Annotated in this window: 53 protein-coding genes and 2 pseudogenes; 12 read left to right on the top strand and 43 right to left on the bottom strand. The window is 69.5% G+C overall.

The genetic code is table 11. The features are described 5' to 3' along the window. Window positions 1–487 precede the first annotated feature (487 nt). The 6 genes from JKV81_RS00705 to JKV81_RS00730 all read right to left on the bottom strand — a co-directional run bounded on the left by JKV81_RS00705 (window position 488) and on the right by JKV81_RS00730 (window position 5,081). Window positions 488–1,021, bottom strand: coding sequence for an SRPBCC family protein (locus tag JKV81_RS00705; protein ID WP_129266317.1), 534 nt, complete (start codon window positions 1,019–1,021; stop codon window positions 488–490). A 293-nt stretch (window positions 1,022–1,314) separates the two neighbouring features. Continuing rightward, the gene (locus tag JKV81_RS00710; protein ID WP_129266316.1) at window positions 1,315–2,190 is read right to left on the bottom strand and encodes an amino acid ABC transporter permease; all 876 of its coding nucleotides are present in this window, start codon (window positions 2,188–2,190) and stop codon (window positions 1,315–1,317) included. Beyond that, window positions 2,187–2,831 (bottom strand): amino acid ABC transporter permease, encoded by a 645-nt coding sequence (locus JKV81_RS00715; RefSeq protein WP_099175097.1) that lies wholly within the window; start codon window positions 2,829–2,831, stop codon window positions 2,187–2,189. Before JKV81_RS00715 ends, JKV81_RS00710 begins: the two co-directional genes overlap by 4 nt. A gap of 16 nt (window positions 2,832–2,847) precedes the next feature. Next, entirely contained in the window at window positions 2,848–3,762 is a 915-nt protein-coding gene (locus tag JKV81_RS00720; protein ID WP_372444034.1) for a glutamate ABC transporter substrate-binding protein, read from the bottom strand. Between the two features lie 11 nt (window positions 3,763–3,773). Then, window positions 3,774–4,517, bottom strand: a complete 744-nt coding sequence (locus JKV81_RS00725) for an amino acid ABC transporter ATP-binding protein (protein ID WP_129266315.1) — start codon at window positions 4,515–4,517, stop codon at window positions 3,774–3,776. Between the two features lie 102 nt (window positions 4,518–4,619). Further along, entirely contained in the window at window positions 4,620–5,081 is a 462-nt protein-coding gene (locus JKV81_RS00730; RefSeq protein ID WP_099175094.1) for a DUF6278 family protein, read from the bottom strand. A gap of 107 nt (window positions 5,082–5,188) precedes the next feature. Between JKV81_RS00730 and JKV81_RS00735 the strand changes: the two genes are divergently transcribed. Continuing rightward, window positions 5,189–5,968: an SDR family NAD(P)-dependent oxidoreductase gene (locus JKV81_RS00735; protein WP_202074715.1), complete on the top strand. Its 780-nt coding sequence runs from the start codon at window positions 5,189–5,191 to the stop codon at window positions 5,966–5,968. A 75-nt stretch (window positions 5,969–6,043) separates the two neighbouring features. Here JKV81_RS00735 and JKV81_RS00740 read toward each other — a convergent pair whose 3' ends face one another. From JKV81_RS00740 to pcaDC, 4 genes are all read right to left on the bottom strand, one after another. Next, complete coding sequence (locus JKV81_RS00740) at window positions 6,044–6,793, bottom strand: Clp protease N-terminal domain-containing protein (RefSeq protein WP_202074716.1); 750 nt, start codon at window positions 6,791–6,793, stop codon at window positions 6,044–6,046. Window positions 6,794–6,881: 88 nt separating this feature from the next. After that, window positions 6,882–7,661, bottom strand: coding sequence for an exodeoxyribonuclease III (locus tag JKV81_RS00745; protein WP_124275561.1), 780 nt, complete (start codon window positions 7,659–7,661; stop codon window positions 6,882–6,884). 34 nt (window positions 7,662–7,695) lie between these two features. Beyond that, entirely contained in the window at window positions 7,696–8,343 is a 648-nt protein-coding gene (locus JKV81_RS00750; RefSeq protein WP_124275560.1) for an MBL fold metallo-hydrolase, read from the bottom strand. Window positions 8,344–8,355: 12 nt separating this feature from the next. Further along, a complete protein-coding gene (pcaDC, locus tag JKV81_RS00755) occupies window positions 8,356–9,615 on the bottom strand; it encodes a bifunctional 3-oxoadipate enol-lactonase/4-carboxymuconolactone decarboxylase PcaDC (protein WP_268980609.1) in 1,260 nt (419 codons plus the stop codon). Between the two features lie 604 nt (window positions 9,616–10,219). Between pcaDC and JKV81_RS00760 the strand changes: the two genes are divergently transcribed. Then, entirely contained in the window at window positions 10,220–10,687 is a 468-nt protein-coding gene (locus JKV81_RS00760; protein WP_241748551.1) for a hypothetical protein, read from the top strand. A gap of 141 nt (window positions 10,688–10,828) precedes the next feature. Further along, window positions 10,829–11,409, top strand: a pseudogene (locus JKV81_RS00765) (transposase family protein). Window positions 11,410–11,435: 26 nt separating this feature from the next. Here the strand turns inward: JKV81_RS00765 and JKV81_RS00770 are convergent. The 10 genes from JKV81_RS00770 to JKV81_RS00815 all read right to left on the bottom strand — a co-directional run bounded on the left by JKV81_RS00770 (window position 11,436) and on the right by JKV81_RS00815 (window position 22,428). Then, window positions 11,436–12,464, bottom strand: a complete 1,029-nt coding sequence (locus JKV81_RS00770) for a site-specific integrase (protein WP_202074717.1) — start codon at window positions 12,462–12,464, stop codon at window positions 11,436–11,438. Between the two features lie 852 nt (window positions 12,465–13,316). Next, entirely contained in the window at window positions 13,317–13,742 is a 426-nt protein-coding gene (locus tag JKV81_RS00775) for a PRC-barrel domain-containing protein (RefSeq protein WP_202074718.1), read from the bottom strand. 238 nt (window positions 13,743–13,980) lie between these two features. Beyond that, the gene (locus JKV81_RS00780; protein WP_124275556.1) at window positions 13,981–15,402 is read right to left on the bottom strand and encodes an NADH-quinone oxidoreductase subunit N; all 1,422 of its coding nucleotides are present in this window, start codon (window positions 15,400–15,402) and stop codon (window positions 13,981–13,983) included. Then, window positions 15,399–16,904: a complex I subunit 4 family protein gene (locus tag JKV81_RS00785; protein WP_124275555.1), complete on the bottom strand. Its 1,506-nt coding sequence runs from the start codon at window positions 16,902–16,904 to the stop codon at window positions 15,399–15,401. Before JKV81_RS00785 ends, JKV81_RS00780 begins: the two co-directional genes overlap by 4 nt. Before the next feature lie 6 nt (window positions 16,905–16,910). Further along, window positions 16,911–18,863: an NADH-quinone oxidoreductase subunit 5 family protein gene (locus JKV81_RS00790; protein ID WP_129266307.1), complete on the bottom strand. Its 1,953-nt coding sequence runs from the start codon at window positions 18,861–18,863 to the stop codon at window positions 16,911–16,913. After that, window positions 18,860–19,162 (bottom strand): NADH-quinone oxidoreductase subunit NuoK, encoded by a 303-nt coding sequence (locus tag JKV81_RS00795; RefSeq protein ID WP_129266306.1) that lies wholly within the window; start codon window positions 19,160–19,162, stop codon window positions 18,860–18,862. The genes JKV81_RS00790 and JKV81_RS00795 overlap by 4 nt, the downstream gene beginning before the upstream one ends. After that, window positions 19,159–19,728 carry an NADH-quinone oxidoreductase subunit J family protein gene (locus JKV81_RS00800; protein ID WP_129266305.1) on the bottom strand — a complete coding sequence of 190 codons (570 nt, stop codon included), beginning with the start codon at window positions 19,726–19,728 and terminating at the stop codon, window positions 19,159–19,161. The genes JKV81_RS00795 and JKV81_RS00800 overlap by 4 nt, the downstream gene beginning before the upstream one ends. A gap of 18 nt (window positions 19,729–19,746) precedes the next feature. Further along, a complete protein-coding gene (locus tag JKV81_RS00805) occupies window positions 19,747–20,676 on the bottom strand; it encodes a complex I subunit 1 family protein (protein WP_124275551.1) in 930 nt (309 codons plus the stop codon). Next, complete coding sequence (locus JKV81_RS00810; protein WP_129266304.1) at window positions 20,669–22,087, bottom strand: hypothetical protein; 1,419 nt, start codon at window positions 22,085–22,087, stop codon at window positions 20,669–20,671. Before JKV81_RS00810 ends, JKV81_RS00805 begins: the two co-directional genes overlap by 8 nt. Continuing rightward, window positions 22,078–22,428, bottom strand: coding sequence for an NADH-quinone oxidoreductase subunit A (locus JKV81_RS00815; protein ID WP_124275549.1), 351 nt, complete (start codon window positions 22,426–22,428; stop codon window positions 22,078–22,080). The genes JKV81_RS00810 and JKV81_RS00815 overlap by 10 nt, the downstream gene beginning before the upstream one ends. A 439-nt stretch (window positions 22,429–22,867) precedes the next feature. Here JKV81_RS00815 and JKV81_RS36485 point away from each other — a divergent pair, with 439 nt between their 5' ends. Beyond that, window positions 22,868–23,128 (top strand): helix-turn-helix transcriptional regulator, encoded by a 261-nt coding sequence (locus JKV81_RS36485; protein ID WP_129266303.1) that lies wholly within the window; start codon window positions 22,868–22,870, stop codon window positions 23,126–23,128. A 265-nt stretch (window positions 23,129–23,393) separates the two neighbouring features. Next, a complete protein-coding gene (locus JKV81_RS00825) occupies window positions 23,394–23,927 on the top strand; it encodes a TerD family protein (protein ID WP_124275547.1) in 534 nt (177 codons plus the stop codon). Between the two features lie 227 nt (window positions 23,928–24,154). On the opposite strand, the gene JKV81_RS00830 is transcribed toward JKV81_RS00825, so the two are convergent. The 7 genes from JKV81_RS00830 to JKV81_RS00860 form a co-directional block, all read right to left on the bottom strand. Next, window positions 24,155–25,213, bottom strand: coding sequence for a PucR family transcriptional regulator (locus JKV81_RS00830; RefSeq protein WP_202074719.1), 1,059 nt, complete (start codon window positions 25,211–25,213; stop codon window positions 24,155–24,157). Between the two features lie 808 nt (window positions 25,214–26,021). Further along, window positions 26,022–26,693, bottom strand: coding sequence for a hypothetical protein (locus JKV81_RS00835; protein WP_129266301.1), 672 nt, complete (start codon window positions 26,691–26,693; stop codon window positions 26,022–26,024). A 176-nt stretch (window positions 26,694–26,869) separates the two neighbouring features. After that, a complete protein-coding gene (locus tag JKV81_RS00840) occupies window positions 26,870–27,403 on the bottom strand; it encodes a MarR family winged helix-turn-helix transcriptional regulator (protein WP_124275544.1) in 534 nt (177 codons plus the stop codon). After that, window positions 27,396–28,514, bottom strand: coding sequence for a PP2C family protein-serine/threonine phosphatase (locus tag JKV81_RS00845; protein ID WP_129266300.1), 1,119 nt, complete (start codon window positions 28,512–28,514; stop codon window positions 27,396–27,398). Before JKV81_RS00845 ends, JKV81_RS00840 begins: the two co-directional genes overlap by 8 nt. A gap of 219 nt (window positions 28,515–28,733) precedes the next feature. Beyond that, window positions 28,734–29,156, bottom strand: a complete 423-nt coding sequence (locus tag JKV81_RS00850; RefSeq protein WP_202074720.1) for a ZIP family transporter — start codon at window positions 29,154–29,156, stop codon at window positions 28,734–28,736. 36 nt (window positions 29,157–29,192) lie between these two features. After that, the gene (locus JKV81_RS00855) at window positions 29,193–29,708 is read right to left on the bottom strand and encodes a nitroreductase family deazaflavin-dependent oxidoreductase (protein ID WP_307820472.1); all 516 of its coding nucleotides are present in this window, start codon (window positions 29,706–29,708) and stop codon (window positions 29,193–29,195) included. A gap of 859 nt (window positions 29,709–30,567) precedes the next feature. Beyond that, on the bottom strand, window positions 30,568–31,095 hold the full coding sequence (locus JKV81_RS00860; RefSeq protein ID WP_241748550.1) for a hypothetical protein: 528 nt from the start codon (window positions 31,093–31,095) through the stop codon (window positions 30,568–30,570). Between the two features lie 260 nt (window positions 31,096–31,355). Between JKV81_RS00860 and JKV81_RS00865 the strand changes: the two genes are divergently transcribed. Together JKV81_RS00865 and JKV81_RS36035 are read left to right on the top strand one after the other, a co-directional pair. Then, a complete protein-coding gene (locus JKV81_RS00865) occupies window positions 31,356–31,841 on the top strand; it encodes a hypothetical protein (protein WP_202074721.1) in 486 nt (161 codons plus the stop codon). A gap of 749 nt (window positions 31,842–32,590) precedes the next feature. Beyond that, window positions 32,591–33,388 carry a nucleolar 14 family protein gene (locus tag JKV81_RS36035; protein ID WP_236054896.1) on the top strand — a complete coding sequence of 266 codons (798 nt, stop codon included), beginning with the start codon at window positions 32,591–32,593 and terminating at the stop codon, window positions 33,386–33,388. A gap of 396 nt (window positions 33,389–33,784) precedes the next feature. On the opposite strand, the pseudogene JKV81_RS36760 reads toward JKV81_RS36035, so the two are convergent. The 7 genes and pseudogenes from JKV81_RS36760 to JKV81_RS00905 form a co-directional block, all read right to left on the bottom strand. Then, a pseudogene (locus JKV81_RS36760) lies at window positions 33,785–34,000 on the bottom strand (bifunctional 3-oxoadipate enol-lactonase/4-carboxymuconolactone decarboxylase PcaDC); the annotation flags it as partial. 84 nt (window positions 34,001–34,084) lie between these two features. Further along, window positions 34,085–34,789 (bottom strand): hypothetical protein, encoded by a 705-nt coding sequence (locus tag JKV81_RS00880; RefSeq protein WP_236054897.1) that lies wholly within the window; start codon window positions 34,787–34,789, stop codon window positions 34,085–34,087. A gap of 73 nt (window positions 34,790–34,862) precedes the next feature. Next, complete coding sequence (locus JKV81_RS00885; protein ID WP_099175088.1) at window positions 34,863–36,029, bottom strand: ROK family glucokinase; 1,167 nt, start codon at window positions 36,027–36,029, stop codon at window positions 34,863–34,865. A gap of 132 nt (window positions 36,030–36,161) precedes the next feature. Further along, a complete protein-coding gene (locus JKV81_RS00890) occupies window positions 36,162–37,022 on the bottom strand; it encodes an ATP-binding cassette domain-containing protein (protein WP_202074722.1) in 861 nt (286 codons plus the stop codon). Continuing rightward, window positions 37,019–38,068, bottom strand: a complete 1,050-nt coding sequence (locus JKV81_RS00895) for an ABC transporter permease (protein WP_129266297.1) — start codon at window positions 38,066–38,068, stop codon at window positions 37,019–37,021. The genes JKV81_RS00890 and JKV81_RS00895 overlap by 4 nt, the downstream gene beginning before the upstream one ends. Then, complete coding sequence (locus JKV81_RS00900; protein WP_443742729.1) at window positions 38,065–39,078, bottom strand: sugar ABC transporter substrate-binding protein; 1,014 nt, start codon at window positions 39,076–39,078, stop codon at window positions 38,065–38,067. The genes JKV81_RS00895 and JKV81_RS00900 overlap by 4 nt, the downstream gene beginning before the upstream one ends. A 209-nt stretch (window positions 39,079–39,287) precedes the next feature. Beyond that, entirely contained in the window at window positions 39,288–40,049 is a 762-nt protein-coding gene (locus tag JKV81_RS00905) for a GntR family transcriptional regulator (RefSeq protein ID WP_124275535.1), read from the bottom strand. Between the two features lie 93 nt (window positions 40,050–40,142). On the opposite strand from JKV81_RS00905, the gene JKV81_RS00910 reads away from it, so the two are divergent. Beyond that, window positions 40,143–41,147: a Gfo/Idh/MocA family protein gene (locus tag JKV81_RS00910; protein WP_129266295.1), complete on the top strand. Its 1,005-nt coding sequence runs from the start codon at window positions 40,143–40,145 to the stop codon at window positions 41,145–41,147. Between the two features lie 6 nt (window positions 41,148–41,153). Here the strand turns inward: JKV81_RS00910 and JKV81_RS00915 are convergent, their stop codons facing one another. Genes JKV81_RS00915 through JKV81_RS00935 form a run of 5 tightly spaced genes read right to left on the bottom strand, consistent with a single transcriptional unit; the run spans window position 41,154 to window position 45,942 of the window. Beyond that, entirely contained in the window at window positions 41,154–42,347 is a 1,194-nt protein-coding gene (locus tag JKV81_RS00915) for a cytochrome P450 family protein (protein ID WP_202074723.1), read from the bottom strand. A gap of 11 nt (window positions 42,348–42,358) precedes the next feature. Next, entirely contained in the window at window positions 42,359–42,778 is a 420-nt protein-coding gene (locus tag JKV81_RS00920) for a PaaI family thioesterase (RefSeq protein WP_129266293.1), read from the bottom strand. Between the two features lie 15 nt (window positions 42,779–42,793). Beyond that, the gene (locus tag JKV81_RS00925) at window positions 42,794–43,966 is read right to left on the bottom strand and encodes a cytochrome P450 family protein (RefSeq protein ID WP_129266292.1); all 1,173 of its coding nucleotides are present in this window, start codon (window positions 43,964–43,966) and stop codon (window positions 42,794–42,796) included. A gap of 30 nt (window positions 43,967–43,996) precedes the next feature. Beyond that, on the bottom strand, window positions 43,997–44,728 hold the full coding sequence (locus JKV81_RS00930; protein WP_129266291.1) for a response regulator: 732 nt from the start codon (window positions 44,726–44,728) through the stop codon (window positions 43,997–43,999). After that, on the bottom strand, window positions 44,725–45,942 hold the full coding sequence (locus tag JKV81_RS00935; protein ID WP_129266290.1) for a sensor histidine kinase: 1,218 nt from the start codon (window positions 45,940–45,942) through the stop codon (window positions 44,725–44,727). The genes JKV81_RS00930 and JKV81_RS00935 overlap by 4 nt, the downstream gene beginning before the upstream one ends. 146 nt (window positions 45,943–46,088) lie before the next feature. On the opposite strand from JKV81_RS00935, the gene JKV81_RS00940 reads away from it, so the two are divergent. Continuing rightward, the gene (locus JKV81_RS00940) at window positions 46,089–46,292 is read left to right on the top strand and encodes a hypothetical protein (RefSeq protein WP_129266289.1); all 204 of its coding nucleotides are present in this window, start codon (window positions 46,089–46,091) and stop codon (window positions 46,290–46,292) included. Here JKV81_RS00940 and JKV81_RS00945 read toward each other — a convergent pair. Beyond that, complete coding sequence (locus JKV81_RS00945; protein ID WP_129266288.1) at window positions 46,282–47,202, bottom strand: DMT family transporter; 921 nt, start codon at window positions 47,200–47,202, stop codon at window positions 46,282–46,284. The two genes, JKV81_RS00940 and JKV81_RS00945, sit on opposite strands and share 11 nt — an antisense overlap. Before the next feature lie 223 nt (window positions 47,203–47,425). Here JKV81_RS00945 and JKV81_RS00950 point away from each other — a divergent pair, with 223 nt between their 5' ends. Continuing rightward, window positions 47,426–48,079, top strand: a complete 654-nt coding sequence (locus tag JKV81_RS00950) for a TetR/AcrR family transcriptional regulator (RefSeq protein ID WP_124275526.1) — start codon at window positions 47,426–47,428, stop codon at window positions 48,077–48,079. A gap of 32 nt (window positions 48,080–48,111) precedes the next feature. Here JKV81_RS00950 and JKV81_RS00955 read toward each other — a convergent pair whose 3' ends face one another. Further along, window positions 48,112–48,738 carry a dihydrofolate reductase family protein gene (locus JKV81_RS00955; protein WP_129266287.1) on the bottom strand — a complete coding sequence of 209 codons (627 nt, stop codon included), beginning with the start codon at window positions 48,736–48,738 and terminating at the stop codon, window positions 48,112–48,114. A gap of 202 nt (window positions 48,739–48,940) precedes the next feature. Here JKV81_RS00955 and JKV81_RS00960 point away from each other — a divergent pair, with 202 nt between their 5' ends. Together JKV81_RS00960 and JKV81_RS00965 are read left to right on the top strand one after the other, a co-directional pair. Continuing rightward, entirely contained in the window at window positions 48,941–49,414 is a 474-nt protein-coding gene (locus tag JKV81_RS00960; protein ID WP_129266286.1) for a hypothetical protein, read from the top strand. A gap of 119 nt (window positions 49,415–49,533) precedes the next feature. Continuing rightward, entirely contained in the window at window positions 49,534–50,370 is an 837-nt protein-coding gene (locus tag JKV81_RS00965) for an aldo/keto reductase (protein ID WP_129266285.1), read from the top strand. A gap of 65 nt (window positions 50,371–50,435) precedes the next feature. Here the strand turns inward: JKV81_RS00965 and JKV81_RS00970 are convergent, their stop codons facing one another. Both JKV81_RS00970 and alc read right to left on the bottom strand, forming a co-directional pair. Further along, window positions 50,436–50,765 (bottom strand): putative quinol monooxygenase, encoded by a 330-nt coding sequence (locus JKV81_RS00970; protein ID WP_129266284.1) that lies wholly within the window; start codon window positions 50,763–50,765, stop codon window positions 50,436–50,438. Between the two features lie 83 nt (window positions 50,766–50,848). After that, a partial coding sequence (gene alc / locus JKV81_RS00975; protein ID WP_202074724.1) for an allantoicase occupies window positions 50,849–51,744 on the bottom strand: 896 nt, incomplete at its 5' end.

A 51,744-nucleotide genomic window follows, 5' to 3' on the forward strand; every position in this document is an offset into this window, starting at 1 on the left:
GGTAGAGCTTGTCGACCTTCGCCTTGACCTCGCTCTTGGTGGGCTTGGGGTCGGCGTGGGCGGCCTGGGAGGTCAGGGCGACGGCCGCGGCGGCGGTCGCGGTGAGCACCGTCACACGGGCGCGGCTCGGCTGCTTGGGACGGCGGTGGGACGCCATGAAGGCGGGCTCCTCTTCCTCGAGCCGCCTACCGGGCTGTGGGGGGACGCGAACGTAATCCCCGGCTCCGTGGACGTCACGGAATCGGCGGTTCCTTCACTGTCGTCCCGGGTGGACGATCATTCGTGCGAAGGTTCGAGGTCTGACTCTAGTAACCATCTCGTGATCTACGCAATCTTCACAGGAAAGTCGCGGACACGAGGGTTACGAGCGAGGCGACCGGTGCGGCGGGCGCCCGGACGCGTCGGAACTCCGTTCCACCGGGCGGGGCTTGGGCTCCGCAGCCAGGGCCCGGGCTCGGCCGCACCCGGGGCCGCAGGGGCCGCGTCCTCAGCCCTGCCGCCCCTCCGCCGCACCCTTGATCCCCGCGAGTGTGGCGTCCATGCCCTTGCCCAGCTCGTCGATGCGGTAGGCGATGATCGCCTCCTCGTGCTCGGGTGTGCGCTCGATGTAGGCGGTCAGTCCGGAACGGCCGGGTCCGATCGTGACCGACTGGCGCAGCACGACACCGTCGCCGTCCGGGGTGAGCGCGAAGGACCAGGTCGCCATACGGTCTCCGGGTTCCCGCGCCTGCTCCCCGTAACGGCCGTCGATGTCCAGCACGCACCAGGTGAGGGCCCGGCCGGGCTCCGCCTCGGTGAAGTGGGCGACGGTGCGCCAACGGCCGTTCACGGGGTGCTCGTTGTGCCCGATGTAGCGGGCGCCCGGCACCGGGGAGGTGGCGCCGTCCTGCCACTCCACCTCCACCAGCTCGGGGCTCCAGCCGGCCATGGCCCCGACATCGGCCAGGACCTCCCAGACACGCGCGGCCCCGGCGGAGATCCGGATCTCGCGCTGCGTGCTGGGCCCGTCGGCGTAACGCATGACAACTCCCCCTGCGGCGACGGGCGTTCGCCGTTTCCGCAGGGAGGATTCTACGATCTCCCTCCCGGGCCGGTGCGGCCGTTCCCCCGTGGGCGTGGAGCCGTGCTCCACGCCCACGGTGTCCAGGCCGGTCACCTCGCACCCGGTGACCGTCGCCGGACCTCGTCGCATCGGCGGCGACCCGGCCGGCACGCAGCTGACCTTCTGCCCCGCCGGGCCCGGACACGGATCTCGTCCCGGTCCCGCGATGCGGGGAGTGATCACCGGCTGCTGCCGGGCGGACCCGCCGATGGCTACGGCAGGCGGCCGGGCAGCACCGTTCCCGGTTCGGCGGCGGCGACGCCCGTTCCCTCCGTCTTCGGGTTGCGCCGCTGCCGTCTGGCCACCCAGGTGGCGAACCAGGAGAGCAGCATGCACATCCCGATGTAGATGGGCGAGATGACCATGACCACGGGGATGAAGGGCAGGTCGTAGTCGAGGTTGGACGCGATCAGCTTGCCCGCGTGCAGGAACTCCTCGTAGGTGATCAGGTAACCCAGCGAGGTGTCCTTGAGCGCGACCACCAGCTGGCTGATGATGGTGGGCAGCATCGCGCGGACGGCCTGCGGGGCCAGGACATGGGTGGTGACCTGCGTCTTGCGCATGCCCAGCGCGAACGCCGCCTCCCGCTGCCCGCGCTCCACGGACTTGATCCCCGTACGGAAGACCTCCGCCAGCACCGACCCGTTGTAGAGGGTCAGCCCGGCCACCAGCGCCGGCAGCGGCTGGACCTTGAGCGCGACGAAGATGAAGAAGATCATCACCAGCACGGGCATGGCCCGGAAGAACTCGACCAGCAGCGTGGCGACCCAGCGCACCGGTCTGTGGTCGGAGAGCCGTCCGACGGCGAGGACCGCTCCGAGTGCCAGGGAGAGGACGGCGGCGTAGGCGAAGGCCTTGAGCGTGTTGCCGAGCCCGCGCAGCAGCAGCTCCTGAATGCCCTTGTACGTGAAGGGCGTCCACTTCTGGCTGGTGAACTGGTCCGTGTCGAAGAGCAGATAGAGGACCCAGCCGAAGAGCGCGAGGATCACGGCCGTGGCCAGGACCCCGTAGAGGAAGTGCCGCTTACGGGTGGCGGGCCCCGGGATGTCGTAGAGCGCGGTGGCGGTGGGGGTGGAGGAGTGGGTCATCGGGCGACTCCCCAGCGCTTCTCCAACACGTTGAAGACCGCGCTGATGGCGAGGGTGATGATGAGGTATCCGACGGCGATCCAGACGAAGGACCAGATGATGCTGTAGCCGAGTTCGTTGAGGGTCTTGTAGGTGCCCAGCAGCTCGGTGACGCTGAAGGCCCCGGCGATCGCGGAGTTCTTGGCGAGCGCGATGAGCGTCGAGCCCACCGGCGGGATCACCGACCGGAAGGCCTGCGGCAGCACCACGTTGCCGAGCGTCTGCCCGAAGGACATCCCGAGGCTCCGGGCGGCCTCGCCCTGCCCCGTCGGCACGGTGTTGATGCCGGAGCGCAGCGCCTCGCAGATGAAGGCCGAGGTGTAGCAGCCGAGGGCCAGCACCGCGAAGACCTGGAAGGGCAGCACCAGGCCGAAGCGCGGCAGGCCGAGCAGCACGGCGAAGAACAGCAGCGTCAGCGGGGTGTTGCGGAGCACCGCGACCCAGACGGTGCCGATCGCCCGGAGCGCGGCGACGGGCGCGACCCGGAACGACGCCATGACGAAGCCGAGCACCAGCGCCAGGATCGAGGCGTACACGGTGAGTTCGACGGTGCCGAGGAAGCCCTTGCCGTAGAGCGACCAGTTCTCTGTCAGTACGTCCATGACGGTGGCCCGCCCCTCAGTTCGTCGGGTAGCGGTCGATGGGCGGCGGTTTCGGCGCCGGCACCCCGGAGAGGCCCAGGGTCGCCTCGAACGCCTTCTTCCAGTTGCCGTTCTTCTCGTTGGCCTCCAGGGCGTCGTTGAGCGCGGCCCGCAGCGCGTTGTCACTGCGCGGGACTCCGATGCCGTACGGCTCCTCGGAGAAGGGCTTGCCGACCACCTTCATCTCGTCCGGCGCCTTGGCCGCGAAGCCCAGCAGGATGGCGTCGTCGGTGGTGACGGCGTCGACCTGGAAGGTCAGCAGGTTGTCGACGCAGATCGAGTAGGTGTCGTACGCGACGAGATCGGCTTTGGGGAAGTCGGCGGCGATCCGCTGGTACGGCGTGGACCCGGCGGCCGAGCAGACGGTCTTGCCGGCGAGGTCCTGCGGGCCGTGGATGTCGTTCTCGTCGGTGCGCACCAGCAGCCCCTGGCCCGCCATGTAGTAGGGCCCGGCGAAGCCGACGAGCTTCTTGCGCATGTCGTTGATGGTGTAGGTGCCGACGTAGTAGTCGATCTGCCCGTTCTGGAGCGCCGTCTCACGGTTGGCGGAGGCGATGGTCCGGAAGCGGATCGTGTCCGGCTGGAAGCCGAGCGAGGCCGCCATCATGCGGGCGATCTCGATGTCGAAGCCGGAGTAGATCCCGGTGGCCGGGTCCTTCTCGCCGAGGTAGGGCTGGTCCTCCTTGGCGCCGACGACGAGATAGCCGCGCTTCTTGGCCTTCTTCCAGGTCTTCGACTCCGGCAGCTGGAATCCGGTGTCGACCTTGTACTTCGGCAGCGCCTCGGCCCTCGGCCCCTTGACCGGCGGGCTGCCCTCCCGGCCGCAGCCGGCGCAGAGCGCGGCGACCAGGAGGCAGACCAGCACGGCCGTGATGTTCCTCGTACGCAACACGGTGCCCCCTGTCAGTGCTTGAGGATCTTGGACAGGAAGTCCTTGGCGCGGTCGCTCTCCGGTGAGGTGAAGAAGTCCTCCGGGGTGCGGTCCTCGATGATGCAGCCCTCGGACATGAAGACCACGCGGTTGGCGGCCGACCGGGCGAAGCCCATCTCGTGCGTGACGACCACCATGGTCATGCCCTCGCGGGCGAGCTGCTGCATGACCTCGAGGACCTCGTTGATCATCTCGGGGTCCAGCGCGGAGGTGGGCTCGTCGAAGAGGAGCGCCTTGGGGTCCATGGCGAGGGCACGGGCGATGGCCACGCGCTGCTGCTGGCCGCCGGAGAGCTGCGCGGGGAACTTGTCCGCCTGCGAGGCGAGCCCGACCCGCTCCAGGAGCTCCCGGGAGCGCTGGTCGGCCTCGTCCTTCTTGCGCTTGCGGACCTTGAGCTGGGCGAGCGAGACGTTCGCGAGCACGGTCTTGTGGGCGAAGAGGTTGAACGACTGGAAGACCATGCCCACTTCGGCCCGGAGCTCCGCGAGCCCCTTCCCCTCTTCGGGGAGCGGCTTCCCGTCGATCGCGATATGGCCCGATTCGATCGTCTCGAGCCGGTTGATGGTCCGGCAGAGCGTTGATTTACCCGATCCGGAGGGGCCGATGACCACCACCACCTCCCCGCGGCCGACGGTGAGATTGATGTTCTGCAGTACGTGCAACTTCCCGAAGTGCTTGTTGACGTCCCGCAGCTCGATCAACGGATCGACGGCCATACGCTGCCCTACCCACTTATCGCTTGTGTCGAGGTCAGCGCAAACTATCCGGGGTGCGCACGCACTTCGGGGCCGACACGCACCGGTGGCGCATAAGGCTGTTTATCGCGTTTTGGCCTCGGGCCCGCTCTCCGCCGACTCCGCGTACATCTCGGAGAGCTCGGGGCTGCCCGACATCGCCCAGTCGAGTCCGGCGGTGACCACGTCGATCTCACGCCCGGAGCCCAGGCGCACCACCGGCTTCCCGCCCGCCAGGATGGCCCAGCCGGCGCCGGGGACCGTACGCACCAGTACGGTGCCGAGGTAGAGGCCCGCGTCGTTGCCCACCCAGGGCAGCTCCTCCGGGTCGTCCCGCCAGATGGGCGGCAGTTGGTCGAGCGCGGACAACGAGGCGGGGCTGTCGTCGAGTTCGAGACCGCACTGCGCCGCCCGGGAGCGCAGCAACTCGCATTCCGCGAACAGCTCGGCCACACCGTCCGGGTCGGTCTCGACGGCGGCCGCGAGCGCCGCCGCCCGGGTACCGCCTTGACGTTTACGCCAGTTGTCCAGAAAGCGAATGTTCATACCTCCAGGGTCCCATCCCGGAGGGGTTCCGCACCGCAGGGCGCGCGACTGTGCCGGTTCCGGGACCCGCCCCGTACATGATCCGGCCACCTCTTTAGGGTACGGGGATGACGTCGCAGAACTATCTCTCCGAACTCTTCTCACTGGAAGGCCGGACCGCCGTGGTGACCGGCGGCAGCTCCGGGATCGGCCGGGGCATCGCGGGGGCGCTGGCGCACGCCGGCGCGAGCGTGGTGGTCGTGGCGCGCAGGGAGACGGAGTTGGTGCGGACCGTGGCCGAACTCGACGCCGAGGGCTGCCGGGCGGCCTGGGTGAGCGTCGACCTCGGGACCTCCGACGGGGTGCGTACGGCGGGCGACGAGGCGGCGGCCGCGTTCGGTGAGCCCGACATCCTCGTCAACTGCGCGGGCATCAACCTGCGGCCGCCGATGGGCGAACTCGACGAGGACGTCTGGGACACCACGATGACGGTGAACCTCAAGGCGCCCTATCTGCTGGGCCGCAGGTTCGGACCCGGCATGGCGGAACGCGGATTCGGGCGGATCATCCACATCACCTCCCAGCAGGCGCACCGGGCGTTCGTGCAGAGCGGTGCGTACGGCGTCTCCAAGGGGGCGCTGGAGTCACTGGCCCGCTCACAGGCCGAGGCCTGGTCGCCGTACGGGGTCACCTGCAACACCCTGGTGCCTGGATTCGTGATGACCCCGCTCAACGAGCGCCTGTCGTCGGACCCCGAGCGGGTGGCGGCGCTGGCCGCCCGCACGATGGTCGGACGCAACGGGCTGGCCGAGGACTTCGCGGGCGCCGCGGTGTTCCTGGCGAGCGCCGCCTCCTCCTACGTGACCGGGCAGTCGCTCTTCGTCGACGGCGGCTTCTCGGTGCACTGAGGCCTGCTCGTCCGGGGGCGGTCGTCGGGGGCGGCCTCAGCCTTCGGAGTCTGCGGGCGGTCGTCGGGGGCGGCCTCAGCCTTCGGAGTCCGGGGCCGCCTCCTCCGTCGCGGCGGCGACCGCGGCGGCGATGTCGGACGACGCCACGTCCTTGTCGACGCCCAGCCCGGTGAGCACACCCGCGCCGCCCTCGAACTCCAGCAGGGCCAGCACGATGTGGCCGGTGCCGATGAAGTCGTGGCCGAGGCGCAGCGCCTCCCGGAAGGTGAGCTCCAGGACCTTCCGCGAGGCCGCGTCGTAAGGGATCAGCTCGGGGACCTCGTCGGCCGCGGCGGGCAGGGCGAGGACCGCCGCCTCCCGGACCGCCTCCGGGGTGATCCCCTGGCCGGCGATCGCCCGGGCGCCGAGGGAGTCCGGCTCGGCCAGGAGCCCCAGGATCAGGTGCCCCACCCCGATCTCGTCGTTCCGGGCGGCGTGGGCCTCGTTGTGCGCGCCCATGACGACGTTCCTGGCCTGCTCGTCGAACCGGCCGAAGCCCTGGCTCGGGTCCAGGTCGGAGGACTCGCCGGGCTTCTTGGGCACGAACCTCTTCTGGGCGGCCTGCCGGGTGACTCCCATGCTCCGGCCGATGTCCGTCCATGACGCACCCGACCGGCGGGCCTGGTCCACGAAGTGGCCGATGAGGTGGTCGGCGATCTCACCCAGGTGATCCGCCGCGACCACGGCGCCGGAGAGCTGCTCCAGCGCGTCGGTGTGGGTGTTCTTGATCGCGTCGATCAGGTCGTCGAGACGGACGGGCGGATTGGCCTGCAGCGGCTTCGTCATGAGGCAACCCTAGGTTGACACCCCGGGGGCGTCAACCCGAAGTTGACAGTTGGCGGGTCGCGGCGGAGGAGGCCGCCGGGCGTCCGGGTCAGACGTCCAGGTCCACCACCACCGGGGCGTGGTCGGAGGCTCCCTTGCCCTTGCGCTCCTCGCGGTCGACATAGCCGTCCTTGACCGCCGCCGCGAAGGGGGCGTTGCCGTAGACGAGGTCGATGCGCATGCCCTTGTTCTTCGGGAAGCCGAGCTGGCGGTAGTCCCAGTAGGTGTACGGGCGGTCGTACTTGAGGGGGCGCGGCACCACGTCGGAGAGTCCCTCCTCGCGCAGCGCGGCGAGCGCGGCCCGCTCGGCGGGGGTGACATGGGTGGCGCCCTCGAAGAGCGCCGGGTCCCAGACGTCCTCGTCGGTCGGCGCGATGTTGAAGTCGCCGAGGACCGCGAACGGCCGCGCCCCCGCCGCGTCCTCGGCCACCGCCTTCCGCAGGGCCTCCAGCCAGCGCAGCTTGTAGGCGTAGTGGTCGTGGGCGACCTCACGGCCGTTGGGGACGTAGACGGACCAGACGCGGGCGGCGCCACAGGTCGCCGAGACCGCCCTCGGCTCCTGCACGCCCTCGTAATCCGGGCCGTCGGGCAGGCCCGTCACGACGTCCGTGAGGCCGACGCGGGAGAGCAGTGCGACGCCGTTCCACCGGCCCGTGGCGTTGACCGCGGACTCATAACCCGCCTCGCGCAGCGCTTCGGCGGGGAACTGCTCCAGCGTGCACTTGGTCTCCTGGAGGCACAGCACGTCGGTGCCGCTGCTCTCCAGCCAGGCCAGCAGCCTCGGGAGCCGGGCGGTGATCGAGTTGACGTTCCACGTGGCGATACGCATGCAGTCAACCTAACCGCTCCCACTGACAGCGGGGTCAGAGGCGGGTCGCGTCGCCCGGAGTCAGCCGGCCGTGGTCGGTCCCGCCGAGGGAGCCGATCTGTGTGTCGTAGATCGGGCGGGCGAGGTCGGTCAGCAGGGCGTCGTGGATGTCGATCGCACGGCGCGGCTTGACCTCGCGTACGTAGTCGATGACCTCCGAGATCTTGTTCCAGGGGGCCATGACCGGCAGCATCAGCGTGTCCACCGGGTGGTCGGGCACCGTGAAGGCGTCGCCGGGGTGGAAGACCGAACCGTCCACGAGGAAACCGATGTTGGTGATCCTCGGGATGTCCGGGTGGATCACCGCGTGCAGTTCGCCGTGCACCTGTACGTCGAGTCCCGCGGCGGTGAACGTGTCGCCGTGGCCGACCGTGTGCACGCGCCCCGGGAACGCGGCGGACAACTGCTCGGCGACACTGCGCAGGGTCCACACCTGCACGGCGGGGTCGGCGTCCAACGCCGCCCGCAGCCGTGCCTCGTTGAAGTGGTCCGGGTGTTCGTGCGTCACCAGGATCGCGTCGGCACCGACCGCGGCGTCGTCCTCGGCGAACCCACCGGGGTCGATGACGAGCGTCCGACCGTTCCGCTCCAGGCGGACGCAGGAGTGGATCTTCTTGGTGAGGGTGAGAGACGAATCGTTCATGCCCCCATCCTGCTACGCGGGCGGGGTCGTTTCCTCCTGGATCACGGACTGCGCGATCTCAAAGGCCGCGCCTGCCGCCGGGATGCCGCAGTAGACGGCGGTCTGGAGCAGCACCTCCTTGATCTCGACGGGGGTCAGCCCGTTGCGCAGGGCGGCCCTGACGTGCTGCGCGAGACCGCCCAGGTGCCCGGACGCGACGACCGCGGTGAGGGAGACACAGCTGCGGGACCTGCGGTCGAGGCCCTCCCGGCTCCAGATCTCGCCCCAGGCATAGCGGGTGAGGAGGTCCTGGAAGTCCTCGGTGAAGCCGTCGGAGGCCGCCGTCGCCGCGTCCACGTGGGCGTCGCCCAGCACCTCGCGCCGGACCTTCATCCCCCGCTCGTACCGGTCGGCGCGCCCCGTCGGGGAGGCGTCCGGCAGGTCGACCGAGGCGGTGATCTCCGCGACGGGGACGACCGGGGCGAACGGGGCGGCGAAGCCCGGGTTCGGCGGCACGGGGATCGACGCCAGGGTGTCCTGCCAGGCGGTCGAGAAGTGCATCAGCAGCAGGTCGGTGACGGCGGCCGGCTGCTCGACCGGGGCGAGGTGCGAGGCACCCGGTACGAGCGCGAGCCGGGCGTCCGGGATGCCGGCGACCAGGGTCCGGGCCTCGGCGGGACCGGTGACCTTGTCCTCGGCACCGACCAGGACGAGAGTCGGGACACCGATGCGGGGCAGTTCCGTACGGATGTCGAAGGCGGCCAGGGCCTCGCAGGAGGCGATGTAGCAGCCCGGGTCGGTGGTGCGGACCATCTGGACGGCCCACTCGACGATGGCCGGCTGCGCGGCCGCGAACCCGGGGGTGAACCAGCGCTCCGGGGAGGTCCGGGCGATCGGCTCCAGGCCGTTGCTGCGGACGATCACCCCGCGCTGGCGGAACTCGTCGGCGGTGCCGAAGCGGGGCGACGCGGCGACGAGCGCCAGGGCTGCGACCCGGTGCGGGTGGCGCAGCGCGAGGTCGGCGCCGACGGCGCCGCCGATGGAGCAGCCCGCGTAGCCGAAGCGCTGGACGCCGACGCTGTCCAGGGTGGCGAGGAGCCGGTCGGCGAGGTCGCTGACCGCGGCGGCGGGGTGCGCGGGGGCTCCGCCGTGCCCGGGGAGGTCGTAGCGGAAGATCCGCCAGTGCTGGGAGAGCTCGGGTATCTGGCGGTCCCACATGTGCCAGGTGGTACCCAGAGACGGACCGATCACCAGGACCGGAGCGTCTTCTGGCCCGTCAAAGCGGTATTGCATAGTATTCGGTGGTGTCTCGGTCACCCGGAAAACCCTCTCATCTGTCACGAGATGTCACATCGCCGGGGTGGACCTAGCCAGTCTCGGCTCTCTCACGATGCCAGCTCCGGCGCCGGGACCCTCAAGAGACCAGGTGTGGCTCACCGGCATGTGCCCGTCTCCGGGGTCATCTGGCGTGCCCTCCCCCAGGTGGCTCGAATTGAGCGACTTCCCACGTAGAATGCTTCGCCGCAGCCGGATGAGCCCTCCCGGACTCCTGCCGACCACAACCAAGAGCCGGACTCCGAATCCACCTCAATCTTGCCGGCTATTCGGCTCGGCGAGACGCTCGGCATGCAGACCGCGTGGCTCACGCTTGCCACTCTTCCGCAGCCCCGTGCAGGCCGTCCCACGTGGTTGCGGTCCCTCGAAGATCCTCTACATCCGGCTTGACATACCACCGCTTGGTCGTGCTGATATTCGCATGCCCGCCCATCGCGCGAGGACGTGGTCGGGCACGCCGTTGTGGGCCAGGAAAGTGAAGCACGACGAACAAGCCAGTAGAGGACGCCCAGTGCAACCCATCGCTGAATACACTGCCAGTGCACACCCCGATCGGTGTTCGGTGGAGATCTACGATGCCGATGCCTACCTGGCGGACGAGGCAGCGATGAAGGCGTCACGGGTACAGGTGGTATCCGGAAATGGATACCACCTGTACGTTCACAGCCTTCAGTCCGACATTCAAGTGGGAGTGCGGATCCGTATCTGGCCCATGGCGCGGGATGTTCCCGGTCAGGCCGAAGGATTCACGCCTGTCTCCCTAGAGTCCGAGACTGGAATCCTCGTCATCGGTCAGCTCGGTCTCGGACCGGCCGGGGAAATGGAGCTGCCCCGTGCGGGATTGTACGAAGGAATCGCTTCGTGGACGGGTAGAGAGGCGGTTGCTGCCTACCATGACGACATTCTTCGGCAGATCGACGACGATTGGGGAGTCGAAGAGATCTCCGGCGCCTGGCGGGGGTGCCCCATCACCGAGGAATACGTGCTCGATCTGTCCTTCTCTCGCCCGTCTACGCCGGATGAGGATTGACCGGCGGGCGACCCGGCGACGGCGGACCCCGGTTGGGTCGCCGGAGTCGCTCGGGTGACGGGCCGTGAAGCGCAATGAGCGAGGCCCTCGGGCTGTTGATCGAGATGTCTGACATCTCCATCACGTTGCTCGGGGGCACCGTTGGTTGTCCAACCTGCCGCACTCGGCCTGCCGCATGCACTCGTGGAGTGGGCCACCAGGCTGTCGTCACCCGCGAGAACGCCCGGCGCTCCAAGTTCCGGGTTCGGGATCAGCGAGTCCAGCGCCCACGCGTACTCCATCGCGGTCGCCGACCTGCTCGCCGAACACGCACCAGACCTGCTGAAGATACTGGGCGAGCACGAACCCGAGATTTCGACCTACTCGACGGCACCTCGCCGAGCGTGACCGGATTGGTGACGGCGGTCGGCTGCTGTGGCTCTCGCCCACTCTGCCGGGCCGCATGCACCGAATCATCCGGATCTGCGAATGCCAGCGCGCCCCCATCCCGGCTGGTCTCGCCTACCAAAGCACTGGACCGTGGCTGACCACGGCATGAAACGCATGCCCTTGCAGGGACTCACCCCCACCGAAAAGTCCCGAAATCAGGCGCTGGTCGCGAGCGCCTGTCGAACGCGGCGTTGCGAGGCTGAGCCCTGGCACATCTTCCGCAGGTCCCGATGCAGGTCCACCGCATGACATCAATCGCCGAGGCCATCCTCCCCCTGGAGCGGCAACGCTGAAGAGGCTCATTGATGGAGCCCAAAGGTTACGCTCCTCCCTCCGGCCGGTGCTGACGGGGAACACTGGGAGCGATGATCACGGGAATGCCGAGGTCGACGACGGTGCTGGTGGGCGTCGGCCGAGTTGGGTGCGCTTCTCCTCTGCTCCGGCAAGACTGACCTGAAGCCCTTCCCACTCGCCGAACCATTTTTTCACGCTCGGCCTCGGCGATGCGGGCAAGGAGGTTGTCGCGGATCTCAACGAGACGGTCACGCTGGGCGGGGTCGGGCCACGGCATCGGGCAGCGGACGCAGGCATGTTCGTGAATGCAGGGGGTGCCGAACGCGCGTCCGCATGCTCCGATGGAGACTTTGCGCCGCTCGAAGTGGCCGAGGAACTCTTGCCATTCCCCGTCGGTGGGAACGCGGTATTCCTCGCTCGGGCGGGGGACCGGCGGCGGGCGAGGAAGGCCATGTGCGCCTGGATTGCCTCTTCGCGACAACGCGCAGTCCTCACCACGGATGCGTCGCTGGAACAGCAGCGGGGCCAGCTCCTGCCACGCACATTCGCGGCGGTCGTAGGAGCGGACCAAGGGAACGGCGCCCGTGGCCTCCCGGGCGCGGCAGATGATCGCGCTCAGGACGTCGGCGAGCTCAGGGCTGACCAGCAGCAACCTCTCGGTATCCGTCTTGGACGGGACGATCTGCAGCAGGGGGACGAGTTCACCGGTGGCGGGCAGCCGGTATTGGACAGGCTGGCTGAGTTCCAGCAGTTCCTCGATGCGGATGCCGGTGGCCCGCAGGACCTCGACCACGGCCCAGGTCCAGAAGGCCCTCTCCTCTTCGAGTCCCAGATCGCGGCGCTTTCCGGTGGACGGGTTCTCGGCCCAGACCCTGCCGGCCGTTCCGTGCGGAACCACAGCGCGTTCGAGTTGCTGACCGGCAGCGGTGAACACCTCGCCGGGGGCGGCATGCCGGGCGGCTTCCAGTAGCGCGGCAGCGTCCTGGCGGCGCTGGTCGACCGTGCGGACACGCATCGGCAGTACCGGCAGGCCCTCGCGGGTGCGAGCGTCCATCCTCGCCTTGCGCCGCCGTTGTACTTTGCGGTTCTCCAGCTCGTCAGCCCTCACCGGGCTTGGTGCCACCCACGGGCCTCGGTGCTCTCCTCGAAACCTGAGGCGCTCGACTAATCCGAACTGCCGCATAAGGCTCAAAGACACCCATCAGCAGTGGAGGAGCCATTCGCGCAGGTCAGCAGCCCATCATATGGCCATTGCGGCAGTCCACGGCGCTCGCTGGTCCCTTCCGGGACGCCTGGCAGCCCGCGGAGGAAGCAGCGTTACACCCCCTCCCAACCGGTCAGACATTCTGGACGGCCTACTTCGGTCGGGACCCACAACCCTGGTCTCAGCCCGCCCGGATCACGGTCGCACGTGGTCCTGGGCAGAAGGGGTAGAGGCATTCTGCATCCGTGGACGGCACGGTCCATCAATCCCTGGGCCCGCCGAGGTGGGTGCGAAGGTGAGTGGGTAGCGACCACCACGGTGGTCGCAGATCGGGAGGGCACATGACCCCACTGGGCGAGCAGCACGGCATCGCGCAGAAGGAGGAAGAGAAGCGGGAAGGGAAGGGAAGCGGGAACGACCGCATAGGGCCACCCGGTTCTGTCGACGACCAGCAGTGCGGGAAGCCGACGCTCAGCCATCACCTGCAGGGCAGCCGACGCCTCATCGTCCACGGTGCAAGACATGTACGGCGCTGCCAGATCACCAGCAAGCACAGTTGACTCCACAGCTCCCGCCGAGATCAAGTCCAACACGGCACTGTGCGCTCGTGCAGCAACCGCCGCAGGTCGGGAACGACCGGATCGACCCCAGCCGCCAGCTCTCCCCAACATGCCTTACGCGCCTTGCAGCCTTGCAGCCTTGCTACATGTGCCCACGGAACGGAAAACCCGGATAAATGTATCCCGGCCCCCAAAAAGGTGCATAGCCGTAGTAGCCGTAGACGCTGGCGTAGTAGTCCGGATTTTCTGCGAGTTCGGGATTATAGACAGGAGCGTTCGCAACGCGTTCGCGTGCCTGGTCGATGAAGACCTGGTCTTCGGTCACCCGCGTCACGGCGTCCACGGGAATGAACGACTTGGTCTCTCCGAACCCGAGGAACCCGCCGTGCGCCACGAGTAGAAAGCGGACTTTGCGTTCCGACTCGTCGACGAGGAGGTCTTCGATCTTTCCGACATCGTCGCCATCGGTGCCCGTGACCTTACGACCGCGAACGTCCTCGTCGGGAGACTCGACGGTCTGCCCGGAATCACTGAGCTTACTGAGAATAGGTGCAGCGCTGTCCGACATAAGGGAACTCCTCTCATTGCGGGCCGGCGCCCCGTACCGACGGCTGTCCCTGCGCATTGGCCGTGCAGATGTCACCTTGAAGTGCGGCAACGGCTACCGCTTACCCGACACGCTGAGGAGCATTCAGGGCACTGGGGCCGCCGCAACAGCGACTCCGGGGATGAAGGAGATTGAGCCCGCACCGGCATGGTCGCGCCGAAAGACCGCAGTCGGCGTTCGACGGATGCGCTTGGTTCCGTCACGGCAGCAGGTTTCCCATTCCGTAGGGAAGCACGGCTCCACCCGCGAGGCCGAGGGCGAGGGCGATTACTCCGGCGGTGCAGGCGGTGGCGGCTGCCCAGCAGCCGAAGACGGCCTGGGCCGGTGCGGGTCCCGGGTTGGCATGGGTGAAGAGGGGGGCCAGCCAGCGCAGGTAGTAGAAGAGGGAGGCGACGGTGTTGGCTACGGCGAGGACTGCGAGCCAGGTGTAGCCACCGTCGATGGTGGCGCTGAAGATCTCCAGTTTGCCGAGGAAGATGCCGGTGGGTGGGGTGCCGACCAGGCCGAGGAGGCAGACGACGAGGACGGCTGCGAGACCCGGTTGGCGGTGGGCGAGGCCGCGGTAGTCCTTCAGGTGACGTGCGGCGGGGAGTGCGGTGACGACGGCGAAGGCGCCGAGGTTCGTTGCGGCGTAGGCGGCCAGGTAGAACAGCAGGCTCTGTTGGGCGAGGTCGGTGCGGGTGGCCACGGCGAGGGCCATGAGGAGGTAACCGACCTGGCTGATGGTGGAGTAGGCGAGTAGGCGTCTGGCGGAGGTCTGGAAGAAGGCCGCCAGGTTGCCGAGCGTCATGGTGACGGCGGCCAGGACCGCCAGGAGCAGCGGCCAGTTGACGTCGCTGTCGGGCAAGGCTTGGTGAAGCAGGCGGTAGCCGGCGATCAGTGCGCCGATCTTGGGCAGGGTGGTGACGTACGCGGCGACCGGGGCGGGTGCGCCGTCGGTTACGTCGGGGACCCAGAAGTGGGCGGGTACGGCCCCGGCCTTGAACAGCAGCCCCGCCAGAACGGCCACCAGAGCGACGGCGACAAGGCCGTAGGGAGCGTCGGGCAGTGCGTGGCGCAGTTCGCGGTAGAGGGTGGAGTGGCCGGCGCCGTAGAACAGGGCGGCCCCAGCGAGCATGGTGGTGCCGAGGAGGGCGCCCATGAGGTAGTACTTCAGGGCTGCTTCGGTGCCGGAGTTGTCTTTGGTGAAGGCGGCCAGGGCGTAGGCGGGGATGCTGGCGAGGAGGTAGGCGGCGAACAGCATCAGCAGGTCGTTCGCGCCGAGGAGGGCGAGGGTGCCCGCGCCGGTCAGCAGGAGCAGGACCCAGTACTCGGTTTCGCGTTTGTGGCCTTGTACGGTCTCCACCGACATGGTGATCACCAGCAGCAGGGCCCCCAGAACAGTGAGGCGGCCGGCGTTGGTGGCGGTGTCGACGGCGAAGGCGTTCGAGAAGACGGTCTGTTCGCGGCCGGTGGCCATGGTGATGCTCGTGGCGGCCAGGCCGGCGGTGCAGGCCGCGGCGGCGAGGACGGCGACGATCCATTGGCGGCGGCGTGGCAGCCAGGAACCTGCCAGCAGGCCGATCACGGCGGCGCCGAGCAGGGCCAGTTCGGGGATGAGGGCGGCGAGGTTCTCGTTCACCGCGCCACCAGATCGGTCACGGTCCGGCTGGCGGGCTCGATGACATCAAGCAGCCAGCGCGGCGCGATGCCGATCACCAGTGCCAGGGCCAGCAGCGCGATGCTGGAGACCGCTTCCCTGCCCTTCAAATCACCGAAGCCGGTGGTGTGCACTGACGGGGGCAGGCGTGGGGCGCCGAGGAGCATGGCGCGCAGCGCGCGGAGGAACAGGGCGGCGGTGATGAGGATGCCGGTCACGGCGATCGCGGTGGCGATGGCCTGGGAGGCGAGGGAGCCGGTGAAGATCTGGAACTCGGCGATGAACCCGGAGAAGCCTGGAATGCCGAGGCTGGCGAATGCGGCGATGCCGGTGACGGCCGCGAAGCGGGGCGCGTGGGCGGCCAGGCCGGAGTAGGCGTCGATTTCGTAGGTCTGTCCGCGGTCGTACAGGACGCCGGCGAGCAGGAACAGGGCGCCTGTGATCAGGCCGTGGCTGACCATCTGGGTGACCGCGCCGGTGACGGCCAGGGAGCGGGCCTGGGCGTCGGTGCCGGCCAGGGCCCCGGCCGCGCCGACGGCCAGGATGATGTAGCCCATGTGGTTGACCGAGGTGTAGGCGATCATGCGTTTGAAGTCGGTCTGTGCGAGCGCGACCAGTGCTCCGTAGACGACGGAGACGACGCCGACGATCACGATGGCCAAGGCGTAGTGGCGCCAACTGCCGGGCAGCAGCGGCATCGCGATGCGGACGAAACCGTAGGTGCCCATTTTCAGCAGGACCGCTGCCAGAATCGCCGACCCGGCGGCGGGGGCCTCGGTGTGGGCGGGCGGCAGCCATGTGTGGAAGGGAACGGCCGGGGTCTTGACGGCCATTCCCACGCCGATCGCCAGCAGCACCAGGCTCGCATACACACCGTGCCCGGCGAGCGGGTTGGTACGGGTGAGGTCGACGATGTCGAAGGTGTGCGGGTCGGCGGCCAGGTAGAGGCCGATGAAGCCGAGCAGCAGGGCGAGCGAGCCGATGAAGGTGTAGAGGAAGAACTTCAGCGCCGCCGCCCGGGCGCGCTCGCCGTGTCCCCAGCCGGCGATGACGAAGAACATGCCGACGATGGAAAGGTCGAAGAAGACGAAGAACAGGATCAGATCGAGGGCGATGAACAGTCCGAGACTCGCCGTCTGCAAGAAGAGGAACAGGCAAACGTACGGTCGAACGCGGCTCGACTCGCGCAGCGAGTACACCGCGACGGCGAGGAACAGTACGCACGTCAGAGCGACCAGCGGCAGGGAAAGACCGTCGATGCCCACGTGATAGCTCACCCCCGCGCCGGGAATCCAGCGGACCCGCTGCTCGTACTGCATCCCGCCCTGGGAATCGAATCCCGCCCACAACGCGGTGATCAGAGCGAGTTCGACGGCGGCGGTGGTGATCCACACCCACAGGTACGCCCGCTCGGGGAACCTGCCGGGCAGCAGCATCAGCGCCACGCACACCAACAGCGGCAGGAACGTCACAACACTCAGCACAGGGGATCACCTCACCAACAGCACGATCAGGACGAGCACGCAGAAGCCGACGGCGGCTTGGGCGTAGTACTGGTGCAACAGCCCGGTCTGTGGACGGCGTGCCCACCGCCCCAGGCTCCGGACGCCGGAGGCGACGGCACTGACGACGGCGTCGATGCCGCCGTCATCCAGACGGCGCGCCTGCCGGGCGGCCGCCAGGCCGCCACGGCCGACAGCTTCGACGGCGGTGTCGACGCCTGAGTCGTCCACGTGGCGCGCCTTGTGGGCGAGGGCGAATCCGCCGCGGGCCACCTGCCGTACGACGCCGTCCACGATCCGGTCGTCGAAGACGGCCAGCGCGCGGGCCATCGCCGTGACCGGCCTGACGACGACGGCATGGGCGGCACGTTCCCCGAGAAGCCAGCCGTCGGCCCACCGCACCAAAACCGGTGGAATGAGTGCGCGCGAGCGGAAGGGCCGCCACCAGGACATCCCGGCGGCCGCGAGGACGATGGTGGCGGCCAGTCCCAGCTCCCACGCCTTGGGCGAAGGTTCGCCGGGGACGCCGAGCAGGTCGCGCAGCCACGCGGCCGGTCCCGGCAGGGCGAGGACGCCCAGGACGGCCGCCGCGCCTGCCAGGACGAGCAGCGGAGCAGCCGAGGTGGCGGGGACTCGCCGGGTGCCAGGCCGCTCGGTGTCGTAGCCGGTCCGGGGGTCCTCGGGCAGCGGCCGGGTGACGTACCACAGGGCCTTGATGCTGTAGACGGCGGCGACGGCGGCCGCAGCGAGCCCGACCAGGTACAGGCCGGTGCTCTCGGCGCGGGCTGCGGCGAGGACATCGTCCTTGGCCCACCACAGCGACAGCGGCGGCAGCCCGGCCAGCGTGAGCGCCCCGACGGTGAAGCAGACGCCGACCAGGCGGTGGGTGCGCGCGGCCCCGCGCAGGGAAGGGAGCTGTTTGGTGCCCAGTGCGGTCAACCAGGCCCCGGCGGCGAGGAACAGGCCGGACTTGGCAGCGGCGTGCGCGACGAGCTGAAAGGTGCCGCCGGCCACACCGCCGCTGCCGGCGGCCAGCACCATGAAGCCGATCTGCGAGGCGGTCGACGCGGCGAGCAGTTGCTTGAGGTCGCGTTGCGCCAGAGCCACCATGCCGAGAAGCAGGGCGGTCACCGCTCCGGTCCAGGCGACCACCGGCCCCGCCCAGCCGGTCGCGGCCAGCAGTGGGTGCAGGCGCAGCAGCAGGTAGGCGCCGGCTGCGACCATGGTCGCCGAGTGCAACAGCGCGGATACCGGACTGGGGCCCTTCATGGCGCGTGACAGCCAGAAGGAGAAGGGCAGCTGCGCGGACTTGCCCAGCGCGGCCGTCACGATTCCGGCGGTGACCAGGTGCAGCCAGGGGGACACGGTGGACGCAAGGGCATCAAGGCTCAAGGTCGCGGCGCCACCGGCCATGGCAGCACCTGCTGCCAGGTACAGGCCGAGGTCCGCGGTGCGGGTGGTGAGGAAGGCGGTGTCCGCCGCGCGTGCCCGCTCCGGGTCGCGCCACCAGTAGCCGATCAGTGCCCAGCTCGTCGCGCCCATCAGCTCCCAGGACATCAGCAGCAGCGGCAACGTCGTCGCGGTGACGGTGACCAACATGGAGCCGGCGAACAGCAGCATCAGGCCGAAGAACCGTCCGCGGTTCTCTTCCTCACCGAACTCCCCGGCGGAGAAGACCAGGACGCCGGTGGTGACCGCGGCGACGGTGATCACCATGACCGCGGACAGTCCGTCCACCGCCAACCCGGCCCGGATTCCCGAAAACAGCGGCACGCTCGACGACGGCCGGGTCGACGCGGCAGCGACAGCGAGGCCCAGCATCGCCACAGACACCAGCACTCCGAGGGCGGGCGCCTGTCGGTTCAGGCGTGTCCCGATCACCGCGAGGGCGGCTCCCGCTGCCAGGGGCAGGGCGATCAGCAGCCAGATCAGCGCGCTCATCCCTTCAGGTCCTCGGCCATGTCTGTCATGTCGACCTGCCGGGCTCGGTAGATCGCGGTGGTGACGGCGAACCCCATGGCCATCTCCACCGCCATCGCCACCACGGCAGCCACGATCACCACCTGCCCGCTGCCCGTGGGGGCGAGGAAGTGCCAGAAGTCGGCGGCGGCGACGATGATCCCGCCGATCATCAGCTCGATCCCCATCATGATCATGACGATGGACTGCTGGGACAGCGCGCCGAACAGACCGATCGAGAACAGGCCCGCGGCAAGGAACAGGAGCAGTTCGAAGGTCACCGGCCCACCCCTCCGCCGGCCGGATCGCGGGCGGGCCGCTGATCGAGGTCGTCCCCGAACCGGTCGTAGCGACCGCGGTTCGTGGCCAGCACGGTCGCGCCGACCATCGTGGCGAGCAGGACGAACCCGAGCGTGACCATCGTCAGCATCTGATCGCCCATCAACGACATGCCCACCTGGACGGTGGTGTCCTTCGACCGCAACCGCGGACGGTCGGGCCAGGGAACCACGAAGACCGCGCTGGTCAGCGCGGCGAACACCACACCGCTGATGGCCAGCGCCCCGCGCTTGTTGTGGAGCATCGACATCGGCGTCAGGCCGGCCGGATTCATCATGTACGCGATCATGAAAACAGCCATGATGACCATCTCCATGGCCATCATCAGCACGATGACCACCCCGAGGTACGGCAATCCCAGGACGGTCACCACGCCGCCGACGCACACCAGAGAAGCCAACAGCGCGAATGTGACCCGGGCCATCGAGTTCAGTGTGAACACCAGGACGCCGCAGGCCAGGGCCAGCACGCCCAGCGTCCACAGCAACACAGCGGCCGTCGTTCCCATCGAGCGGGCCTTCCCTTCCTATCGATTGACGTTGACCAGCGCCGGGACGAGGGCCTGCAGGATCGTCAACGGGATGAGGACGACCCAGGCGAACTCCACGTACCGGTCGGCCCGGATCACCGGCAGGCGCCGCACCGCGGCTACCAGGGCGGCCAGCACCAGCAGCGTCTTGATCAGCGACCATGCCCAGGCGGGCAGGGCCGGCCCCGCGCCCCCGCCCAGGAACAGGGGCACCGCCATCGCCGCGCCGGCCGCCAGCCACAGCCACCGCCCGGCCTGCAACATCAGCCTGTCGACCCCGGAGGTCTCGCTCAGCACGCCGCCGGCGATGTCCTGGCCGACCGGGTAGGCGAACGGCCCCAGGAAGCTGAAGGCGAGGACGCCTGCCAGGTAGACGACGAAGGCGACGGGCATCCACACCGCGTACCACAGGCCGTACTGTGCCGCGGCGATGTCACCGACCCGCAGGGACTGCGCGCCGGTCGCGGTCGAAATCAGCGCGAACATCAGCGGAAGCTCGTAAGCCAGGCCCTGGGCAAGGAAACGGTAGCCGCCGACCAGGGAGAACGCCGCGTTCGGGCCCCACCCGGCCAGCCACAGGCCGGCCCAGGTCATCACCTCCATTGCGTTGAACCACACCACTCCGACCGACAGGTCGGCGACCGCCACGTTCCCGAACGGGATGACCAGCGTCGAGAGCACGGCAGCCACCGGCACGCTCACCACACCGGCCCGCCACAGCATCCGGTCCGGAGCCGGCATCCGCCGGGGCTGCGCCACCAGCGCCCGCGGAACCGCGAGCAGTGGCCGCATCGCAGCGGAAACGGTGACCGGCCGTCCGGCGTCCCGGGCGGTCAGGGCCGCGTCGGCCGTCACGGCCAGCACAGCGAAGCCCAGCAGCAGAGCCGGGGCGGCCAGCAGCGTCCACCACGCGCCTGCCTCAACCACGCGCCGCCCCCTCGCGTGAGTGGGCCGCGAGTTCGTCCAGGTCCGGATCGAGACTGGCCACGATCAGGCGCGCCGCGGCCAATTCGGTTCCGTCCAGTAGTTGAGGGAGCAGGCCGACCAGGGCAGCCGACGGCGGCTGCCGCGCGTCCCACCGGCCCCGCGGGCTCTCTTCCGCCGGATCCAGCGCCGAAGGATCGTCCAGCCGCGCCACGTCAAGGCGGATGTCGGTCAGCCACTGGCGGTAGCGGGCTGCCACATCCCCGTCGGCCCGGGCCGCTGGACCGCTCACCCCGGCTGCTTGGGCGTCCTGAGCAGTCAGCACGCCCAAGCCGCGGGTCAGCCAGAGCAAGGTTCGCGACCGGCCCACCCGTCGGCCCAGACGCTCCAGCCGGGAAGCGAGCGCGGCAGCAGGGGCACCGTCAAGCAGATCGTCACGCAACCGGCGTGCCTTCATCGCCTCGGCGGGCCAGCCCGCCACCACCAACAACCGCCCCAGACTGTCCAGACGAGCCGCCGCCCGCCGCCGCGCCGCCTCCCCCGAACCAACCGCCTCACCGACCGCAGACCGCAACCAGGGCTGCACCCAGAACGACTCGACAGGCCGCGAGGCGACAAGGGGTTCCTCGTCGAGGTCGGCCGCCTGAACGACATCACCTTGCAGGACGAGACGGAGCGTCAGCCCGGTGGGCCAGTCGGACAGCAACGGTCCCAGCGGCACATGCAACCGGTCGAGCGTCAAACCGTCGCGGTCCTCGCCCTGCCCGGCCATCGGCAAGCCGCCCGGCATCTCCATCCCGCCATGCCCGCCGTGACCGCCGTGGCCCTGGTGGTCTTCGTGGGCGTCACCGCCGTCACCCCTCTTCTCTTCTCCGCCGTGGTCGCCGTGATGCTGCTTCAGAGAGGAGTGAGCGCTGCCTGAGCCGGTGTACCTGCCGTTGCTCCGGTCCGGAGAGGGCTCTTCGCCGCGCTCGCCGTCCTTGGCGGCCTCCTCCAGGAAGGCGTGGCCTGCCGTACCGTCTTGATCCGAGCTCTGCTCACGACGACGATCCTGCGGCTGGCGGCTGTCTGTCTCGGCCGGGGGTTCCTGCTCTCGCTGCGCTGCCGGCGAAGCGAGGCGGGCACGGGCGGCATCAAGGGCGGCCAGTACTCCGTCGGCGGTACGGACGTGTGCGCGGGCGCGCGGGGCGGGCAGATCCTGCCAAAGCCGTTCCACCGCCGTGTGCAGGTAGGCGCATGGGGGCCCTGCGACGAACAGCAGATCGGCCTGCGCCGGGGTTGTGGCCGGTGGCCAGTCCCGAAGCCGTAGGTGCCGCTCGGCGGCCATCCGCACGGCCGCTCCCCCCGGCATACAGACCACCAGGACGCGAGGTCGGGCGGCTGCCGCGCGCAGCATCGTGCCGGTCAGGTCCATCGCAGGGCCCCCTCCCTCCAGGCGTAGGTGACGCCGGAGAGCAGGATCGCGAGGAAGACAAACATCTCGATCACCGCGCTGGGTCCCATGGCCGAGATGATCAGCGTCCACGGATACATGAAGACCATCTCCATGTCGAAGGCGAGGAAGAGCATGGTGATCGTGTACCAGCGCACGTGGAACCGGCTGACCGCATGCTCAACCGGCTCCAGCCCCGACTCGAACGGAGCGGCTTCCAGAGGCTCCGAGGAAATGCGCAGCGCCCATCCCGCTCCGTAAACTCCGGCGACGGCTAGCGCGACCACGCCCAGCAGGGACAGCGCGGCTGCGAAGCCGTTCACTGGCCGTCACCGTCTGGCCAGACAGCGAAGTGTGGCCGCCCGGGGAGAGCCGGACAAGAACCGACGCGTGACCCTCGGCCTTCTACCGCTCCCATTTCCACTCCTGCCCCGTCGTCCGCCGAGTCCGCGCGTACCCCAGCGGGGCGCACCGAATCTCGGTACGTACGCGCAACCCGTGGGTCTGGTGTCCGAGCATCCGGTTCCGGTGCGAGAAAGCGTCTGAGGCGCGCCCGCCCGAGGCGACATTCCAGAGCTACTGCCGCCCGCTTCTCGCCCTCCCCAGGCGTCCAGTCGTCCGGACATGCTGGCAACGAGGAAGCAACTGCAGGCAGAGCCTCTTGCTGGTCACTCGTCGCACCAGGCAACACACTGCCCGAAACCCAGCACGGGCGTTCCCATCCCGTCCCAGCACGGTAGTAATGAGCAGGGGCGATGACAGATGACGAGGGGTCAGCTATCCCAGTACCATCCAGATCGCATCCGCGCCACCTGGAGTGGTACCGCGAGGGTCGAAGACGCCGCCCGAGCATTTGGCATGTCGAGGTCGAAGGGCTACGACCTTGTGCGCCGCGGAGAGTTCCCTTGCCGTGTGCTGCCGATCGGCCGCGCAGCACGAGTCGTTACCGCCTCGCTCCTCCGCTTCCTCGAGAGCGGTGAACCCGAGTACAACGGAGCCATCAGCGCGCAGCGGCTGATGTGAAGTTTCCCCGTAATCTCCTGATACTCAGGATCTGCCACCATCCGGCCGAAAGCCTCACGGCCGGGGCAGCGGACGAGCAGTACCGCATCCCAGGAAGGAACGACATCCTTGCCTAGGGGAACACCGCGCCAAGCGTGGCAGCCGTCCCCGCCGCGAGCCTGGACTGCGCACTGATCCGGTTGTTCAAAGCCTCGCCTGCATTGGTGTCCGTCATACTTGCCCGGTGTCCCGTTGCAGAGGTTCGACTGGGGAGAGGCAGCCAAGGGTGAGCAGCGACAGCCGGGGTGTAGGGAAGGTCGCGGTACGACTCAAGTGGGATCCCAATCCGTGGAATGAGTCACCACAGCATTTGGACATCATCGCCACCACCTACTCGGAGGCCGCCACTTACGGGCCGCCTGCTTACGTCGTCCACTTCGACAGCCGCTCGCCGGACGGCACAATCAACATGAGTCGGCACAGCCGGACAGGGCAAGGCTTCGGCTACGTCGAAGAGATGACCTTGGAGCTCGATCGCCTCGCTTCCTCCTTCGCACGGGTTGTCGTGGGTGTGGCAATCCATCAGAACGACGGCCGTAAGGTATTCGCCAACATCTCGAACGCCGGAGTTCTGGTTGCCGAGGGATACGAGGAGCTCCTCAAGGACGACTTCTCCCAGGTCAGCGGATCCTGTGCGGCAACGGTCGCGGAGTTCGTACGGCAGGCTTCCGGAGCGTGGGAGTTTCGGCCGATGATCCGCGGGTTCGACAGTGATCCGCTGCTCTTCACAGCAGAGATGGGCCGCTCCACGCAGCCGTAGGCGTTTTTCTGTTCGCTACAGGTCGGACATGAGCCCGCAGTCTGGTGTGCCAGTTGACACGTTTGCACGCGACCCTGGCGAAGGCAGAGGTCAAGGCCACGAAGTCTCCCCAGAGACCACATCCTGACCAACGGTCCTGATCTCCCATACGGTCAGTCACCAACCCACTGTTTGCGCGTAGCAAACTACTGAAGACACCGATGAACCGGCCGAGCCCCGGGAGCGGGTCAGAGGCTCTGTGCGGGCCAGTTCAGCATGCGGGCCCCGATCACCGCAGTTTGCAGGGTGTAGCGGTGCTGAGGGTCGGTGGGGTTGTTTCCTGTGAGCTGGTGGATGCGCTCAAGGCGGTAGGTCAAGGCGCGAATGCTGAGCGAAAGCCGACGGGCTGTCTCAGTGGCGTTGCAACCGGCATCGAAGTAGGCGGTGAGCGTCTCGAGATGAGTGGTCGGGCCACCGCGTGCTCGGAGGAGCGGGCCGAGAGTCGTGCGGACGAGGTCGGCCATGGCCTGACGGTCACGGGTCAGTACGGGGTAGACGAGGAAGTCGGAGGTGTCCAGAACGGGGGCGTCCAGGCCGAGTCGGGCGGAGAGGTCGAGGGTGTTCAGGGCTTCTTCGTAGGAGTGCACGACGCCGCCGGCCCCACGGTGGCTTCTGCCGATTGCGGTGCGTCCTCCGTCGGTCGCTGCGTGCGCCTGCTTCGCGAAATACGTCAGAACATCACGTTGGTCGCCCGGAGCGACACAGACCATGCGGCCCTCCTTCGTCGTGAGAAGGATCCGCCGGTCCCCGAAACGGCCGATCACCGCACGCTCCACTCTGCGCGGCGCCTCGTCGCCCTCGGTATAGGAACCGGGTCCAGCAGCGACAGCGACAGCGTGCGCATGGGAGAGCCGCAGCCCGAAACGTTCGGCACGCTCGGCAAGGCGGCCCAGGTCGCTGCGCCCGTAGAGAAGGTCGTCGATGAATTCGCGACGGGAAGCTTCCTGTTCCCGGACGGCATAGTGCTGAGCCCGGTCGTATCCCTCGGCCATGGCATCAATGGCCTGCGTCATCACCGCCAGGGTAGCGTCCGTTGATCGCGGAGATGCTGACCAGCTCTCCCGGGCTGCCTGAAGATGACGGGACACGAGCTGGCGCAGGGTGACACCGTCGGTGGCAGCTTGCTCGCCGAATGTCCGCAGAGCCTCACGCTCGGCGCGAGTGAGGAGCCTGCCGGTAGCGGCGGCGCTGATGAGCAGTCGGACATAGCCGTCGTAGCAGTCCGCAGAAGGCTCGGAAGTACTCATCGGCCTTCTTCCAGGAGCTCGTGGCTACCTGCGTGATCCACCAACGGGCCCAGGCCAGAGCGATGAAGTTGTGCGCGGGCCACATGTCCGGTGTGGAGGATCTCTACTGCAACGCCCCGTTCCCTGGCGGCCTGCACCGCCGTCAGAAGCGCGTTGCGGCTGGCCGGATTGAGGGCGACGACCCCGGCCGGACTGATCTCCAGGCACCTGGGAGAGGTGTCCAGAGCCTCGGCTGCTTTACGCCGGATGCTGTCAGCGTGCCTGTCGCCGGTATCCCCTCGGGGGCAAGTCACATTAGTTGTGCGTGACCGCCGTGCGAGGGGGCGGCGGAAGGCGGAAGACCGGCTCAACGCCTGCAGGCTCAGGCGCAGTGCGGCGGCTGTGCCTATCAGAAGTACGACTTGCAGCCGCGGAGTGCGGACCTTCACGCCGATCCACACCAAAGCGCTGGTAGCTGCGAGCCAGGCTGGGGCGGCGGATGACGGTCTGGGATGCTTGGTCACGCGCCGCCCCGGAGAAAGAGGTACTCACACGGCACGCTCGGCATCAAGCCCCCTGGAGGCGAACTAAGGCCAGAGGACAACTGTCCCCTGAACGCCGACCAGGCTTCCCGGCACACCAGCGCGACTCACCACGCGTTCGTCCGATCGTACCCCGCGGGGCCAGGATCCAGCGGATGCGCTGGCTCCGGCTCCCCGACGTGCCGGGCATCCATGGTGGTCTATGACGCACGACTCTGCAGCCCCGCCTATGTGGTGCTGTGCCGTCCGGGTGCACAGTGCTGATCAGAATCAGCTGGGAACGTTCTTCATGGCAGCGTGAACCGAAAGGACCGCACAACCGCGAGCGTCGTTCCACCGGCGAAGACCAGCGCAAGAATGGCCAGGCGCACTTCGGCCGCTGTCTGCTCGCCCGGCTGTGCTATTCCACGGGTCGGCGCCCGTCCCGTCGGGTCGTACAGAACCGTAAGCACGTCCCCCGGGTCGGTGAAGCCAGTGCAACCCCGCCAGATTTTCATGCGCGGGGAGACTCCGGGCCCGTCCGGGTCCACCTCGCACAGGAAGCGACGCTGCTGGTGCCCATTGCTCTCGACGGAGGTGACGCGCGCAGACTGCACCTGGCCCCGGCCGGCGAGCGCGAGCCCAGCCGCAGCCTGGGGCGCCGTCAAGGCGAGACAGATACCCAGCACACTCACAAGTCCTATGAGGACGCGTCCGGCCCGCAGAACCGCCAGATACAGGACCAGTGCGGCAACGAGCAGCAAACCGACCTCGCCGCTGCGGAGGGCCGAGGGACCGGCCCACATGCCCAGGAATCCCGCACCGGCGATCAAGGTGACGCCGAGGAACCCGACCGCGAGACCATGAGTCAGAATGCCTGCCCCTGGAACGCCGACGAACTCCGCCGGCCCCCACAGAGTCGACCTGAGATGGGCCGCGATTCCGGGATCTGGATCAGCCCTGCGGTGGCTGTCAGGCACGTTCAGGTAGCTCCCCTCCTTTCGGCCAGTGGTCCGGCTCAGCTCCGGTGTCGCAGGCTGGGCCCATACATTTTGGTTCCCCGGCGCTGTTCATGGCACCGTCGGAATGCCGACACGTAGCGCCTTCTTTCCTGCCGGAATCACGCAGTCACGCGGCCGCCATCACATACGACGGTTCAGACGTGGTGCCCCGACGACGGGTCTGCCCAGCCCAGTGGGTGCAGAGCGCTGTCGTCGTGCGTGGGCATGGCCGGCTCCCCGCCCGCCTCGTTGAAGGCGGTCAAAGCGCTGACAAGAGCGAGGCGCTGGACAGGGTCGAGTCGTTCGACGATGGCGGCGATCTCCTGTTGTCGCCGTGCCGTCACGTCCTCGACCGTGCGGCGGCCCTCTTCGGTGAGCTGGAGCAGGGTCTCGCGGCGGTTGTCCTGATTGATTCGCCGGTCGGCAAGCCGTGCCGCGATCAGCCGGTCCACCATCCGCATCGCGGTCGAGGGGGCCACACCCAGCAGATGCGCGAGGGTGACAAGCTTGGTCGAACCACGTGTGGACAGGACGACGAGCATGCGAAATTGCGGCAAGGTCACACGGTCTTCGACCTCGGCGAGCGAACGTGCCGACACCGCGACGAGAAGCCGTGACGCCGTCAACACCGCACGGGTAACTGCGTCCACATCAAACGTGCCCTCGGCCGGGGCACTTCGCTCAACCATGGTCCCTTTCTATCGCGTCCGCAGACACCCCTACACCAGCCGGCATCTCATCCCGGTGATATCGGAGGAGCAGCATTGCCGCGTCGTCGTGCAGCGGGCCGGCCGCGTGCCGGACGACGTCCCCGCGGAGTTCTTCCAGAGCGACTTGCGCGTCGTCGTCCCTGAGCAGGCTGGCCCGATCCTTCAGGGGATAGAACCGTCCTTCACCGTCGCGCGCTTCGGTCACCCCGTCGGTATAGAGCAAGAGTTGTTCTCCTGGGCTGAATCCGACGTGGTGGGACTGCGGCGGCTGGCCGTCGTGGATGCCCAGGCCGAGCGGCAGGGCGTACGACGGAGGCTCCGGGAATTCGATGGTGCCGTCCCGACTGATCAGCATGGGTGCGGGATGCCCACAGTTGACCATGACGACGGTTTCCTCTTCCGGCCGCACCTCTGCCAGAAGAGCAGTCACGAACTTCTCGCCCTGCAACTCGCGGGCCACACTCCGTTCCAGACGAGCCACAAGCTTGACAAGGTCCGGTTCCTCGTGTGCCGCCTCGCGAAAAGCGCCCAGGACGACGGCCGCTGTCTCCACCGCGGCGAGCCCCTTGCCCTGCACGTCACCGATCAGCACACGCACGCCTTGAGGTGCGACGACGACCTCGTACAGGTCCCCGCCGATGCGCGCCTCGGCCACGGCTGATGTGTAGGAGACCGCCACCCTTAGGGGCCCCGCACGGCGGGGCACCGGTCTGAGCAGGACGCGTTGCGCGGCCTCGGCGATCGAACGGACACTGGCGAGCTCCGCCTCGCGTCGTTGCCGCGTGACCGCGGCCACGACTCCCGCTGCGGTCACTCCCCCGACGGATGCCATGGCTGTGTAGCCGCGGCGGCCGTCGAAGAGGCCGTCGTACAGGCCGAGACCGAAGCACAGCAACAACGCCACCGCGCCGATGAAGGCGGTGCGCCTCCACGTGCCGATCAAGCCGGCGAAGGCGGGTCCGAGCGACACCAGAGGAAGAAACCCCACCCCAGGTCCTGCGGTGAGATCGACTACGGCCACGACCGCCATCACCACGGCCGGCAGCCATGAGAGGACGGCCGATCCATCCCATCGTGGGGTCGTGGTCATGGTGCTCCCGGCCGGTATACGAACAACTACGAACCGCGATCGCGTCGCGCGACTCTTCATTTAGCCTATGCAACGATTTACGGGCGTTGAGGCCGGCATACCGCTCGTTACTCAATCGAGGCCGACAGCAGCCTCAGCCACCGACAGCACACAGATCATGCCCGCGCCAGCAAAGAGCCACGCTCACGTCCATGGGGCTCGGCGCCTGGACTGGGATCACTACACGCCAAAGCCCTCTCCAGCCTTCTCGGTCTCGTGCAGCACGACATCACCCGGAGAGCCGTCCACGGTATCCGGCGCAGACGCTCCCCGGGGCACCGCCAACACGACTGCTGTCATGACAATGCCGACGAGGAGCACCTGAGCGAGGTATCGCCACCGCTCCCTTTCGCTCATGTCCCGCCGCGCCTGCTGCCCATGGGGAACGTCGTAGCCCTCACCAACCCACTGCACGGACCCGTCCGCCGGAGCGGGGCCGTGGTCGTCTCCGCCGCCGTCCGGGAGCCGTGCGGATCGCTCAAGAGCAGAGGGCTCCCGGGGGGCCGACAGGCGTATCGCCTCCTCGTTGTCCTCGGCGAACCTTCTCCACACCGCGCTCGGCACGGACGAGGCTGCGTCGTCACTCGAATCGTTCACACTCACTCCCCCCACTGTGATCCAGTCACTGAAATCCTGGCTTCAGGGCAGGCGCTGCCCAGGTCCCGCGTCAAGCCGCACGAAGGGAATTTCGCGCCCCGCCCGCCGATAGGAGCCCGGGCTTCCGTCGATCCCGAACCCCATGAACGAGCACAGGCGACGGGCGGTGCGCGGCCGGGCAGCCGCGTATCGGACCATGGCTTCGCCCCCTTCTTCCGCCGTGAGAAAGTGGGCCGTGACTGCGAAGTGCCGGCTGCCCGACTGAACAACAGTTGTAGGCATCATGCGCAGGTTTAGATACCAATCGGCCTTCGGCCCGAACCCGGACGCCAGGGTCCAACTGCCGCCCTCGCGGTCGTACGCAACGACCTCCAGGGCAACGGTCCGATCGAGACCGGTAGTGCGTCCCTCGTGGTGCAGCAGCAGGACGCGTCGCCCGAACACCCGCCCCAGTCCCACCCTGAAGAGGGCGAGGGGCAAGCGCGCCAAGTGGCGACGCCACCCTCGTGGACGCCTTGGCCACCGTGGCACCGTCAACGGTCTCTCCGGCGTCACCACTCCACCTCTCGTCGATCACGTGGGCTGGGCAGGGAGCTCGGCCGGTCCGCGGACGCCGCCCATCCATTAGGTTGCACAATCTTTGCACAATCTAAAGGATGGCCACGAATCGCGCAGGAGATTGCGGTCGCGGATCACCCTGCGCCTCAGAGCCTGACCGCCGACAGAACGCGCCGCATCGGTTCACCTCGACCAACGGATCTCATCGCGCTCGGGCTGTCACCGTGGCGGACACGCCCTCACGCCCGGCCCCTACGCTTCGGTTGGACCACGACAACGATCATCCGCCGTCTCTGAGCCGCGACCCACGTACAGACGCCACGGTCAGTTCTTTCGTCGCGCGGGTGAAGCCCGTTTCCGGGGCCTTGTGGACCGTCCGACCAGGACGCGACTGTGAAGAAGACCAATCGCTCCCGGCCAGGACTTCGGAAAAGCCGCCGCCCTTGTAGCAGGGGAAGGAGCACGGCTACATGAAATCGTGCGCAGTGGTGTCCACTCACCGAGGTCTGGACGCCGCCGCTTGACCAGTCGGCGCTGCCCCGGAGGTCGGCAACACGCCCGAGGCAGGGCGGTGAGTTGCGTCGCTGTCCTACTTCGGCAGCCCTTTGATGACGAGCTTGCTGCCACCCAGGCGCACCCCCTGTACGTCTCGCGGCGGTACCGGCTTCAGCTTCTCCGTGCATGCCGGTTCGATCTCCATGCCGGCACCGAGATCAGAACCGCCTCGCGTCCTCAACGACGTCGGTGACGGCAGCGGCTTCGCCACTGACCGGGCATCTCGCCGGTTCGAATGTGGTGAGCGGGGCCGAGTCGTCGCTGGTAGGTCGCTGCGGACTCCAGAGCCACTGCCAAGGCAGCCTCACTGCCCGCCGAGTCTCAGAACAACAGCTACGTACAAGCTCACGGACACCACCAGAAGCAGAAAGGCAAGGATTGTGTGGCCGACGAGCCCTCGCCCGGAGGCACTGGCCAGATACTCCCGGGCCGCGCTGCTCACCCGGGGCCCCGGGGCCCCCCGCGCGGCGCCTGCGTCCGCCTTCTCGATCGCTCGGCGCAGCTTCTTGCGGCTTCTCTCAGTCGTGATTCCCAGGCGCACCCCATGGGAGTCGCGCACGACAAGGGTGCGGTAGGTGCTGCCGTACGAAAAGGTGGTCAGGAGCCAGACCGTGGCGATCTCGTTCAGGTCGACAGACCGTTCGCCAGTCAGGGTGCGCGCGATCAGACGCGACGACGAGTGCCGAAACGGCGCCCGCTCCTCGCAGAGCGCGGGGAGCAGCAGTGAGCCGGCGATCACAGCCATCAGGCCGAGAACGATCGGCGAACCTTCGGGGAGGGCCCCCGCCCGAGCCAGGCCGTAGCTGCCGAACGGCAGCAGAAGGACCGCCACCGCCAGGCTCCATCCGATACGCGCACGAGCCACACTCCGGGCCGCGTCTGCTTCCACTGAACACCTCATTCTGTGGCAGGGGCCATCATGCATGCGCGGTGGATCTCGCCGCATTGCCGGTACTCGGCAGCGTTCGATGCGAGGCAGCGCCTTATGCCAGCAGACACCGGGTGTGCCCGATCTCCGTGGCGTCGTCTCGCGCATCGACTGCGAGCAGCGAAACCAAGATGCGAAGCAGCCCTGAGCACTACAACGAGGGGATGACCGTCTTCCTCTGTTCTAGGTGCGGCACCGCGATCACGCCGGAGCTGGCCGAGCTCGCCGCCGTCCCTGACGTCTCAGACGACGAGCGCGACCGGGGCAAGGAGGCACGCCAGGCGCCTTACACCGTTCCGCGGGGCCACTACGCGATCGATCCCGAGCCCTGGGGACCTCCCTACGTCGCGCAGGACAATCAGGAGGATCCGAAGCCAGCTCAGTCGCGCGGACCTGTGGTCTGCCGCGAAGAAGGCTTCGTCATCTCGGCCGGCAGCCGACACACAGTGCTGGTGCATCCTGATGACGCCGCCAGCCTTCAGCCACTGCCCAGCTGGGAGAACAGCAGTGGGTGCTGCGGACCGACAGGCGACAAGGGACTCAACCGAGCCGGCCGCTGCGGCGCTCCGGTCGCGACCCTCACGGCCGACTGTTTCGGGCCCTTCGAACTGCACCTCGACCCCGTCCGGACCTACGCGTTCTCCCAGTAGAACCCCGAAGCGCGCGCGGACGACGTGCACGACGCTCCCGACGGAACCCGTCCGCCCAACTTCCAGCTCCATACACCTCCCGTTCTCACTACCCAGCAGATTCGTCCGCGCCCCTGTGGAGATGGAGCGCGCACACACCCCATCCGGCTGGCATCGATGCACGCACAGCCACGCCTCAGCATTCCGCGCATTCCGCGCGAACAGGCGGAACCGTAGAGACCACCACGGACAACCGGACTCGACATTGCAAGCGCGAGTCAAAGGCTTTGCTAGTCCACCCACTTCGACGCCCGGCGTCGCGGCTTGCGGTTGAGCCGGCATCCGTCGCTCCTTCGAGCGAACGCAGCCCGAACACAGCCCACCTCTTTCCGCTACCGCTGACAGCATCCGCCCGTCAATGAAAGCCAGGATCAGAGGTGGTCCCCTTGAAACGGCCGGTCAATGAGCGGCAGCTCTCGGTGCTGCAGCGGGTGGGAGCGGGATGTCCCTGAGGACGTGTGGGAGACGAACTCCTGCAAGACCACCTGCCAGGCATTACAGAACCGGGGCCTGGTCACGGTCTCCCGGAAAGGCGGGCAGTGGAACGTCGTCCTGACGAGTGCAGGCCAGCACTACCTCTCCCACGGCACCTACCCTCCCCCAGGGTCGCTCCCGCGCATGGCCAAAGCCACCGCCCCAAAACGCTCGTCACCCCGGACACAGCACGCTCCGGCCGTCGAGCGAAGCCAAGTCCTTCCCAGCCGAATCGCGTGACATTCACGGAACAGCTGCTGCAGGAGCTCGCGGACGCCGGTGGCCGGATCGTCAAGACCACCACCGGCCGGGACTCTATGAACCGGCCGTCCCGAATCGCGGCCGCTCGCAGATCGATAAAGCTCCCCAAGACAAAGGAGCTGCACGGAGGCTGGTGCCGTGACGGATACGAAATCATGCTCGTCGACACCCACGCCTGGCGCTTTGCCGTCCTCGCCCCTGTCCCTGGCCCCTCCCGGCTCACTCGGCCGCACAGCGTGGAAGCACTCCTGGACCAGAATCCCCCGCTTCGACCACACCCCGTCCGAACGCCTCCGCTTGGTCCTGAGCGGCGGCCGGCCGCACCGGGCGAGCGAATGGGCCGACACCCCCGGCCGCCCCTCGAAGAGCAGCTTGCCGAAATCACCCAAGAAGTCACACTCCGCGGCGAAGCCGCCGAACGCCAGGAGGAACTCGAGGCAGCACGCCAGAAGCGCCTCCGCTGGCAAGCCGCCATGGAGAAGGCCCGCGTCCAGTACGCCGAGACGTACCGCGTCAGGCACTTCGAGGCGCAGGAAGCGGCATGGCGCCACGCGACCCGACTGACCGAGTACGTGACCGCCGCCCGCACGCGAATCGAGACCATGCCCCCAGGCCGAACCAGAACCGAAGCCGAGGCATGGATCAACTGGGCAGAAGCCACCGCAGAGCGCCTCGACCCCCTGAACACGCCACTCCGGATGCCGATCATCCCCGAACCACAAGCCAACGACCTGAAGCCGTTCCTCGGGCACTGGAACCCCTACGGCCCCTGACACGAAACCCTCCTGGCGCCAGTCCCGCCCATGCCGCCCAGCGGCCCAGTCGTCTCACGCTTACGACGTCGCCTGCAGCCGCGGTCGCAAATCCACCGCTCCCGCGAGCATCACACGGTCACGAACCGCGTGAAAAGCCGAACGCGTCAGGCGTCAAGCACAGTCGGACTCACGGCGAAGCCCAACCAGAGCACTCCAGTGGGGCCTCGCCTCATGGCTTCAGAGAGGCCCCACCTGGCCCATCAGCAAGCCCCTCGCCCTATCACCGATGCCGTCACACACGTCCTGTCACGCGCCTGTCACCAACACCATCGACGCAGCTGGACCACCAAACCCAAACCCGCGTGAAGCATCGAATTGGACCACGTGGACGTCAGAAGACGGTTTTGCCTACCTGTGCCAGGTGGTCCCGAGCGAGGGCCCGATGACCAGGACGGGGGCGTCCTCGGGGCCGTCGAAACGGTACTGGAGGAGCCGCCCGGGCCCCGGCTCCTGCGCCGCCTGCGGCCCGGGGCCGGACGCCGCCACCTGGGGCTGCTGGGGAACCTGCGGCTGGGCGTGCTGCGGCCCGGACGCCTGCTGCGGGTGCGGCTGGGCATGCTGAGGGGCCAGGGGTGCCTGCGGGGCCTGCGGGATCTGGGGAGCCTGCGCGACCTGGGGGGTCTGGGGTGTAATGAGCGGCCCGTCCGCTCCCGGTCAGGGGGTCGCCGCGGAGACCACGTAGACGACCGGAGCCGCCGGGTCGGTCATGTTGACGGTGATGTTCTGGGTGGGGCGCGGGGCCTTGTTCTTGTGGACCGTGCCCGCCCAGTCGACGCCGGGTCCGAAGTACCAGCCGGTGATCTTGATGTCCCGTTCGCCGATGGTGACCTTGCCGGTCTCCAGCGCGGCACGGCCGGTGCCGACACCGCTCAGGAAGCGGTCGAGTCCGGCGGAGGTCGTCCGGAACTTCACGTACATCCGGCTGGCTTTCCAGTTGTTCGTCTCGTAGTACTGGACGCCGATCGCGTTGCCCGGGATGGGGAGTTCGAAGATCCGGCGCTGCATGCCGGAGGGCCAGTCCTCCCGCAGCCCCTGGGCGGCGGCCTCGGCCTCCTTGTCCTTGCCGGAGCGGCGGCTCTGCCCGGCGGAGATCACCAGATAGCCGGCCGGGATGCCGATGAGCAGCACGATGATGGTCAGGGTGATCAGGCGCCGTCTGATCACCCTGCGCCGGTCCTGCGGAGGCGTCCCGTCGCCGTCCCCGGAGGACCCGGTGGAACCAGAGGAGCCCGAGGAGCCGGACGGACCCGAGGAGCCCGAGGATCCCGACGGCCCGGACGGCCCGGACGGCCCGGACCCCTCCGGGGAGCCCGACGTAGGGGGCTGGCGCGCCACGATGTGGTGCTCGGCTGCGGTCATGTTCGGTGATCCCTCGAAGCTGCGGTACGGAGCGGAGTGCGGGTGGCCGGGGCCGCGGCGCGCGGCCCGCGGGTCATTCGCCGGGGCGGGTGCTGCGCGTGTTCCGGATGGTGCTCGCGGCCTGGTCGTAGAACTGCGCGTACCGCTCGTAGCGCTCCACCCGGCGGCGGTTGGTGCGCCGGAACCTCCGGGCGACCAGCCGGGCGAGGTCCGCGGCGCCGACCATACCCGCCTCGGGGCCGAGCTGGGCCTTGGCGATCCGGGCCTCCGGGCGGTAGCCGCGCCCGGTGAGGTGGCGCTTGAAGGCGTCCCTGGCCGGGCCGATCAGCAGGTCGTCGGCGGCACTGACGCCCCCGCCGATGACGAAGCAGGACGGGTCCAGGGCGGCGGCGAGATTGGCGATGCCCACGCCGAGCCACTGGCCGATGTCCTGGAGGAGCTCGACGCACATCGCGTCGCCCTCGCGCGCCAGCTCGGTGATGAGCGGTCCGGTGATGTCGGGGATGTTGCCCTTGACCCGCTCGATGATGCCGTGGGCCACCGGGGAGTCCGCCGCGGCCAGCTCCCTGGCCTCGCGCACCAGGGCGTTGCCCGAGCTGTACTGCTCCCAGCAGCCGCGGTTGCCGCACGGGCAGCGGTGCCCGCCGGGCACCACCTGCATATGGCCGAACTCACCCGCGACGCCGTACTTGCCGCGCTTGACGTGCCCGTCCTCCAGGATCGCGCCGCCGATGCCGGTGCCCAGCGTGATCATGACGAGGTGGTCCTCGCCGCGGCCGGCGCCGAAGCGCCACTCCGCCCAGGCCGCCGTGTTGGCGTCGTTGTCGACCATCACGGGGACCACCAGCCGGGAGGCGATGGCGTCGCGGAGGGGTTCGTCGCGCCAGGCCAGGTGCGGGGCGAACAGCACCTTGGAGCGGTCCGCGTCGACCCAGCCGGCCGCGCCGATCCCGACGGCGTGCACATCGTGCCGGTCGGAGAGGTCCAGGACCAGTTCGACGATGGTGTCCTCGACGACCTTGGGGCTCTTGGACTTGTCCGGCGTCTCGGTGCGCAGGGTCTCCAGGATGTTGCCGTCGGCGTCGACGACCCCGGCCATGACCTTCGTCCCGCCGATGTCGATGCCGACCGTGGGGACTCTGGGCGCCGTGAGGTGCGAGCGCCGCTCCTTGGTGCCGACGGTCCGCAGGACGGTCGCGCGGGCGGAGCCGCGGTGTGTGAAGTCGCGGTACGTGCTCATCGTCCCTGCGCAGGTCGGGGGGCCGGTCGGTGATCAGTCCGGCGGCGGACGGCGCCCGCCGCACACGATTCTGCCATTCCCCCGCCCCCGGAACGGGTCTCCGGCCCTGGGACGGGGGGTGCGGAACGGCGTTTACGGGGTCTCGTCACCCTCCGGCCGGACACCGGGGTCGCCGGGTGACGGGGCCCGCTCCAGCTCGTGGCTGAGCTCGTCGAGCTCGCTCCCACCGGCCATCTGACGGGTCAGTTCGTCCAGCGTGACGCCGTCCTTGGTGTGGCTCCCGGACATCGCGCCGCGCTTCAGCAGCACGAAACGGTCACCCACGAGATAGGCGTGATGCGGGTTGTGCGTGATGAGGACCACGCCGAGACCGGCGTCCCGGGCGGCCGCGACGTACTTGAGCACGACCCCCGACTGCTTGACGCCGAGCGCGGCGGTCGGCTCGTCGAGGACGAGCACCTTGGCGCCGAAGTACACGGCGCGGGCGATGGCCACGCACTGGCGCTCACCGCCGGAGAGCGTGCCGATGGGCTGGTCGACGTCGCGCAGGTCGATGCCCATGCGCAGCAGCTCCGCCCGGGTGGTCTCCCGCATCCGCCGTACGTCCAGGCGCTTGAAGGGGCCGGCGCCCTTCGTCGGCTCGGAGCCGAGGAAGAAGTTGCGCCAGACCGGCATCAGCGGGACGACGGCGAGGTCCTGGTAGACGGTGGCGATGCCCCGGTCCAGGGCGTCGCGCGGGTTGGCGAGCGTGATCTCCTCGCCCTCGATCAGGAACGTCCCGGCGTCGTGCCGGTGCAGCCCCGCGATGATCTTGATGAGGGTGGACTTGCCGGCGCCGTTGTCACCGAGGACGCAGGAGATCTCGCCGGCGTGGACCTCCAGCGAGACGTTCTCCAGGGCCTTGATGTTGCCGTAGTACTTGCTGACGCCGTCGAGCTCGACGAGCGCCGGGGCGGCCGGGTCCCGGGGGGCCGGAGCCTGGGTGGCCGTCATGTGGTCGCCTCCGCACGCTTGCGTACCCAGTGGTTGAGCAGGGTGGCCAGGAGCAGCATCGCTCCCAGGAAGTACTTGAACCAGTCGGGGTTCCACTCCGCGTACACGATGCCCTTGCTGGTCATGCCGAAGATGATCGCGCCGACCGCGGACCCGATCGCGGAGCCGTAGCCGCCGGTGATCAGACAGCCGCCGATGACGGCCGCGATGATGTAGATCAGCTCGTTGCCGACGCCCTCGCCGGACTGCACCACGTCGTAGGAGAAGAGCAGGTGCTGCCCGGAGACCCAGGCGGCGAAGGCGACGCCCAGGTAGAGCCCGATGCGCGTACGGATCACGGGGACGCCGACCGCGCGTGCGGCGTCGGCCTCGCCGCCGACGGCGAAGATCCAGTTGCCGAAGCGGGTGCGGATCAGGATCCAGGTGGCGATCGCGACGAGCGCCGCCCACCACAGGATGGTGACCTTGAACTCGACGTCACCGATGGTGAGGTAGGACGCGAAGACCTTACGGGCGGAGTCGAAGCCCTCCATGTTCCCGATGGACTTGGTCGACACGGTGCCGCTGATCAGCTTGGTGAAGCCGAGGTTCAGGCCGGTCAGCATCAGGAACGTGCCGAGCGTGATGATGAAGCTCGGGAGCTTGGTGCGGGTGAGCATGAACCCGTTGAACGCGCCGAAACCCAGGGTGACCAGGAGCGAGACGAAGACGCCGACCCAGACGTTGGCGGTCATCTGGTAGCTGAACATCGAGGAGATCAGCGCGGAGCTGGTCACCATCACCCCGGCGGAGAGGTCGAACTCGCCGCCGATCATCAGGAGCGCCACGGGCGCCGCCATGATCCCGATGGTGGAGGCCGCGTAGAGGACGGTGCCGAGGCTGGAGGCCTGGAGGAAGCTGTCCGCGACGAGCGCGAAGAAGAGGAAGACCGCCACGGCGCCGACGACCGAGCCGAGCTCGGGCCTGCCGAGCAGCTTGCGCAGCGGGGAGGTGCGCAGCAGGCGTTCGTCGGTGGGGGGCGCCGCCGGTTGCCCGGTCGCTGTCATCGGGTCCCCCGGTTCGTGTACTCCGCCAGCGCGTCGGCGTCGTCGCGGGTGATGACCTGCGGGCCGGTGAGGACGGGCAGGCCGCCGCCGAGCACGTTCTGGTTGTAGCGGTAGAGCCAGAGCAGGTCGACGGCCTCGTAGCCCTGGAGGTAGGGCTGCTGGTCGACGGCGAAGCCGAGGGTCTTGTTCTGGAGGCCGGTGGCGACGCTGGCGTTGAGGTCGAAGGTGTCGACCTCGGCCTTGCTGCCCGCGGTCTGCTTCGCCTTGACGGCCGCCGCGGCGAACGGGGCGCCGAGGGTGACGACCGCGTCGATGCTCTTGTCGGAGTCGAGCTTGGCCTCGATGGACGCCTGGACGTCGGGCATGTTGGTGCCGTCGACGTAGAGGTTCTGCATCGTGCCGTCGAAGGTCTTCTTCGCCCCGGCGCAGCGCTGCTCGTGGCCGACGTTGCCCTGTTCGTGCAGGACGCAGAGCACCTTCTTGCGCTTCCGCTCGTTCAGCTCGTCGCCGACGGCCTCGCCCGCGATGGACTCGTCCTGGCCGATGTGGGTGAGCGCGCCGAAGGCCTTGGACTCGGCGGAGCCGGAGTTCACCGTGATCACGGGGATGCCGGCCTTGACCGCCTTGGCGACGACGGTCTTCATCGAGTCGGGCTTGGCCAGCGAGACGATCAGGCCGTCGACCTTCTTGTCGATCGCGGTCTGGACGAGCTCGGCCTGCTGCTGGCCCTCGTCGTTGTGCGAGTAGATGAAGTTGATGTTGTCCTTGTCGGCCGCCTGCTTGGCGCCCTTCTGGACGATGTCCCAGAAGGTGTCGCCATCACCCGAGTGGGTGACCATGGCGAACGTCCAGCGGGGCGTGTTCACCACGGACCGGCCCTCGGCGGCCTGCTGGGCCGCACGCTCCTCCGCCCGCTTGCCGCCGGTGCTGCTGCATCCCGCGAGGGAGGCCGCCAGTACCGTTGCCAGCACGGCGCCCATCGCGCGTACCCCTGTCCGAACCCTTGCCACGACGCCGTGCCCTTCTTGTGCTGCTCGCTGTGCTGCCTGGTGAAGCCGGGGAGGGCGGACTCGCCGCCCGGCGGGCCAAGTATCCCCGAGCCCGGACCTCGGTGGTCCGGCAGGGGCGCGGGCCGCGCCCTCACGCCGTTCTAGCGACCTAGCATGACCGCGTCAACGCTTTTGTCCGAACATTCTTACGGGACGCCGCCGGCCGGGCCTCAGGGCCGGACCAGCAGCTGGAACTCGAAGGCGTACCGCGCGGCCCGGTAGACGTGCGAACCGAATTCGACCGCCCGGCCGCCGTCGTCGAACGTGGTGCGCTCCATGGTCAGCAGCGGCGCCCCCGCGGGCTCCGCGAGCAGCCCGCCCTCCTCGGCGGTGGCGGCGCGGGCGCCCACGGTCTGCCGGGCGCTGTGCAGGGTGATCCCCGAGCCGCGCATCATCCGGTACAGGCCGGTCGACTCCAGCCGCTCGGTGGAGAGGTCGAGCAGGTCCGGCGGGAGGTGGTTGCGCAGGACCGCCATCGGTTCGTCATGGGCGTACCGCACCCGCTCGACGAGATGGACGTCACTGCCCTCCTCGACGCCGAGCGCGGCCGCGACCACGGGCGTCGCCGGTTCGACCGTGTTGCGCAGGACCCGGGTCGCCGGCTTCCGGCCGGCCGTCTCCAGGTCGTCGTAGAGGCTGCTGAGTTCGAGCGGGCGCTTGATCCGGCTGTGCACGACCTGGGTGCCGACACCGCGCCGGCGCACCATCAGCCCCTTGTCGACGAGTGACTGGATGGCCTGACGCACGGTGGGACGGGAGAGCCCGAGCCGCGCGGCGAGCTCCAGTTCGTTGCCGAGGAGGCTGCCGGGCGCGAGCCGCCCCTGCTCGACGGCCGCCTCCAGCTGCTGGGCCAGCTGGTGGTAGAGCGGGACGGGACTGGTGCGGTCCACGCCCAGCCCCAGGGCGGCGGAGTCGGCGGTGGGTTTGGGCACGGCAGGGAGCGTACCCCGTACCGCCGCGCCACACCCTTCGATTTGTCAGGACATATAGTTGACAGTGCGCCGGGTGGGCGGCACGTTGGGTGCATGCGCATCGGACTCATCGGCACGGGCCGGATCGGTTCCTTCCACGCGGGCGTCCTGGCACACCATCCCGCCGTCTCCTCCCTGGTGGTGGCGGACGCCGACGCCTCCCGCGCCGCACAGGTCGCGACGCTGACCGGGGCCACCGCCGTCGCCACCACCGACGAGGTCCTCGGCGCGGGGGTGGACGCCGTCGTGATCACCTCGGCCACCTCGGCCCACGCGGAGCTCATCGCCCGGGCGGCCCGGGCCGGTCTGCCCGCCTTCTGCGAGAAGCCGATCGCACTGGACCTGGCGGGGACCCTGGCGGCCCTGCGCGAGGTCGAGCGGGCGGGCAGTGTGCTCCAGCTCGGTTTCATGCGCCGGTTCGACGCCGGTTACGCGGCGGCGCGCACCGCCGTGCGCGGCGGCGCCCTGGGCCGGCTGCACACCGTACGGGCGACGACGTCCGACCCCGCTCCCCCGCCCGCCGCGTATCTGCCGCTCTCCGGGGGCCTGTTCAGGGACTGCCTGGTGCACGACTTCGACATCCTGCGCTGGGTGACGGGCCGTGAGGTGACCGAGGTGTACGCCACCGGGTCCGACGCGGGGCCCGCGATGTTCCGGGCGGCCGGTGACGTGGACACGGCGGCGGCGCTGCTGACCCTGGACGACGGCACGCTCGCCACGGCGACCGCCACCCGGTGCAACGGCGCCGGTTACGACGTACGGATGGAACTGGCGGGCGAGCAGGACCAGATCGCCGTCGGCCTCGACGACCGTACGCCGCTCACCTCCGCCGAACCCCAGGGCCCGCCCGCGCCGGCCAAGCCGTGGCAGGGCTTCCTGGAGCGTTTCGCCCCGGCGTACGAGGCGGAGCTGGACACGTTCCTCGCCGTCGTCCGCGGGGAGGCGGCCAACCCGTGCGACGGCCGGGAGGCACTGCACGCGCTGCGCATCGCCGAGGCGTGCGAGCGGTCGCGCGAGCGGCACCGTCCCGTGCGGATGACGGAGATCGCCGAGGCCTGAGCCCCGCTACCAGGCCACCGGCAGGCTCAGCGGGCCCCGGATGAGCATGCCCGTACGCCAGGACAGCTCGGCCGGGTCCGTGTCGAGCCGCAGCCCCGGGCAGCGTTCGAGAAGGGACCGGATGGCGACGCGGGCCTCGATGCGGGCCAGCGGCGCACCCAGGCAGTAGTGGATGCCGTGGCCGAAGGCCACATGCCCGCGCGCGTCCCGGGTGAGGTCGAAGCGGTCGCCGTCCGGGTAGCGGGCGGGATCGCGGTCGCAGTCGGCCATCGCGACCAGGACGAGCTCGCCGCCGCCCGGGATCACCGTGCCCGCGACGTCGAGCGGCTCGGTCGTGAAGCGGTACGTGGGGGTCTCGACGGGCCCCTCGTAGCGGAGGGTCTCCTCGACCGCGTTGTCGATGAGGCCGAAGTCGGCCCGCAGGGCTGCCAGTTGTCCGGGGTGGGTCAGCAGGCTCAGGACGCCGTTGGAGATCAGGTTGACCGTGGTCTCGTGCCCGGCGACGAGCAGCAGCCAGGCCATGCCGATGAGTTCGTCGCCGGAGAGCTGGTCGCCGTCGTCCGACGTACGGATCAGCGCGCTCATCAGGTCGTCCCCGTGCGTCTCGCGCTTCTCCGCGATCAGCCCGGTGAGGTACGCGGTCATGGCGGCCTTCGCCCGGCCGCGCGCCTCGGCGTCGAGGGACGAGACAGCGGCGTCGGACCACTCACGGAAGGCCGGCCGGTCCAGGGACGGCACCCCCAGCAGTTCGCAGATGACGGCCATCGGCAGCGGGACCGACAGCGCCGTGACCAGGTCGGCGCTCCGGACGGGCCCGTCGGTCATGGCGTCGAGGAGCGCGTCCGTCATCTCCTGGACGCGTGGCGCGAGCCGCGCCATCCGTCCGGGGGTGAACTCCCGGGCCACGAGCTTGCGCAGCCGGGTGTGGACCGGGGCGTCGCTGCCCAGCATGGACGTGCCCACGGACACCTTGCGCACCCCCAGCGAGGGCGACGCGTTGCCCCAGTCCTTGGAGAGCCGCTGATCGGCGAGGAGGGCTCTCCCCGCCTCGTACCCGACGACGAGCCACGCCTCCGCACCCTCCGGGATGCGCACCCGGTGCACCGGGCCGCGGGCACGTAAGCGCGCGTAGACGGGATACGGGTCGCGGATGAAGTCGTCGCCGAGTGCGCCGAGGTCGAACAGAGCTTCCGTGGTCACCGTGGGTCCCTTCAGGCCGGGCGGGCGGAGAGGACGGTCCCCTGCGCCACCGCGCACAGCGTGCGAGCCCCCTCGTCGTCCACCGTGTACAGATCGCAGCGCACGACGGCCTGCCTGCGGCCGGTGTGCACCACCTCGGCGCGGGCGCTCAGGGTACGGCCGCTCGCCGGGCGGACGTACTGGATGGAGAAGCCGCCGGTCAGGACGGCCGCCCCGAGCGTCGTCCCGGCGGCGAAGGTCAGCGCGTTGTCGGCCGCGTAGGACAGCACCCCGCCGTGCAGGAAGCCGTTCTGCTGGGTCAGTTCCTCGCGTACGTCGATGTCGAGGACGGCCGCGCCCTTCCCGAACTCCGTGATCCGCGCGCCCACGAGCCGGCTGAACGGCTGGGCGTCGAGGACCTGCTGGGCCGATTCGAGGGAGAGTTCAGTCATGGACGCCATCCCACCTCACCAGCGCACCGGAAGGTGGCGGACGCCCCGGAGCAGCAGTCCGGGAAGCCAGTCGGGCTCCCCGCCGTCCGGGTCGCGCACGAGTGCGGGGCAGCGCTCCAGCAGCGCGCGGATCGCGATGCGGCCCTCCATCCGGGCCAGCGGGGCGCCCAGACAGAAGTGGATGCCGTGTCCGAAGGCCAGATGCCCCTGCGCCTCGCGCCGGATGTCGAAGGTGTCCGGGTCCGGGTAGCGGCCGGGGTCCCGGTCCCCCGAGCCGAGGGCGACCAGCACCGCCTCCCCTTGCGGGATGACGACCTCGCCGATCGTGACGGGTTCACGGGAGAAGCGGAACGTCGCCGTCCCGACCGGACCGTCGTAGCGGAGCATCTCCTCGACCGCGTTGTCGATCAGCTCCGGCCGGGCGCGGAGCAGGGCCAGCTGGTCCGGGTGGTCGAGCAGGGCGCGTACACCGTTGGCGATCAGGTTCACGGTCGTCTCGTGCCCGGCCACCAGGAGCAGGAAGGCCATGCCGATCAGCTCGTCCGTCGACAGGCGGTCACCGTCGTCGTCGTGCGCCTGGATCAGGGCGCTCATCAGGTCGTCGCCCGGTGCGCGGCGCTTGTCCTCGACCAGCGTGTCCAGGTAGGCGCCCATCGCGTGGACCGCCTCGTTCTCCTTCTCCGGCGAGACGGGCGTGACGATGGCGTTGGACAGCAGCCGGAAGGCGTCCCGGTCGATGTCGGGTACGCCGAGGAGCTCGCAGATCACGGTCATCGGCAGCGGGAAGGCGAACGCGTCGACGAGATCGGCGCTCCCGGCGGGCACCATCGCGTCCAGGAGGTCGCCGGTGATCTGCTCGACGCGCGGGCGCAGCGCCTCGATCCGCCGGGCGGTGAACTCGCGGGCGACGAGCTTGCGCAGCCGGGTGTGGTGCGGGGCGTCCATCTCCAGCATGTTGGCGTTGATCGGGTTGCTGGACGCGGAGAAGCGCTCCGTCGTCCGCCAGTCCTTGCTGAACCGCTGGTCGGCGAGGGCCGCGCGGGCCTCCTCGTAACCGACGACCATCCAGATCCGCTCGAAGTCGTCGGTGCGGACCTGGTGGACCGGCCCCTCGGCGCGCATCTTCGCGTAGTACGGATACGGATCGGCGCTGAAGTCCGCCGCCCCGCGCAGATCGACCACTGACATCGTCCCGCCCCCTCTTCCGGTCTGACCGGTTCAGCGTAGGCGGCCGTCCCGTGCCCCGTCCTCGTCCTCATGGAGGAGACCCGCGTCGTGCACCAACAGGGCGATCTGGACACGGTTGTTGAGGTCGAGCCTGGCGAGGATGCGGGACACGTGCGTCTTCACGGTGGCGACGCTCAGGTGGAGCGCCGCGGCGATCTCGGCGTTGGAGCTGCCCCGCCCGACGGCCGAGGCCACGTCCTGCTCGCGCTCGGCCAGTTCGGCGAAGCGCTGCCGGGCGCGTGTCCTGCGGTCCTGGCGGTCGTCCGCCGGAGCGCCGGCCGCGCGGGCCATGAGCCTGCGGGTGACGGCGGGCGAGAGGACGGGCTCACCGGCCGCGACGCGCAGCACCGCCTCGACGATCTGCGCGGGCGGGGTGTCCTTGAGGACGAAGCCGGCCGCTCCCGCGCGGATGGCGCGCAGCACCTGCTCGTCGGCGTGGAACGTGGTGAGGACGATGACCTCGGGGGCGCCGGGCCGGCGCCGGAGCTCCTCGGTCGCGGCCAGCCCGTCCATGCCCGGCATGCGGATGTCCATGAGCACGACGTCGGGGTGCGTACGGTCGACGAGGGCGACGGCCTCGGTGCCGTCGGCGCCCTCCCCCACGAGCTCGATGCGGTCGGCGCCGCCGAGCATCAGGGCCAGACCGGCCCGGACGAGCGGGTCGTCGTCGACGACGGCCAGCCGGACCGGTGGGGGTGACTCCGGGGACGTGGGAGTACTCATGCGGGCCACGGTAGCCGGGCCTTGACCGTGAAACCGCCGTCGGGCCGCGGTCCGTGGTCCAGGCTGCCGCCGGCCAGGGCGGCGCGTTCGGTGAGCCCGATGAGCCCCTGGCCGGAACCGGGGACCGGCTCGAAGGGTCCGGCGGGGGCGGGGTTGTCGACCTCGATGGTCAGCCCCTCGCCCGGTCCGCCGGCCACGGTGACGTCGACGGGCGCTCCGGGCGCGTGCTTACGGGCGTTGGTCAGCGCCTCCTGGGCGATGCGGTAGACCGTGCGTCCGGTGGCCGCGGGCGCCCCGGCCGGGTCGGCGACGCGGTGGGAGAGGGTGACCTCCATCCCGGCCGAGCGGGACTCGTCGATCAGGGCGTCCAGGGTGACGAGGGTGGGCTGGGGCCTGTTGCCCTCGTCGCTGTCACCGGGGCCGCGCAGTACGCCGATGATCTCGCGGAGGTCCTGGAGGGCCTCGTGGGCGCTGTCCCGGATGACTCCGGCGGCCCTGGCGACCTCGGCCGGGGGTGCGTCGGGCCGGAATTCGAGGGCGCCCGCGTGGACGCTGAGCAGGGTCAGCCGGTGGGCGAGGACGTCGTGCATCTCCCGGGCGATGGCCTCCCGTGCCAGCCGCTGGGCCTGTTCGGCGCGGAGCGCGGCCTCGGCCTCCGCCCGGCGCGCGCGTTCGCGCAGGGTGACGACCAGCTGCCGCCGGGACCGTACGACCATGCCCCAGCTGAGCACCAGCAGGACCAGCAGCACCCCGATGATCGTGGACGCCATGAAGGAGGTGGCCGGGTCAGGGCGCAGCAGCGGCTGTGCGGGGGCGGCGGCCAGGGCGACCGCGCCGACGACGGCCACCGGTCGGAAGGGGCGGTGCACCGCCAGGCTGAACAGGGCGATCAGCATCGCCCCGGACGCGACCGGCTCCACCACGCTGAGCACGGTGAGGACCGCGGCGACCGTGACGGGCCAGCGGCGCCGGACCCAGAGGGCACAGCAGGCGGCCGCCCCGAGCAGCGAGTCGGCGATCACGACGCCCTCGGGGGTGGTGCGGTCGGCCTCGATGGCGGCGAGTACGGCCATCCCGACCCCGGCGGCGCAGAGGAAGAGCGTGAGGTCGACGATCCAGTCCCGCACGGTCCGGCGCGGCCGGCCCGGGCGGCCGGGCTGCTCGTGCGAGGCCAGCGCCGAGGGCAGGAGCCAGGGGTATTCCGTACGGGTCATGTCGACAAACGTACGCAGCCGGGAGGCGCCGCCGGGCCCGGCGGGACGGGAGCGATACCGAAGTCGCACGATCCGATACTTCCGTCGGTGCCCCGCAGACCGGTGGCCGACGCGGGCCAGGGGCCGCCCGCTCCAGGCTGGGGGCCATGAAGAAATTCGTGGAGACGGCCGGGTTCATCGTGTTCGTGCAGGGCGTCGCCGGGCTGCTGTACGAGTGGACGGGCTGGTTCCGGCTGTGGACGGTGGTGGCGAGGCTCCGCTTCCTCGACGACTACGGGCTGTTCGTCAACATCGTGCTGGTCGTGACGGGAGGGGCGCTGATGGTCGCGGCGGACTCCATCAAGGCGTGACGTCGGCGCGGCGCCGCCCCCACGCGGTGCCCGCCAGCACGAGTACGGCGCCCACCGCTCCCGCTGCGCCGAGGCGCTCGCCGCCGATCGCGATGCCGACGGCGGCGGCCCAGAGCGGCTCCGTGCCGAGCAGCAGGCTGACCCGGGACGGCGAGGTGCGGCGTACCGACCACATCTGTACGAAGAACGCGAACAGCGTGCAGAACACGGACAGGAAGAGCAGCCCCGCCCACTCGGCGGCGCCGAAGTCCGCGGCCACCGTCCAGGGCGCGGCACCGGTGCCGGGAGCTGCGGCCAGTACGGCGAAGACGGCGACCGCGCTGCCGAGCTGCACGGTGGTCAGGGAGAGCGAGTCGGCGTCCTGGACGGCCTTGATGCGGGCCATCGCCAGGACGTGGACCGTACGCGCGAGGGCCGCGAGCAGCATCAGGAGGTCGCCCGCCGAGGGGCTGGTGAAGCCGGCGCCCTGGGTCAGCAGCACCACTCCGGTGACGGAGAGGCCCGCCGCCGCCAGGAAGGCGGCCGGCGGCCTGACCCGGGTCACGGCGGCCTCGGCCAGCGGGGTGAAGACCATGGTGAGACTGATGATGAGCCCCGCGTTGGTCGCCGAGGTGTGCACGACGCCGTACGTCTCCAGCAGGAAGATCCCGCCGAGTACGAGCCCCAGCAGGCCCGCGCCCCGCCACTGGGCGGCGCTCAGGGCCCGCAGTCCGCGCCACCCGGCGACGGCCAGCGCGGGCAGCACGATCACGAAGCGGAGCACGAGGACCGCGATCACGGTGTGCGTGGTGGTGATGCCCTTGGCCGCGAGGTAGCTGGCGCCCCAGACGGCGGCGACGAGCAGGAGCGGCAGGTCGGTGACCCAGGCGGGGCGGGGCGGGGCGACGGCGGGCAGGACGGCAGCGGACACCGGGTCCTCCTGGTTCTCCACAGCGGGGACGTGTGGAGACCTCACCGGCTCGCACGGGGAGCGATCACCGTACCGAAACGGCCGGCCCCTCGGGAAGCTCTGTCCGCGGAGTGACTCGGCCACCTGTTCGCAGGGGTCGTCCGGGGTCGAAGAGGCCCTGCGGCCGTGCCGCCTCCTCCTAGAATGTCGGTCTTGGGACGCTCGGACACACGGAGTTGGGCACATGGGTGGAGCGCGGCTGGACGGACGGGTCGAGCGGGGAAACCAGACCAGGCAGCTGGTGCTGGGGCGCGCGGTCCACGTCGCCTCGACCGAGGGGCTGGAGGGTCTGTCGCTCGGCCGGCTGGCCACGGAGCTGAAGCTGAGCAAGAGCGGTGTGTTCGCCCTCTTCGGCTCCAAGGAGGAGCTTCAGCTCGCCACCGTGCGCGCCGCCGTGACCGTCTTCGTCGAACATGTGCTCACCCCGACCAGGGCGGCCCCGCCCGGACTGGGGCGCGTATGGCGGATGTGCGAGAGCTGGCTCTCCTACTCGCAGCGCCGGGTGTTCAGCGGCGGTTGCTTCTTCTACGCGACGATCGCCGAGTTCGACTCCCGCGAGGGCAAGGTCCACGACGCGCTGGCCTCCACCCAGACGGGGTGGGTCACCTTCGTGGAGGAGACCATCGAGGAGGCCAGGGTCCGGGGTGAACTCGCCGCGGACACGGACGTCTCGCAGCTGGCCTTCGAGCTCATCGCCTTCATGGAGCTGGCCAACGCGGAGTCCGTCCTGCACAACAACAACCCCGGGTACACCAAGGCGGCGCGGGCCATCCTGGGGCGGCTGCACTCCGCCGCCACCGACGGCTCCAGGCTGCCGCCGGTGCCGGGACGGCCGTAGGGCGTGTCCGGGAGTCCCGCCGGCCCGGGATCTCAGGCCCCCGGCAGGTCGTAGTCCCCGAACCGCGCGCGTCCCGCCGGCCGGTAGGTGTGGATCGCGATGCCGCTCCCGGTGGTGCGGGCGCCGGTCAGCTCGAACGCCGTCGGCTGCCCGCCCTCCTCGAAGAGCCGCCTGCCGCTTCCCAGGTAGACCGGGTGGATGTACAGGTTGATCTCGTCGATCAGGTCGTGCGCCAGGAGGGACCGGGCCAGCGTGCCACTGCCGTGGATCTGCAGCTCGCCCTCCGCCGTCCGCTCCTTGAGCCGGGCGACCTCGGCCGGCACATCGCCGGAGATCACCGTGGTGTTCTCCCACTCCGGGTCGGTCAGCGTGGTGGAGACGACGTGCTTGGGCAGGGTGTTGAGCCGCCCGGCCACCGGGTCCTCGGGGTCGGTGACCCGGGGCCAGTAGCCGGCGAAGATCTCATACGTACGCCGTCCGAGGAGAAAGGCGCCCGACCGGTCGAAGACCTCGGTGATGAAGTTCCCCATGTCCTCGTCCCCGAAGGGCACCTGCCAGCCGCCGCACTCGAACCCGCCGCTGGTGTCCTCGGTCGTGCCTCCCGGTGCCTGCATCACGCCGTCGAGGGTCACGAACGTGTTGAGCGTCAGCCTCGCCATGATCCTGCTCCTTCGCCTTGCCGCCCGGCCGTGCCCGGCTGCCCGTGCTTGCGGATGTCCACTTGTTCCGACCCCACTTTCGGGCGGAACTCATCGGTGCGCCCGGCGAGACCCGGCGCCGGCACGCCCGCGTCAGGCGTCCGACGTCACAGATCGAGCACACCCCCCGCATCTCGTACGGATCTTCGATACAGAAGGGTGCATGCGCACCACACACACCACTCGCACCGGCCTCCGCACACTCGTCGCACCGGTCGCCCTGGCCGCCCTGGCCTCACTGAGCGCCTGCACCCAGGGATCGGACGGGACGCCCGGAGCCGCGCCGGCCACACCCCGCGCCACCGCTTCCTCCTCCGCACCGGTGGACACGGCACCGCTGGAGTCGTCCGTGCGCGCGTACGTGAAGGCCTACTACGCCCCCGACACGGCCGCCGCCTACGCACTGCTCTCCACGCGCTGCCGGAAGGAGTGGTCGCGGGAGGACCTCGACGAGCTCATGAACCGCGCCGCGCAGACCGCCGAGCAGCTCGACAGGACGTACACCCTGCAGCGGCTGTCCGTGGACCGCGTCCAGGGCGACGGCGCACAGGTGACCTACGGCGTCGGCGAGCCCCAGTACGACGAGCGGACCTCCTGGGTCCGGGAGGACGGTGAGTGGCACAACGACCTCTGCTGAGAGCGCCGCGGCCGACGGCCCGTCCTACGCTGGCGGGGACGGTACGGGCTGTCCCGTATCCCCTGGTGCGCCCGCCAGGGAATACGAGGACACCCCTTACGCGAACGAAATGGGAGACCATGAGCCAGACACCGCCCCCGGTCCGCAACCTCCACGACGGCAGCACCATCCCCGCGGTGGGCCTCGGCACCTGGCCGCTCGACGACGACGCGGCCGAGGAGGCCGTCGCCGGTGCGCTGCGGCAGGGCTACCGGCTCGTGGACACCGCCCTGAACTACGGCAACGAGACCGGCACCGGCCGGGGGATCGCCCGCTCCGGCGTGCCGCGGCAGGACGTCTTCGTGACGACCAAGGTGCCGGGCCGCCACCACGGCTACGAGGAGACGCTGGCCTCCTTCGAGGAGTCGCGCGGCAATCTGGGCCTGGAGTACGTAGACCTCTACCTGATCCACTGGCCGCTGCCCCGGGTGGACAAGTACGTCGACACCTGGAAGGCCATGATCAAGCTCCGCGAGGACGGTCTCGTGCGCTCCATCGGCGTCTCCAACTTCACCGCGGAGCACCTGGACCGGCTGGAGCGGGAGACGGGCGTGCTGCCCGTGGTGAACCAGATCGAGATGCATCCGCTGCTCCCTCAGGAGGAGCTGCGGGCGGTGCACGCGGAGAAGGGCATCGTCACGGAGAGCTGGAGCCCGCTGGCCCGGGGGCGCCAGGTGCTCGAAGCGCCGGAGGTGGTCGCCGCGGCCGAGGCGCACGGGGTGACGCCGGGCCAGGTCGTGCTGCGGTGGCACACCCAGCTGGGCGCGGTGCCGATCCCGAAGTCCGCCGATCCGGGACGGCAGCGCGAGAATCTGGACCTGTTCGGATTCACGCTGGCCCAGCAGGAGCTGGACAGGATCGGGGCCCGGCCGCCGCACCGCTTCGGCGGGGACCCCGATACGCACGAGGAGTTCTGAGTTCTGCGTTCTGCGTTCTGCGTTCTGCGTTCTGACGGCGGCGCCCGGTCAGGCGCCTTCGCGGATCACCGGTTGCGGGGGGTGACCTCCGCCATCCGGGACCAGTCGTCCCCGGGCACCTCGACGTTGATGATCTCCGGGACCTCGGTGACGAGCTCGGACATGGTGTCGATCGCCGCCTTGAAGTGCTCGGAGTTCACATGGGCCTCGCCCGCCTCCGGCGAGGCGAACGCCTCCAGCAGGACGAACTCGTCCGGGTTCTCGACGCTGTAGGACCAGTCGAAGAAGAGGTTGCCCGGCTCCTGGCGGGTGGCGAGGGTGAAGTCCTCCACGGCCGGGAGCCAGTTGTCCCGCTCGGCGGTGCGCACGGTGAACTTGACGACGATGAAGATCATGGCGACTCCTGGTCGGGACGGCGGCGTCCCGACCAGGGTCCCATATCCTCACAGACCGGACAGGAACCGGCACACCCGCACAGCTATCCGCCCAGCGCCTCGTGACGGGCCGCCAGGCGCGCCGCTCCCTCCTCGGTCAGCGATCCGAAGAGCCGCAGCCGGGAGATCCCGCCGTCCGGGAAGATGTCGATCCTGACGTGTGTGCCGCGCACGGGCTCCGGCAGGACGAAGCGGTGGTTCGTGTCGGGCTGGAGACGGGTGCGGGGCAGGAGCGGTGTCGGCTCGCCGTCCTCGCCGTCACGGACCGAGATCTCCGCCCAGCCCGCCGCGTTGCCCTTGAGGTAGGCGGTGTCGATCTCGACGGCCCGGATCTCGGACTGCTCCACGAGGCGGTAGCGGATCCAGTCGTTGCCCTTGTCGCGCCGGCGGCGGGTCTCCCAGCCGTCGTCCATCTTCCGGGAGCGGCCCGGCGCGATGGTGTTGGTCGCCGGGGAGTAGAAGCGGTCGGAGGCGTCCTCGACCTGGCCGCCGTTCTCCAGGGCCACCAGGTCGAACGTACCGAGGGCGGTCAGCCACGCCGGGTCGGGCGCCACCTCTCCGTGCACGCGCAGGCGGGCTATGCCTCCGTCGGGGTGCTGGTTGATCCGGAGGTGGGTGAAGCGCTGCTCGGCGTCGACGGCGAAGCCGTTGGCCGCGTGGCCGCCGACGGCCGTACGGGGGACGAGGGTCGTCCACTTCACGTCGGGCGCGAGGAGGTCCTCGGGGGACGGGGAGCCCGGCAGCGAGGTCGCCTCGACGGAGACCGACTGCGGGTAGTTGCCCCGGAAGTGCGCGGTGTCGACGATCAGCCCGCGCACCACACCGGGGGCGCCGAGGCGTACGAGGGCCCAGTCGTGGTCCTCGTCGGTGGGGTGCGGTTCGGCAGCGCCCGTACCGCGCCGGCGGCGGGTCTCCCAGCCGTCCATGATCTTGCCCTTGT

It is taken from the genome of Streptomyces silvae (genome assembly GCF_016745505.1).
Classification (GTDB): Bacteria; Actinomycetota; Actinomycetes; order Streptomycetales; family Streptomycetaceae; genus Streptomyces; species Streptomyces silvae.

Coding starts and splice junctions, on each gene's coding strand:
- JKV81_RS00830 (WP_202074719.1), bottom strand. CDS start 25,213: ATGAGTACTTCCGAGCCTTCTGCGGACTGCTACGACGGCTATGTCCGA.
- JKV81_RS00890 (WP_202074722.1), bottom strand. CDS start 37,022: ATGACGGCCACCCAGGCTCCGGCCCCCCGGGACCCGGCCGCCCCGGCG.
- pcaDC (WP_268980609.1), bottom strand. CDS start 9,615: ATGCAATACCGCTTTGACGGGCCAGAAGACGCTCCGGTCCTGGTGATC.
- JKV81_RS00935 (WP_129266290.1), bottom strand. CDS start 45,942: ATGACCCGTACGGAATACCCCTGGCTCCTGCCCTCGGCGCTGGCCTCG.
- JKV81_RS00840 (WP_124275544.1), bottom strand. CDS start 27,403: ATGGTTGAGCGAAGTGCCCCGGCCGAGGGCACGTTTGATGTGGACGCA.
- JKV81_RS00740 (WP_202074716.1), bottom strand. CDS start 6,793: ATGACGAAGCCGCTGCAGGCCAATCCGCCCGTCCGTCTCGACGACCTG.
- JKV81_RS36485 (WP_129266303.1), top strand. CDS start 22,868: ATGACGAGGGGTCAGCTATCCCAGTACCATCCAGATCGCATCCGCGCC.
- JKV81_RS00885 (WP_099175088.1), bottom strand. CDS start 36,029: ATGAGCACGTACCGCGACTTCACACACCGCGGCTCCGCCCGCGCGACC.
- JKV81_RS00705 (WP_129266317.1), bottom strand. CDS start 1,021: ATGCGTTACGCCGACGGGCCCAGCACGCAGCGCGAGATCCGGATCTCC.
- JKV81_RS00925 (WP_129266292.1), bottom strand. CDS start 43,966: ATGTCAGTGGTCGATCTGCGCGGGGCGGCGGACTTCAGCGCCGATCCG.
- JKV81_RS00715 (WP_099175097.1), bottom strand. CDS start 2,831: ATGGACGTACTGACAGAGAACTGGTCGCTCTACGGCAAGGGCTTCCTC.
- JKV81_RS00880 (WP_236054897.1), bottom strand. CDS start 34,789: ATGACCGCAGCCGAGCACCACATCGTGGCGCGCCAGCCCCCTACGTCG.
- JKV81_RS00910 (WP_129266295.1), top strand. CDS start 40,143: ATGCGCATCGGACTCATCGGCACGGGCCGGATCGGTTCCTTCCACGCG.
- JKV81_RS00955 (WP_129266287.1), bottom strand. CDS start 48,738: ATGGCGAGGCTGACGCTCAACACGTTCGTGACCCTCGACGGCGTGATG.
- JKV81_RS00940 (WP_129266289.1), top strand. CDS start 46,089: ATGAAGAAATTCGTGGAGACGGCCGGGTTCATCGTGTTCGTGCAGGGC.
- JKV81_RS00845 (WP_129266300.1), bottom strand. CDS start 28,514: ATGACCACGACCCCACGATGGGATGGATCGGCCGTCCTCTCATGGCTG.
- JKV81_RS00920 (WP_129266293.1), bottom strand. CDS start 42,778: ATGACTGAACTCTCCCTCGAATCGGCCCAGCAGGTCCTCGACGCCCAG.
- JKV81_RS00810 (WP_129266304.1), bottom strand. CDS start 22,087: ATGGACCTGACCGGCACGATGCTGCGCGCGGCAGCCGCCCGACCTCGC.
- JKV81_RS00865 (WP_202074721.1), top strand. CDS start 31,356: ATGACCGTCTTCCTCTGTTCTAGGTGCGGCACCGCGATCACGCCGGAG.
- JKV81_RS00750 (WP_124275560.1), bottom strand. CDS start 8,343: ATGAACGATTCGTCTCTCACCCTCACCAAGAAGATCCACTCCTGCGTC.
- JKV81_RS00710 (WP_129266316.1), bottom strand. CDS start 2,190: ATGACCCACTCCTCCACCCCCACCGCCACCGCGCTCTACGACATCCCG.
- JKV81_RS00775 (WP_202074718.1), bottom strand. CDS start 13,742: ATGTCGGACAGCGCTGCACCTATTCTCAGTAAGCTCAGTGATTCCGGG.
- JKV81_RS00790 (WP_129266307.1), bottom strand. CDS start 18,863: ATGAGCGCGCTGATCTGGCTGCTGATCGCCCTGCCCCTGGCAGCGGGA.
- JKV81_RS00965 (WP_129266285.1), top strand. CDS start 49,534: ATGAGCCAGACACCGCCCCCGGTCCGCAACCTCCACGACGGCAGCACC.
- JKV81_RS00730 (WP_099175094.1), bottom strand. CDS start 5,081: ATGAACATTCGCTTTCTGGACAACTGGCGTAAACGTCAAGGCGGTACC.
- JKV81_RS00725 (WP_129266315.1), bottom strand. CDS start 4,517: ATGGCCGTCGATCCGTTGATCGAGCTGCGGGACGTCAACAAGCACTTC.
- JKV81_RS00735 (WP_202074715.1), top strand. CDS start 5,189: ATGACGTCGCAGAACTATCTCTCCGAACTCTTCTCACTGGAAGGCCGG.
- JKV81_RS00950 (WP_124275526.1), top strand. CDS start 47,426: ATGGGTGGAGCGCGGCTGGACGGACGGGTCGAGCGGGGAAACCAGACC.
- JKV81_RS00960 (WP_129266286.1), top strand. CDS start 48,941: ATGCGCACCACACACACCACTCGCACCGGCCTCCGCACACTCGTCGCA.
- JKV81_RS00930 (WP_129266291.1), bottom strand. CDS start 44,728: ATGAGTACTCCCACGTCCCCGGAGTCACCCCCACCGGTCCGGCTGGCC.
- JKV81_RS00800 (WP_129266305.1), bottom strand. CDS start 19,728: ATGGGAACGACGGCCGCTGTGTTGCTGTGGACGCTGGGCGTGCTGGCC.
- JKV81_RS00745 (WP_124275561.1), bottom strand. CDS start 7,661: ATGCGTATCGCCACGTGGAACGTCAACTCGATCACCGCCCGGCTCCCG.
- JKV81_RS00770 (WP_202074717.1), bottom strand. CDS start 12,464: ATGGACGCTCGCACCCGCGAGGGCCTGCCGGTACTGCCGATGCGTGTC.
- JKV81_RS00970 (WP_129266284.1), bottom strand. CDS start 50,765: ATGATCTTCATCGTCGTCAAGTTCACCGTGCGCACCGCCGAGCGGGAC.
- JKV81_RS00895 (WP_129266297.1), bottom strand. CDS start 38,068: ATGACAGCGACCGGGCAACCGGCGGCGCCCCCCACCGACGAACGCCTG.